Raw genomic sequence first — 57671 nt, forward strand, 5'->3', positions numbered from 1 at the left:
CTTCAGATCCTAAGCGGAATTTCTGATTCGCTTCCTGTGTTCATAGAGCCGCCCAATGTAACCGAAACTATTATCTCCTGCTTCGATTATAACGCCATCTGATCGCCTAATTGGATTATAAAAACTGGCATCCTAACCATTTAAGGGTAAATAAAATGAGAAATTCGCAGCATTGCGAACGTTCGCTTTTGTTTAGGTGTCGCGTCGGCTACAAGAGGTCGCAACGCGCATCTTGGGATCAGGCGATAAAGCTAAAACGAAGCGGCGCATTTCACGCGTTCGCCTTACGTACCTTGTATGGATAATTTCTTCCGTGTTTGGGTAAATTGAGGCCCACCCCCAGTGGCCGCTGGGGGCCTTCATGCAGCAGCTCGATGCCTGACCGGCTCCTCTGTCGAGAGACCGATAACAAGTGTGCAGCGCTGCATGACTCTCAAGCGATAACTCGAACAGTCATCGGGGCCTCGAGCCCGTATAGCAAGGCAGAGTCAGCTTATTATGAACAACACGGAAATCCAAACCCCAGTCAATGTCGGCGTCGATGTCGGTAAAGCCAATCTGGACATTGCTCTTCATCCCTCCGGGCAGTTCTACACCATCCCAAATACCGAAGCGCATATTCGCCGCTTTGTCCGTATCCTTAAAAACTACTCGATCGAACGCATCGTTGTTGAAGCCTCTGGCCGATATGAACAGGCCCTGGTTCAGGCCTGCGACCAAGCTGGTTTGCCGATCATCATCGTCAATCCCATCAGTGTCCGACGCTACGCCCAGGCCATTGGCGTACTCGCCAAAACGGACCGGATTGATGCCCAGGTCATCGCGCAGTATGCCGCCACACTGAAACCTGAGTTCAAACCTATTCCAGACAAAACCTCCCAGAAGATTAAGGACTTACTGGTCCGACGTTCTCAGCTTCTGGAAATGTCCACCATGGAGAAAAACCGCCTCCAGATCCTGCCGAAACCCCTTCACCGGTCGATCAAAAGTATGCTCCGGATGCTCCAGAGTCAGATTGAAACCGTCACCCGACAGATTGAGCAGGAGGTGGCCAAGGTGCGTAAACCGCTGAAGGTTGCCACCCATTCCATGTGAAGCCTGCCACCCGGACCGGAGCAAGGCTGCCACCCATCGGAGCGTAGCGACGCGGGGTTTCTCTTCTTACTCCGAAGTCTCGGTGGCCGTCAACTTTGCCTGTTGTTTTCGCATGGATTCGCCCCGCAGGTTGATCTTGTAGGCGTTGTGTACGAGCCGATCCAGAATGGCGTCTGCCAGAGTGGCGTCACCGATTACGCCATGCCATTCCTCGATGGGTAATTGGCTAGTGGCAATGGTGGAGCGCCTGCCATGCCGGTCTTCCAGCACCTCCAGCAAGTCTCGCCGATTCTCGGCGCTCAGTTTCATCAGCCCCCAGTCATCCAGGATCAGCACGTCGACCTTGGCCAGATTCGTCAGGAGTTTTGAGTATTGGCCATCGCCTTTGGCAATGGTCAGCTCCCGTAGCAGTCGGGTCAGGCGGACGTACTGGGCGGTGTAACCCTCCCGGCAGGCCTTATGTGCCAGAGCACAGGCCAGCCAGGTTTTCCCGACCCCGGTGGGACCGGTGATGAGCACATTCAGGTGTTCCTTCACCCATTGGCAACCGGCCAGCGACTGGACCAGTCCTTTATCTAGGCCGCGTGAATAGCGGTAATCCAGGTCTTCGAGGATGGCATTGTGCCGCAGCTTAGCCCGGCGCAACCGGCTGGTCATGCGCCGGTTATCTCGCTCGGTCATTTCCCGGTCGACCAGCAGCCCGAGGCGTTCCTCGAAGCTCAGATCGGTGATGTCGGGGGTGGCCGACTGATCCGCCAGGGCGGCGGCCATGCCGGTCAGTTTGAGGGCGTGGAGCTTGTCCAGTGTGGGATGTTTCAGCATGTCAGAGATCCTTCAGTGGTAGTAGGCGGGGCCACGGATGTTGTCGTGGGTATCGGGCAAGGCCAGTTCCTGTTGCTCTTCCAGAGGCTGCTGATCCAGACGGTGTTTGAGGATGGATTCAATGCTCTTGTAGCGGCAGCTTCCCAGCATCAGGGCTCGCTGGCAGGCGGCCTCCAGCCGCGACTCGCCGTAGCTCTGCCCCAACCGGAGAATGCCCAGACAGGAGCGGTACGCCTGCTGAGGGTGTTTGCGGGCACCCAGAGCGGTGCGGATAAGCTTCTCCGTCGCCGGTCCGGTCTTGGCTGCCCAGGCGATCAGCCGTTCCGGCGACCACTCGCCAGCCTGGCGATGGGATTCGGGCATGTGCGCGGCGATGGTGGTGTGCCGTCCCTTCTGGTCTGAGCGCCGGTGGCTGGCGATCCGGTTGCCCCGGTAAAAGCATTCGATGGTGTTGTGGGTGATGCGAACCTCCACCTCTTTCTTGGTCAGGGTGTAGGGCACTGAGTAATAGTGACCGTCGATGGCTACGTGGTAGTCGATATGCACCCGAGCCTTCTTCCACTCTGCGTAGACATACGGTTCTGCCGGCAACGGCTGTAGAACCGGTTTATCCAGCTGTTCGAAGTGGTCGCGCCGGCAGCCGGGCAACTTGCGGAAGGGGCGGCTGTTGAGCCGCTCCAGCAGTTCACGGATGGTGGCGTTGAGTTGCCCCAGGGAGAAGTGCTGGCGATGGCGCAACGCCGCCAGGATCCAGCGCTCGACGATCAATACACCGCCTTCCACCTTGGCCTTGTCACGGGGCTTGCGAACTCTTGTCGGGACAACGGCCACGCCATAATGGGCGGCCATGTCCTGATAGGTTGGGTTGAGATCCGGCTCGTAGCGATGGGCCTTGCTGACGCCGGAGCGGAGGTTGTCCGGAACCACCAGTTCCGGCACTCCGCCCAGGAACTCGAAGGTCCGGATGTGGGAGCCGACCCAGTCCGGCAATGTCTGGCTCCAAGTGGCTTCGGCGTAGGTGTAATTGGATGCACCCATCACCGCGACAAAGACTTGTGCCTCGTGGATCTCTCCGGTGGTGCGGTCAATGACGGGGACGGTCTGGCCGGCATAGTCCACGAATAGCCTCTCACCGGCCCGATGGTCCTGGCGCATCACCAGGTCCAGCTTGCCCCGCCAGGCCCGGTAGTGCTCGCAGAACCAGCTGTACTGATAACCGTCCGGGTTGGCTTGCCGGTACTCCTGCCAGAGCAGGAACAGGGTGACGTTCTTGCCCGTGAGTTCGTCACGGATGTGTTGCCAGTCGGGTATACCTCTGGCCTGTGCCGGCAGGTCCGGTGGCGGCGGGAACAGCAACCGCTCCAGGTGGGCCTCATCCAGATCCGCTGGCAACGGCCAGCTCAGACCGGCCTCAACCGTGCGGCGCAGGTAGTCGCTTACGGTGGGGCGGCTAACGCCACAGGACGCCGCAATCTGGCGGTTGCTCAGCCCTCGCTCCCACTTGAGGCGAAGGACTTCTTTGATTTTACGCATGGATAACCTCTTCGCTGGCATCTGGCCCATCTCCGGATGAAAAGGGTCAGAGTACCGTTAAGTTATCCCGCGCCGGACGATTTTGATGGAGCTTCAGGCAGTCTGCTGGGGTGGCAGCTTTGCCGTGGAATTAGTGGCAGCTTTCGCGTGGAATGGGTGGCAGACTTCGTCTGGAATCAGTGGCAACCTTGGTCTGGAATACGCAGGCCAAGGTGGATCAGTGGCGCAGCAAAATGGAGATCATGACCAGCGTGCCAGGCGTCGGAAAAGTGCTCGCCTACACCTTCCTGAGTGAACTCCCGGAACTCGGTTCGCTGAACCGCAAGGAGATCGCAGCGCTTGTTGGCGTAGCACCCATCAACCGAGACAGTGGCAAGCTAAATGGCAAACGAAGGATACGAGGTGGCCGCCACAGAGTCCGCACCGTGATGTTCATGGCCATGCTCTCATCCATCCAGTGCAACCCGGTCTTCAAACGCTTTTACGAACGCCTGAAGGCCCAGGGAAAGATCCCGAAAGTCGCCCTCATCGCCTGCATGAGAAAGATGATTGTGGTGCTCAATACCATGATCAAAAACCAGGAATCATGGCGGGCTGAAATGGCTTAATTTATGGAATTGACACCACAGTCACTTGTTAGACTGTTTACTTTGATTCACAAGTTTCGACTCGTCTAAGTGTGTAAGAGTCGAACCTTTCCGGTTCGCAAATTGGGCAAAAGGGAAACCTAGCCAAACAGGACCCACTAATTTTGAACACGTGCCTTTGGGGACACTCGAAGGCCACTTTTGTAATCCCGTTCCCGTAACCTTTTACCGGTCTCAGACCGGATTCTTTTAGGCTTGCCTCAATCCACTTTCCACCTCTTTTGGGCGGGGGCTTTGGAATTGGCGGTTGTGATGTATCTCGACGCACACCAACTGATTTGGCCAACTGCAGCCCCTCATTAACCCAATCCCAATTGAGAAATTTGTCGTCTAGCTTTAATAACTCATCACTTAAAGCATATGGTGTTTCAGTCAGTGGTGATCTACGGAAGAAGGCGCTTTCAGCGTTGTAGGTATCCTCTACAGCAAAGAACTCCTTTAAGATCCAGTCTTCACCAGTAGCTTCAACAACCCTCCCAGCTGCCTTGTCAAACTGAGTATTGTGCTCTTCCAGGCGGACTTCGGGACTTCGTGAAGTCATACCCACCTTGATTAATCGTTCGTCGGATGGATGTATCAGCACATAAATGAATCCAGCTTTAACGGCCATGCCAAATATCCTTCTTGCCTAACAGCTTATCAGTTTGAATTCTTCCTGATCCGCAACGCCACCACCCCATCCAAAACTGAGTCACAGCCAGAATAACCAAGCATTCTCACGCCCTTACTCTCCGGCTCACATCTCAACACGTACGGCAGTCTAGCTCTCCACCCCAAAGGCCGCATTTACCTTCTTGAAAAGATTCTCTGCATTGGCGGCCGTGCCTGCTGGCAGATCGTCGACCGTTGTCCAGCCATCGAATTCCTTCAGCATCTCCACGAGCACCTCCTTCTTCTTTAGGTCTCGGCCCTGACGCTGCTTCATGGCGATCTCGACGCGCTTGGCTATCAGCGTCGAGCCATCTTCGGGAAGGTCTTCCAGCCTTAGCGCCAAGCCGTAAGCACGGTTCACGCACTCAAGAAACCATTCATCCGGAAAAAGGTCTTCGATCGCAACGTCGGTTTTCTTCACACCTGCTGCCTTGTCAAGCATCAACACGCGAAACTCGTGGCCAGTCTGGGCGGCGTAGTCTTTCAGGTTCATATCTTTAATTTTCTCGCGCGCCTGGTGACCAGCGTTATCAGCGTCGAGCAACACTCCCGCATCCCACAGTTGGCCGATCGCGAACGCCGCATACATCGGCACTTTAGTTGAGGTCTGCGCGGGCCACATATATATATGATCGGACATGCCAACCCTGCCGCTTCTGGTCAGCAAGCCAGAAAGTTTGCTAATAATCAGCGCATCGGTTCCGCCTTCGACAATCAACACCTTACGGTTACCAAGCATACCTGAAAGGTCGGGCGTGAGACCGAGAGCACTTTCGATAACTGCCATTGGAGCCGCCTGGCTACTAACTACGCCATGCGTAACCCGCAGATGGTGGCCACCGTCCGTTTCAATGATACGCACTCGTTCTGGATTTGCTTGATCGACCATCGAAGACAGGTGAGTGGTATACATTACTGTGTTGGTGGCGGACAGGTCTTCAAACACACCTAAAAGGTCTCGTTGTCCGCTGTAATGAAGATGAATGCCTGGTTCTTCCAGTAAAATCGTGCAATTCTCAAAATCACCCTCGGAGGCATGAGTGAACTTCCACGCAAACGAGACGTACCAACGAAACCCTGTTGAGCGCCGATTTAGGCGAACCGGGAATCCGATCGCCTCATCCTCAGCGAAGATGTTAAGTGTTGGGCCGTCTACATCGATATCGAATTTTACCTTCTTCTGCTTCCACAATTTCTGAAACTGTTGAGTCAGGTAAGCAGACGCGGCGCGCTTATCGAACTGACGCAGTGTCCGACCTTCGGCACTGCTACCTTTCTCAACGAAGTCATCGAGATCGATCTCAGCTAGATCAAGGATAATAAGGATTGTTTGATCATCCGTGGATAGTTTATGCCGCTTACCGCCCGCCTCGTCTAAACGTTTCTTTAGCTCGTTGAGCTCAACCTGCGCACCGGAGAATTCGTAGTCCTGAATGAGTACAAAGCGCGGGACGCGCTCTCCGGCCCACTCCAACACTTTGTCTTTGGAGAGGCCCAAGTCTGAAACTTCTATCGCGTTGCCCTCTCTGTCGTGCAAGTCGAAACCGGTATCATATCCATAGTTGCGATGAGCAAATAGACGAAGTCCATCTGGGGGCGTAGCGATCTCGGCCTCAAGTTCACTGCTGCCCTCTTCGGTTACTACTTCCGTAGCAAATTCAAACAGGGCTTCCGCCTCACCTTCATCAAACTCAAAGTAGGCTTGGGATACACGCATTCCATTGCAATTCTTTTTACCCTTCCAGTCATCAACCGGCCAATCCTCGTCTGGGTTGTACCGAGTCTCAACGAAGGGATGCAAACAATATAGCGCCTCAAAAAGGTTGCTTTTACCCGCTTCATTCTGCCCGACAAAAGCCGTCACGTCGGTTGCCTTGATCCATCCAGAATCAATGATGTTCCGAAAATTCGAGATACAGAACTCTTCTAACCTCATAATTCTCCTCCAATCTTAACGACTTCCGTCAGAATATGTGCAACATGGCCAGTGTAGAGTCCGCAAATTATCTGAAAGCCGCCATTCAGACTTCATCTGGTATTCAGTACTTTGAGGTTGAGAGCAGACTATTCGATAAAGCGCATAGTGCTATCTATTGTGGCAGCCTCGATAAAGCGAGAGGGCTCGATAAAGAACGCATAGTGTTTTAACAAGAACCCAGACCGCACTAGTAAATCAACCCATAAACTAAAAATACCCTTTTATAAACTGCCATAACACGAGAACAAATATGCCAGCTATTGTTGATGCTATTACTGGATGCTCCAGTACCAGAGACGTCGGTTTGCTCACCGACTTTTCATCGCGTAAACCTTGCTTGTATATGGCTTCGGCTTGATCCGCTATGCCCTGTAATGTTTTTAAATGATTAAATATCCTAGCGTCTTCTCTTGTGGCCCTATTAACGTAGATCGAATAATAAGAAAATTCGCGATGAAGGTCAGGCAGTGCCCTGAGCAATGGCTGAACAACATTGATCCATGCTTTGGCATCATCTAACGACAGGTTGGCCCCACCATCGCTAAAATCCAGCTTATTTTCTCTTAGAATCTTTGCTAACCTTTTGTCTTTCACTCGAATTCTCATTTCTCGCTTAACGGCTTGTTGGTTTGAATTCGCACCAAAGCCGGCCGGCTCTCTCAATATGGAGCTGAATCAAAGTGCAAATTTTCATCCCACTTCGAAGGGATACTAGCGGCCTTTCTACTATTCTGCGAGTCTGGGCCTGTCAAATGGACTTTCGTCGGGCGATAAATCGAGCAAGGTGCTTGCCGGCTAACTACCCAGTCTCCCCTCAGTAACTCAACTCATCTCTGCAAAAAGATCCACTCTCCCAATAAGAAGCGCGCATCTTTGCGGACGGCTTAGCAGTGTTCGCTTTTGTTTAAAAGCCTGAATGTATGCAGGTTCCCTTGCCACTCCTAGCCTATGAGTGAACCTAACTCGATCAGATTCCCCTCCCTAGTTCCTCTTCGTCGCGGTAAAAAGTTCGCTTTCCAATGTCGGTGTACGTGGCACTGAACGGGTCAACGAAGCTGAATGGCCATAATCCTTATGCCTACCTGAAAGGTGTGCGCGCAAAAGTAAAAATCACTCGACAACTCGTATGTCTTCCTGACAAAGCCTTCTCATGCGATCCCCTGCCTCACACTATTCTTATGAACAAAACCTAAGGTGCTTAGAAAAAACTATGCAAATTCGTATTCTGAGGCTGCATATCAACGCCGGTCATTTTGTGAGCCAAGGGGTTCTACGGATGTACTAGTCGCCGGCTCAGTTGAAAAGCGCAACCAAGAATCCGAATGTGTACAAATGAGTGCCGTTTTATACACATTAAAGAGGCCGCAGAATGTATACACGTCCTTCTTCATAATTTCCCTGAAATTAAGATAGTAATCAGATATTTAAGTCAAATGTACACAGTCCAGGTGAAAACTGTAGCGCATCGAAGGGCACATGCTGCACGAAGACCACCTGGGCAACCGTGGCAACCTTCGTAATGGTGGCGTGCAATGGATGACCGCCGGCCGGGGCATCGTGCATTCTGAAATGCCGCAACAGGAATCCGGTGTCATGCGCGGCTTCCAGTTGTGGCTGAACCTGCCGGCAGCCGAGAAAATGAAGCCAGCCGGCTACCGGGATATTCAGCCCGAAGACATCCCAGTGTTCAATCAGCCCGGAGCCTCCGTAAAGCTGATTGCCGGCGAGATGAACGTCAGCGGCGTGCAGGTATCCGGTGCCGTGACCGGCGGTACTACCGAACCGCTATACGCCGACATTCATCTTGAGCCCAATGCCCAGCTTTCGCTGCCCGTGGCACCGCCCCTGAACGCCATGCTGTACCTCTACGAGGGCAACGCGAGCCTGGTGACTGGTGAGGCACAAACCCAACTTCGGCTATCCGCCGCCAACCTGCTGGATGACGGCGATGAGATCCTGCTGGCGGCTGGCCCATCCGGTGCCCGGCTGCTGTTGATTGCAGGCCGCCCGATAGGTGAGCCGATTGTTCAGTACGGGCCGTTCGTGATGAATACCCGTGAGGAAATCGAGCAGGCACTGAGGGATTACCAGACCGGGCGCTTAACCGCCGCCTGAACATCAGGCGAAGGTTCGGCCCGCCATCAGGCGTTGGATCATGGGGCGGATGATCAGCTCCATGGCCAACGCCATCTTTGGCCCCGGAATCACCAGCGTGTCGTGGCGTGACAGCGTGCTCTGGGGAATGGCCTGCAACAGCCAGGAAAAGTCCACCTCGTTGGAGTCGCGAAAGTGGATCACCACCATGCTTTCATCTTCACTGGGCACATCCCGGGCGATGAAGGGGTTGGAGGTATCCACCAGCGGTATCCGCTGGAAGTTGATGTGGGTATGGGAAAACTGGGGCACGATATCGTGCACGTAGTCTTCCATGCGGTTGATGATGGTCTGTACTACCGCCTCCTGACTGTACCCCCGCTGGTTGGTATCCCGATGGATTTTCTGGATCCATTCCAGGTTGACAATGGGCACCACGCCGATCAGCAGGTCAACGTACTGGGCAATGTTGAAACTTTCGCTGATCACTCCCCCGTGTAGCCCTTCGTAGAACAGCAGGTCCGTGTCTGCCGGTAGTGGTCCCCAGGCGGTGAATGTCCCCGGTTTATGACCGGCCTCAACCAGCTGGCGATCTTCATCGTGAACGTACTGGCGGTATCGTCCGTTGCCGGTATGGCTGTAGTCATAGAACAAGGCTTCCAGACGGTCGATATGATTGGCTTCCAGGGCGAAGTGGTTACGCTCGCCAAACTGCCCCTTGGCCGCCAGCCTGGCCATCTGCTCCCGGGTGTACCGGTGGAAACTGTCACCACCCACCATGGCGGCGTTCAACTCCTCACTGGCAAACAGCCGCCTGAAAATCTGGCCGGTGGTGGTCGTGCCGGCCCCGGAGGAGCCGGTCACCGCAATGATAGGGTGGCGTTTGGACATAATGAGCAATTTCCCGGATCAGGTCAGGCTGGTAAGCAAGCGTGGTTTTTCAACAACAAAGCCCTGAGCATAGTCCACACCCAGCTGCCTGAGCATATCCAGAACGTCTCGGGATTCAACCTGGGAGGCAATGACTTCCCGGTTCATGTAGTGCGCCATGTCCACCATGGATCTCACCATTGCCTGATCAGTCTGGCTCGACACCAGCTGGCTGGTGAACGCGCTGTCAATCTTGATCAGATCCACCGGCAGGGAACGCATGAACTGGAACGAACTGGGGCCACTGCCGAAATTACCCAGGCAGAACCGGCAGCCCAGTTCCTTCATTTCCATGATGAAATCGGCCACCGCCTGCACGTCGCTGATGGCAGACGCCTCGGTCAGCTCAAACCACAGCCGTTCGATGGGCGCGTCTTTTTCACTGAGCTTCTCATAGATAAATTCCAGCAAGCTCTGATCATTCAACGAATACCCAGACAGGTTGATACACACGCCACCGACGTGTCGGGGGTCCGGCGCCTGGTCCCTCAGCCAGTCCAGCATATGCCCGACCACCCAGCGGTCCACCGCCTGCATGCGGTCATAGCGCTCAGCCATGCGCACAAAATCCTGGCCGGTTATCAGGGCGCCGCTGTCATCGTACATGCTGATCAGAATCTCATACTGGGCCGTCATCCGGGCCTCAGCATGAAGCGGTATGATCTTCTGGCAGCGCAGCAGCATGCGCTCTTCATCCGGATCCGACAGGCTGGCGACGCGCGCAGCGATCTGCTCCTGGCGGGCCTGGTCATCGGCATCCAGGGTATATTCGGCGATCTTGCCCGGCCCCATTTTCCGGGCCTGGGATAACGCCTGCTCCGAACTTCTCAGCCAGCGTTCAGCACTCACCAGAGCCGGCAACTCGGCCACCAGGCCAACGTTCGCCGACAACGTATACTGGCGGCCGCCAAAGGCAAACTCTGCCGATTCAATGGCCTCAATCAGGGCCGCGGCCACATCCTGGCCCTGCTCTTCCGCAACCAGCATGGCGAACTCATTGCCGGCCAGGCGCGCCACCGGCATGCCATCACCCACATGGCGGCACAACAGCTCTGCCACCTGTTTGAGGGTTTCATCACCAGCCTGGTAGCCAGCGGTATCATTGAGCAACCGGAAGCCACGCAGGTCCAGATGCAACAGAGTGCGGCTGTCTTCACGACGGGCCAGCTGCTGCTCCAGCATCCGTTCGAACTCCCGGCGGTTGAGCAAACGGGTCAGATCGTCATGGGTGGATGCCCAGGACAGCTGGTCATAAACGTTGCGGACCATGCGGTCGATACTTTCATCCACCAGTGGTCGGTCGTACTGGTTATCAGGCACGATGATGCCTTTGCGCATCTGCCGGGCCAGCGCGTCCAGCTCCAGCTCAACCACCCGCATGCCCTGATGATTGACGAAGACAAAGCGGCTAAAGCCCCGGGCAATCCAGACCAGCCGAATATACTGGAGTTCATCAGGCCGGGTCTGGTCCCGCAGCCAGTCCCCGGTACGCAGCTGCTGTGACCGGTTGATCCAGCGCTGAAGGCTGCGCTGTTCCCGCTCGTTGAGGGTTTGCGGGTCTTTCTCGGCTGGTTTTGCCGGCGGCACTTCGACCATCTCAGGGGTTTTGTCGGGCCGGCGAACCAGGAAGTGCTTCAATTCATCGCGAATCTGGGAAGACGGCATGTGATTGCTGGATATCGACGCCAGGCCGTCCTGGATCAGCCGCAGAAGCTCCGGCAGGTTGATACTGCTCTCCGGATCATCGGCAAAGGCCAGCAGCGAATCAATCACCGCCAGGTAGTCCTGCCAGAGCTGACTGTCTGGCCCCTGGCGAATCCAGGTCAGTGACAACAGGTCCCGCCAGCCGCCTTCCAGCAAACTGACCAGCGCCCGGGGAACCTTGCGACCGGCAATGCGCTGATCAATCGCGGCGCTCACCGCCGCCTTGGACTCAGACACCTTCTGGGCACCCTCGGCCGCTGCCGTTACACGCTCGACGTTCCGGCGGTAGACCAGATTCTGCCGGTCAATCAGGGTGTCCAGCTCGGTCACTGTCTGTTCAAACACGCCGGTGTCCTGCTCGAAATCCGTGGCAATGCGCTGAACCAGCTCGTCGACCCGTCGCTGGACCACCGGGTTCAGGCGGCCACCCTTGACTCCCAGCTGGGCCAAACGGTTCATCACGCCGCGGACAGGGCTGTCCTGATCCTCAAAAAACGCCGGATCCCGCATCACCACCTTCAGCACCGGCACTTCCAGCTGACGCATCCGGGCCTGCACATAGTCACTGAGTTTGGGGCTTTCCACGACGCTCTTGAAAAAGCGATCAACGACATCCAGGGTTTGCTGCTGTTCGTCATCCAGCCGGGCTTCGCCGGTTTCCTTGATTTTCTCCACCACTCGCTCTTTTAGCGGGGCGGCGGATTCTTCCGGGCCCGCCGAGCGCAGCTGCAACTCCTGCAATTCCCGATGCAGTTCACCGGTCGACAGTGGGCGCGCATTGGGAGCAAAGTCCTCCCGGGGACTTTCCCCCCGGGCAACCCGACTTGTCTGCAGGGTTGTGAGCAGGTTACGAACAGTGGAAAACGCCGTCTGGGCGGCCTGGGCGTAGCCGCGGAATTCGCCGGATAACCGGCTTTTCAGGGCTCGACTTGTAGTCGTGCCGCGGGATTCCTCGGCGGGCTGAGCCGGCCTCCCGGCCCGAGTCTCTTCTGGCCGGGTATCTTTCGGCGCGGGCGTGGGCTCGCTCTTTGGCGGTGCCTGCTCACTCAGGTATTTGGACAAATCCAGGTCTGGCAGCACCCCATGACGAATGAGAATGTTGTTCAGTTCCCGGTACAGCGGCGCCAGTTGTTTAAGCACGGTTTGCTCAAAGGTCTTCAGGCAGACTTTCTCCACCTCCCTGGTTGCCTTGAGCTGTAACAGGGCATGATGGAAGGCCTCACAGACCAGCGCTGGCCCAAGCGGGTTGTGGTGGCCGGTGCGATTGGCGATACCGAGCTTGTCCAGTCGCAGCTTGAGCTGAAGCAGGTCGCCCCGGTACTGGGTATCGGCCCGGGTGACCATTACCCGGATGGTCAGCCAGTCTTCGAACTCGTTCTTGTCGACCACAGACAACTCAGCCCCCGGCGCGCCCTTCTGGGCTGGCTTCAGAGGAGATTCCAGGAACCTCGCCATATGGTGCCAAAGAATCCTCTGGCGTGCCTGGAGCTGCCCTGAGGCGTCCATATACTCATTGGCCAACTGGTCGCTGGGTGCCTTCTGGGCAGCCTTGCGGAGCGCCTCTGCCATCTGCACGAAACAGGCATCCATCAGCGGCTCAATGAAACTGGTTACCGTTTTTGCGGACTGATGGAGAACAAACTGCACACGCTCACTCGGCGCCCGCAACGACGACCTGGCCTGATCACCACTACTGCCGCAAAGCTGCAGCATGGCATTCACGGCGTCCGGATTGGAGCGGGTGAAGTTTACCCCCATGGCGCCGTCGATACGCCGAACGGGACTGACGTGCAGTTCGTAACGACGCTGACCATCCGCACCGCGAAAGCGAACCACCAGCTCGGACGGCTGGCTTTGATCGAACACCCGGTCCAGTTTTCGGGAGGTTTCACCGGAATAACGGATGAACAGGCCTTCGGCGCAAAAATCAGCAATCTGGCAGGGCCAGGTATTACCGCCACCTGCGTCGATCTGTGCCGCGAGTTTAATGGGCTGTCGGGTACTGCTACGACGTTCTCTCGGATCCATGAACTACCTGACCAATTGATAAGCCGGCCTGGTCGCCAATGACCGTCGCCCTGGCGAACATCCCTGAGTTAGTGGCTGTGATCTGCTGTTATGATAAAAAGAGTATAGCCAGCCCCGGAAAACAGCCAGCGAGCCTGTCACGACGAGCACCAGGGCGGAGCTGGAAAGTCCATCAATCACAACGTACGGATACATGAGACAGCTTAGTCAGATCTATCTTCTTTTGCTACTGTTAACGGGGCTCCAGGGGTGTTCGACCATTGGCTACTATGGCCAGGCAGTGGGCGGCCATCTTTCACTGATGCTGCGGGGACAACCCGTGGAATCGGTTGCCCGCGACCCACAAACTGACCCTGAACTGAAACGAAAACTGTCCGTTGCACAGTCCGCACGCACCTTCGCAAATGACGTACTTCAGCTACCCGTCGGCAAGGCCTTTACCAAATACGTTGAACTGGACCAGCCCTGGGTTGTGGTCAACCTGGTTGCTGTACCCGAATTCTCGCTGGACCCTCACCAGTGGTGTTATCCCGTGGTGGGCTGCCAAGCCTACCGAGGCTACTTCAATCTGGAGCGGGCACGCAAGGAGCAGGCCCGGTTCAACGCACAGGATTACGACACCTTCATCGGCACCGTCACTGCCTACTCTACCCTGGGCTGGTTCAATGACCCTCTGCACACCGGTTTTACCAGCCTGCCAGATGACCGCATGGTGGCACTGATGTTCCACGAACTGGCCCATCAGGTGGTGTATATCAAGGAAGACACCGCGTTCAACGAAAGCTTTGCCACCGCCGTTGAACTGGAAGGCCTGAGAATCTGGCTGGAACAGCAGGCGTCCGAAGCCGGTTTTGACCGCGCCCTGCAGCGGCTGGAGCACCGTAATCGGACCCTGGACCTGGTCAACGACGTCGGCGCACAGCTCCGACAGCTTTATCAGCAAAAACAGGTACTGGCCGCAGACGTGCTAAGGGACCGCAAGGCAACCCTGTTGGAGGAACTGGCCCATGCCTACGCCGAGCTATCAGAACACTACCCGGAGCCTGGCCCATTTGGCACACCGCCGGTGCGCCTGAACAACGCCAACCTGGCTCTGTTCCAGCAATACAACCAGCATGTGCCGGCATTCAGGCAATTGTTGCGGGATCACCACTACGACTTCGGGCGCTTCTATGACTCGGTCAAGACCTTGTCCAGGGCCACGCCGGAGGCGCGGGAACAACAGCTCAGCGCCCTGTCACAACGGTTTGTAGAACACCTTTGAGTTGCGCTGAGTGTTGTAGGACGCCAGCTTTGGCCCGGGCAGATCCTGCACCGCCGTGGGCAGAAAGCCCCGCTCCCGGAACCAGTGTTCGGTCTGGGTGGTCAGTACAAACAGTTTGCGAATACCCTGCCCCTTTGCCAGCTTTTCAATCATCGCCAGAATGTCATCTCCCCGCCCGGCGCGCCGGTAAGAGGGGTCGACCGCAAAACAGGACAGTTCACCGGTGCCTTCGTCCGGGTAATGATACAGGGCAGCACAGCCAACGATGGTGCCATCCCGCTCGGCCACGACGAAGCGGTCCACTTCGGTTTCCAGCATTTCCCGGGAGCGGCGCACCAGGATGCCCTGCTCTTCAAGGGGCTGGATCAACTCCAGAATACCCCCGATGTCTTCCACCCTGGCCTGGCGGATCTGCTCGTAGTTATCCCCGCTGACCAGGGTTCCGGAACCATCCCGGGTGAACAGTTCCTCGAGCAGTGCGCCATCTTCCACGTAGCTGATGATGTGGGCCCGCCGCACGCCTTTCACGCAGGCATCACAGGCCGCCTTGAGCAACGCAGCGTCATGGCCGGTCACCACATTGGCATTCAGGCGTTCGGATGCCTGGCGGGCCGACAGCTCCCGAATCAGTGAGCCGTCTTCCTCAAGCAGGCCTTCGTCATCAATGAACACGATCAGTTTTTCTGCCTGCAAGGCAGCCGCCACCTGGCTGCCAACGTCCTCGTAAGATAGATTGAAAGCATCACCGGTGGGTGAGTACCCCATCGGCGGCAAAAGAACGATGTGGCCTTGTTCCAGCTGCTGTTCGATGCCCCGGGTATCCACCCGGCGCACTTTCCCGGTGTAGCCGAAATCCACGCCATCCAGCACGCCCACGGGCTTGGCGGTGACATAGTTTCCACTGGTGACCCGGATTCTGGCATTGTGCATGGGCGAGTTAACCAGGCCCATGGATAACTGGCTCTCCAGGTAGGCCCGCAATCCGCCAATAGCCTCCATAACCAGGGGCAGGTGGTTATCCGGGGTGATGCGCAGGCCACGGGCAAAGGCGGACTCCAGGCCGGCGTCGTCCAACCGGGACTGAATCTGCGGGCGACCGCCAAAGGCTACCACCAGGCGCACACCCAGACTGCTGAGCAAGGCAATATCGTGGATGATATTGATGAAGTTCCGGTGCTCGATGGCATCGCCAGGCATGGTCAGCACAACGGTTCGGCCGCGATGAGCATTGATGTACGGAGATGAGTGGCGGAATCCGTGCAGCCATTCGTTCGATTTCAAACCTTTCTCCCCTTCCATCACAGACAAAACTGCTTGATCAGCCCGCGCAGAATATCCACGGTTGGTTGTAATTGCGACATCTCGAGAAACTCATCCGGCTGATGGGCCTGGTCGATGGAACCAGGCCCCATCACCAGGGTTTCCAGGCCCAGCTTCTGCAACCAGGGCGCCTCGGTGGCGAAGGCAACCGCATGGGCGGTATGGCCGGTCAGCGCTTCACAGGCCTTGACCAGGGCCGCGTCGGCCGGCGTTTCGAACGGCGGTACGCCGTCGAACAAGGGCTCGAAAGTCAGATTCAACTGCCGGCGCTCGGCCAGGGGCTGCATCCGGTTGAGGATCGCCTGGCGCAGGGTTTCCATGTTCATCCCGGGCAACGGTCGCAAATCGAAGTGGAGTTCGCACTGGGCGCAGATTCGGTTCGGGTTGTCACCCCCGTGAATGCAGCCCAGATTCAGCGTCGGTACCTGTACCTTGAAGTTGGGGTTTCGGTATTTTTCCCGCCATTCAGAGCGCAGGCTCAGCAGTTCCCCCAGGGCCTCGTGCATGCCCTCCAGGGCATTACGGCCGAGGTCCGGGTTGGAGGAATGGCCGGATTGACCATCAAACCGCAGCCGCTCCATCATGATGCCCTTGTGCATCCGAACCGGCTTGAGATTGGTCGGCTCGCCGATCACCGCATACCGGGCCTTCGGTTTGCCGGCCTCGGCCAGGGCCCGGGCGCCGTTCATGGAGCTTTCTTCGTCCGCTGTGGCCAGGATAATCAGCGGTTGCTGAAGCGTCTGGTCAACAAAGGCTTTGGCCGCTTCAATGGCGAGTGGAAAGAAGCCTTTCATATCGCAGGTGCCCAGGCCGTACCAGCGATTGTCCTTTTCGGTCAGCGTGAACGGATCACTTTGCCAGCGCTTGTCATCGAACGGAACGGTATCGGTGTGGCCAGACAGCACCAACCCGCCCGGACCGCTGCCCAGGGTGGCAATCAGGTTGTATTTACCCGGCATACCTGGCACTTCCAGGATTTCCACCGCAAACCCCATAGGCTCCAGCCATTCGGCCAGGGTTCTCACCACCGCTTCGTTGCTGTGGTCCCAGTCCGGTGATGCGCTGCTGATGGAGGGCAACGAAATCAACCGGGTCAGCATGTCCCGGATGCCCGGTACGGTCTGTAACTTGTCAGTGCTGTGCGCCATGGTAGCCTCCCGGCTGTTGATCTCAGTCTGCCCTGCCCCGCCGCCAGACATCGAATTGGGTGATCGCACGGATCAGTATCGGATAGGCCACTTCGCCGCCAGCAACGGTGCGTGACACTTCCAGCTCACGCTCACCCACGCTGACCAGGCGGCCTTCTACCTGATTGCCGTTAGACAGCGTTACCCTCACCTGCCGCCCCAGCCAGCTCTGCGCCCCGTCCAGGTCCGCAGGGTACCATTGCTGAACACCGGGCTCCTCCCGGGGGATCACAGGTTCCAGAGCTTCCAGGGGCAGCTGTGGCTCCGGGGCCTCCATTTCGGTCAGGTAGATGTCGGGAACCCCGGCACCGTTATAGTCAACGGGCCAGGCCGCTTCGGGCACCGATTCGGAGCGTACCGGTATTCCATAAGTTCCAGCGCCGGGCTGAATGGCAAATTGCAACTCGCCACCTTCCATCAGCCACTGTCGATAGAGCGCCAGTAACTGATCGCTGCCATCGTAACCGCGGGCTTGCAGACCTGCCTCCATCACAGAGACGGCGTTGCGGGCCCATTGGTTCACGTCCTGCCCGGTTTCCCGGGCACAGTACGCCGACAGGCGGCGCATCAGGCCAGCGTCCCGAAAGGTGATACGAACCGGTTCAGCACTGCTCTCCAGGGTGGCCGCCAGGCCGGAGAGATGAACCCGGGCGCCCGACCATTCCGCTTCCAGGCTGCCGGTTTCTGCACTGTTGATCTCCAACCGGACCCCCTCAGGGCTCTGCTTCAGGTGCACATCACCGCGAATAGCGGAAATGCCCATGCGCATCAGGTCGCCACTGCCCAACTGCTGCCGGGGATCAGGTGCACAGGCCAGTGACACCAGCGGCGGCAGCCGCGATTGTGTCTCGGTACCGGCGGTCAGCCAGTTCCGGAACATGGTAGGCTCCAGAGCCATGCTGGCCTGCTCTGCCGCCAGCGACCAGGTTGCCGGCAGCGGTGACGGGTTGGCCAGGGTGGTCAGCAGGGTCACCGGGGAACCGGCATCAAACTCAATCAGACCCAGCTGCAACGGCTGGGTCAATCGGAAATCTTCCCAGCGGGATTGCCTCAGGGTCACCCGCCCATCCAGAGCGGAACCAATCTGGCCTCGCTCCAGCACACCATAGCTGGAAAGCTCCGACCGCGCTTGTGCCATGCGCTGATCCGTCAGCCACCAGACGCCGGCCTTGAAACCGACAAAAGCCACGATTCCCAACGTGATCAGAAATGACAACAGGCGCTTCATCCGGTTGCTCCCGGGTCAGGTTGTTTAGTTCCGGGAAATCAGGGTACCAACGCCTTCGTCGGTAAAGATTTCCAGCAGACAGGCATGGGCAACACGGCCATCAATGATGTGGGAGGTGCGCACGCCGTTTTCCACCGCACTGAGCGCGCAGCGAATCTTCGGCAGCATGCCCCCGTGGATGGTGCCATCATCAATCAGATCGTTGACCTGCTGGGCGGTCAGGCCGGTCAAGACCTTGTCGTCCTTGCTCTTCAGGCCGGAGACATTGGTCAGCAGAATCAGCTTTTCCGCCTTCATGGCTTCCGCCACCTTGCCGGCCACCAGGTCGGCGTTGATGTTGTAGGAGGCGCCATCCGGGCCCACACCGATCGGGGCGATCACCGGAATCACGTTGCTGCGGGTGAGCATGTCGATCACGTCGACATTAACACTGGCAACCTCGCCCACGTGGCCAATGTCGATGATCTCCGGTCGTTCCAGTTCCGGTGAACGGTCAACCACCTCCAGCTTGCGGGCACGAATCAGGTTGGCGTCTTTACCGGTCAGGCCCACGGCGGTGCCTCCCTGGGCGTTGATCAGGGATACAATTTCCTTGTTTACCTGGCCACCCAGCACCATTTCCACCACATCCATGGTTTCAGCATCGGTCACGCGCATGCCGTTCACAAAGCGGGATTTGATGTTCAAACGCTCCAGCAGCTCGCCAATCTGGGGGCCGCCGCCGTGAACCACGATGGGGTTGATACCCACCAGTTTCATCAGCACCACGTCCCGGGCAAAGCTGCTTTTGAGCTCTTCGTTTTCCATGGCATTACCGCCGTATTTGATCACAACGGTCTTGCCAGTAAATCTTTGGATATAGGGCAGGCCCCGGCTCAGTACCGAGGCCACCTGCATTGCTGTTTCACGATCCAGCGCCATGGTGATGTGCATTCCTTACTGTCAGAGAATGTGTCTTGTCAGAAGTCCGCAACCAGGTCGGGTGCGGCCTTCTGTAATTGTTCGCGGAAGACGGCTTTGATTCGTTCAAGCGCCTCGTCGGTTTCAGCTTCGAACCTGAGTACCAGAACCGGCGTGGTGTTGGATGCCCGGCACAGCCCCCAGCCATCGGTATAATCTACCCGAATGCCGTCGATGGTACTGATGTTGCCGTCACCAAATTCACCCAGTTCACCGAGGCGCTCAATGATCGCGAACTTCTCGCTTTCCGTCACCTCGACATTCAGCTCAGGCGTGCTGATATCCTCAGGGAAATCGGCAAAGACATCGTCACTGTGACGATCCTCAATACCCAGGATTTCCAGCAACCGGGCTGCCGAATACAGGCCGTCATCGAAACCGTACCAACGCTCACCAAAGAACACGTGGCCGCTCATTTCACCAGCCAACAGGGCACCGCTTTCTTTCATTTTCGCTTTCATCAGGGAGTGGCCGGATTTCCACATGATGGGCCGGCCGCCAGCTTCGGAAATCACGCCCGCCAGGCGGCGGCTGCATTTCACATCGTACAGTACGTCCGCGCCCGGGTTACGGGACACCACATCCCGGGCGAACAGCATCAGTAACCGGTCTGGCCAGATGATCTTGCCAGTGTTGGTCACCACGCCCAGGCGGTCGCCGTCACCGTCGAAGGCCAAGCCGATATCGGCGCCGGTTTCCTGCACTTTGGCGATCAGATCCTGCAGATTGGCTGGCTTGCCGGGGTCCGGGTGGTGATTGGGGAAGTCGCCATCCACCTCGCAATACAGCGGGGTTACCTCACAGCCAAGTTCCTCGATCAGCATGGGGCCGAGTTCGCCCGCGATACCATTGCCGGCATCCACCACGACTTTGAGCGGGGCAGCCACGGCGATGTCACCGACAATCCGGTCCAGATAGGCCCGGCGCACATCTTCCCGGGACTGGGCGCCCTGACCAGAGGTGAAGTCGGCGGTCTGAATACGCTGGTAAAGTTTCTGAATGGCCTCGCCAGACAAGGTTTCGCCGCCGAGCATGATCTTCAAGCCGTTATAGTTGGCGGGATTGTGGCTACCGGTCACCATCACGCCGGAGCCAGTCTGCAACTGGTGTGTGGCAAAATAGAGTACCGGCGTGGGCACCGCCCCCACATGGATCACATTACAGCCGGTAGCCATGATGCCACTGGCCAGCGCATCGGCCAGGTCCGGGCTGGAATGGCGACCATCGTAACCAATGCAGATCGAGGTCACACCGCGAGCCGCAGCCTCGGAACCAATAGCACGGCCAATCACACTCACCACTTCGGGCGACAGGGTCTCGCCAACAATGCCCCGGATGTCATAGGCCCTGAAGATCTCAGGGGCAACCTCGACCGACGGCAGCTCGGCTTCCACCACCTCGGGGATATCCTCATCGAACAGGGCGTCATCGCCACTGCCAAAACCAAGCACATCCTCGTCGCCATCGAGCATATCGATGTCGAGCATGTCCTTGTCCTGGAACAGGGGTTCCTCTTCACCGGAGGCGGGTTTTCTGGCACCGGCTGGCGATGGCTGCGGTTTTGCGCTCTCGGCGGCTTTCGCCAGCCGTTTATCAACCATCTGCGACAGGCGGAACAGCACCTCACCAGTCGACGCCACCATATCCCAACGGAAGGTCGGCAGTTTCACCCGCTCGCCGCCAAACACCTTGTGCGACCACTGGATCAGGGCCGTCACATCCTGGCGAATGCCTCGCTGGGCGCCGCCCAACAACACCCAGACAACAATCGCGGCCACCAGTGCCGGAATGCCGACCAGAACGGCGGCCACGATGGTATTGACCGGCGCCTCTGGCGCCCGGGCCGGCTGGAACACCACCGACCAGTCCGGATTCGACAGGGTTCTGGTTTCAGAAGGGCCCGCCCCCCGGCCGGTGCTGACCACGGTACGCTGGGAACCCGATGCCGCCTGCACCAGCGACAACTGGCCTCCCAACTGGCGGTTGCCAACGGTTAGAAGCGGCTGGAGCTGATCCGCGCCGTAAACCACCAGCACACTGCCCTGCACTGCGTTGCTGACCGGATGTCGAACTGGCGCGGCGTACTGAAGATACCACTGATCGTTACGGGGAAAGGCGTCCGGCAATAGTGACTGCCCGTTCTCTGCCCGCCGGGCCAGCTCCAGGCCGGCAAACCCGAGCAGGCTGTCGCTGGTGCCGGTGCGGGGAATATCGCGGTAACGGAAGACAAAAACCGCCTGGGCTCCCGGTAACGCCGCCTGCAGCTGGCGCGCCAGCTCGTCCCGGTCACCTTGTTCGGCAAGCTGATTGCTCACATAGCGCTGATTGGCCAGGGCACGCACTTGTTCCTGCTGGGCGCTAAAATACTGGTTCAGCCTCTGTTGGGCGCCGTCAGCCTCAACCACCCGGGCCTGCTGGTAACTACGCTCACCGGCGGGCACAATGACCAGGAAATGAAGCAGAGCCACCGCAACCACGCCGGCCAGAACCACCACCAGCGACTGATTGAGTGCAACGGTGTTGAGTCGTTTGAGGCCAGACCCTGAAGATTCTGTTTTTCGCTTGTTTTTCTTTCCCGGCTTCTTTTCGGGATTGTCATCCACCGACGGCTCTTTGATTTTCTTTTTACCGAGTTTCATAGTGCTTCCCGCAATAATTTTTACGTCCCGGACAATCAGTTACCAGCAAAGTATAGACGCCGACCGGCATAAACGCTGCCAGCCTCCAGTAACCGACTCAGTGCGTTCCGGTTGAACCAAACCCGCCCTCGCCGCGGGTACTGGCGCCGAATTCAGACACCACTTCAAAGTCTGCCTGTACAACCGGCACCAGAACCAGCTGGGCAATACGCTCACCGATGGCGATGGTGAACGCGGTTTGGCCCCGGTTCCAGCATGACACCATCAATTCACCCTGGTAATCGGAATCGATTAACCCCACCAGGTTGCCCAGTACGATGCCGTGCTTGTGGCCAAGACCGCTGCGCGGCAGGATCATTGCCGCCAGCGACGGGTCGGCAATGTGCACGGATAGCCCGGTCGGAATCAGGTGTGTCTCGCCCGGCTCGACCGTTAATGGCGCATTCAGGCAAGCACGCAGATCCAGGCCGGCCGAGCCCGGCGTTGCATACTCCGGAAACGGTATGTCGGTGCCAATTCGATCGTCCAGGATTCGTACCTGCAGTTTCTTTTGCGTCATGAGTTCCCGACCTTGTTGCTGTGTTCGGCGATCAACGCCACCAATGTGTCTGCGATGGCCTGCTTGCTGTCCGGGCCAATCGCCTGCTCCCCGCTCGGCCAGAATACCGTGACGGCGTTCTGATCGCTGTTAAAGCCCAGCCCCGGGACGGACACGTCGTTGGCCACGATCATATGGAGCTTCTTGCGTTGCATTTTATCGTGGGCATAGCGGGCGACATCTGTGGTTTCCGCGGCGAAGCCCACGGTAAACGGAGGATTCTTGCGGGCGGCAATGGTCGCCAGCGTATCCGGATTGCGCACCAGCGACAGTGTCATCGTTTCGTCCGTTTTCTTGATCTTGTCGCCGGCACAGGCCGCAGGCCGGTAATCAGCCACCGCCGCTGTGGCGATAAAAATGTCGCAGCCCTCCGCCACTACCCGCTCGGCTTCCTGCAACATGTCTTGTGCCGTCATCACCGGTCGGACTGCCACGCCATCCGGCACCGGCAGGTTAACCGGGCCACTCACCAGTACCACCTGGGCACCCGCATCTGCTGCCGCCCGAGCCAGGGCATAACCCATTTTGCCGGAGCTGTGGTTGGAGATATAACGCACCGGATCAATGGGTTCACGGGTGGGGCCAGCGGTGATCACCACCCGTTTTCCCGCCAGCGCTCCGACACCGGCCCCGGTTCCGCCAACAAGAATCCGACTGGCAAGGGCGTCCGGCTCCAGCATCCGGCCAGGACCTGTATCACCGCAGGCCTGCTCGCCCTGATCCGGCCCCCAGACGGTGACCTGCGGGTCTTCCGCCAGCAGGGACATGTTTCTTTGGGTCCGGAAATTTTTCCACATGGCCTGATTCATCGCGGGGGCCACCGCAATGGGCGCCTCAGTGGCACAACAAACCGTGGTCAGCAGGTCATCCGCCATGCCCTGGGCCAGACGGGCCAGAAAATCCGCAGACGCGGGCGCCACCACCACCTGATCGGCCCATTTGGCCAGTTCAATATGCCCCATGCCGGCCTCGGCCTCCGGGTCCAGCAGCGATGTACGCACCGGCTCGCCGCTGAGGGCCTGAAACGTCAGCGGCGTCACAAATGCCTCGGCACCCCGGGTCATCACCACCCGCACTTCAAGGCCCGCTTTCTTGAGCAGCCGGACCAGTTCGGCACTTTTATAGGCAGCAATGCCACCGGTGATTCCCAGCAGAATTCTTTTGGCAGCCATGAAGGGCTCCGTAATCCCGTAAAATGAAAGGGTTATAAGATAGCACGCCCGGGCCCGGCAGGCAGCCTGCAAGAGCACCCGTTCGTTTACCAAATGTTACTTTTTGGAGTAACCTTTGTAATTATGAGAACCGATGCAAGATGCATCACAATCTGACACGCAAGGAAGCACAACATGACCAACCCTGCCTGGCCAACCGATGAACGGCCCCGTGAGCGCCTTTTGACCCACGGCCCGGAAGCCCTGTCTGACGCCGAACTCCTGGCCATTTTCCTGCGCACCGGCACCACTGGCATGCCGGTGATGGACCTGGCCCGCCATCTGATCTCTGAATTTTCCGGCCTGCGGGGCTTGATGACTGCCTCCCGCAGGCAGTTCTGTGAGGTCAAAGGCCTGGGCACGGCCAAATACGCCCAGGTTCAGGCCGCCATGGAGATGGCCCGCCGGGTGATGGACGAACCACTGCGCCAGGGAGATCCGCTGCGCTCACCAGCCGACACCCGCCGCTTTCTCACCAGCCGGCTGGGCACTTACCCCCACGAAGTGTTCGCCGGCCTGTTTCTGGATAACCGCCACCGGGTTATCCAGTATCGGGAGCTGTTTCGCGGCACCATTGACGGTGCTGCCGTGTATCCCCGGGAAGTGGTTCGCCAGGCCCTCGAAGACAACGCCGCCGCCGTCATCTTTGCCCACAATCACCCCTCTGGCGTTGCAGAGCCCAGCCAGGCGGACATTTCCCTGACCCGCAGACTGAAAGAAGCGCTCGGACTGGTGGATATCAGGGTTCTTGACCATATGGTTATCGGCCACGGTGAGGTAATATCCCTGGCTGAACGAGGGTTGATGTAGCTGCAGCAGGGTCACTTCCGGAAAACTGGCCAAATTCCCAACAATTTTTTGCGTTGGTCGGCCAGTTCTGGTATAAAAGCGTCCCTTTCTGGCGGCGTCTGGCGAGCAGCGTTCAGTTTAGAGGCGCGAACCGGTGGCAGTTATTGCTCCGGAGCAACCAGAGACGCATTAAAAAACGAATTCGTATTGATAGACCATTGCTCAGGTCGGAGGCAAGTATGTCCAGAGTTTGTCAGGTTACCGGTAAGCGTCCGGTTACCGGTAACAATGTATCCCACGCGATGAACCACACTCGTCGTCGTTTTCTGCCGAATCTGCAGAACCACCGTTTCTGGGTTGAGACCGAGAAGCGTTTCGTGAAGCTGCGCGTATCCACCAAGGGCATGCGCATCATCGACAAAAAAGGCATTGACGCTGTGCTGGCCGATCTTCGTGCCCGCGGCGAGAAAGTTTAAGGAGCCGCATCATGCGCGAGAAAATCAAGCTGGTTTCATCAGCAGGCACTGGTCACTTCTACACGACCAAAAAGAACAAGCGTAACACTCCGGAAAAAATCGAGATCAAAAAGTACGATCCGGTTGTCCGCAAGCACGTTGCGTACAAGGAAGCCAAGATCAAGTAATTGATCCTGCCTCCACAAAAAAACCCGGCCAACGAGCCGGGTTTTTTTATACCTGAGCAAAACACCCCTGCACCGAAAGGGTCTCGCAGGCCTTAAAAGGTTTCCAGATACCCCTTCGGCAAGGCCACATCCATGGCGATGGGCAAATGATCCGATACCGGATAACTAATCACCTCGGCACGTCGGATTTCCAGGGAAGGACTGACCATAATGTGGTCCAGGGCCTTTTCGGGCCGCCAACTGGGGAAGCTGTGAGCCGTGCCCGGCAGGGGTATCAGATCCGTCTCTTTCAGGGGCGTTTGGGTCAGCAGCTGCTCGGAATGGGCATTCATATCCCCCATCAGGACTACGTGCCGGTAGTCGGCAATGAGATCCCGCACGTAACCCAGTTGCCGCTGCTGTGCCGCCTTACTGAGGGACAGGTGCATTTGTACCAGTATGAGCGGATCATCTTCCGAACCATACCGGGCAATGATAGCTCCACGGCCGGGAATCAGGCCGGGCAGTTTGTGCTCAGTGACATCCAGAGGCCGATATCGACTCAACAGACCGTTGCTGTGCTGCGCGATCTGACCAAGATTGCGGTTTAATTGCTGATACCAGTAGGGAATACCGGCGGCTTCTGCCAGATACTGAACCTGATTGATATAGCCACTGCGCAAACTGCCACCGTCGCATTCCTGCAACGCCACCACGTCGTACTGCCGCAACAGGGTGGCAATACGGTCGAGATTCTCGATGCGGCGACGATGAGGCAGAAAGTGCTGCCAGCTGCGGGTCAGGTAGTGATGGTAAGACGAGGTATTGATGCCCACCTGGATATTGAAGGTGAGCAGCCGGATATGACGATGGGCCTCAAACTCAGGCACATGCTCGCTACCAGAACAGGCCCCCCGGGGACCTTCCGGACCCCGAAGAATGCCATTAATCTGATTGCGCAGACGCTTATACATAACAGGGGATTCCCACGCTGAACCTGAACGCGCCCCTCAATAACGGCGGCTCACTCTGCCGCAGCACGTTCCTGCTCGACCAGGTAGTCAACCACAGACAACACGGCCTCATGACCACCTGCCATGGAGGCGCTGACCACGTACTTGCCATTTACCAGCATAGTCGGTGTACCGGTGATGCGCGCGCCGCGAATCTTGGACTGGGCCTGCTGGACTCGTGCACGGACACCGAAGCTGCGATAGTTGTTAAGGAACTCCTCGGCATCAACGCCGTAGCCGCTAACAAAATCCGCCAGGGCTTCGGGGGAATTCAGGGGGCGACGTTCACCAGCCAGCGCGGTAAACAGGGCGTCATGCACCTTGTCCAGCTCGCCCATGGCCTCTAACGCATAAAAGGCATAAGCGTGCGGCTCCCAGCTCTGCCCAAGTGCAGCTGGCAACTTCACGACGTTCACGTAATCGGGAGCCTGATCAGCCCAGGACTCGATCAGTGGTTTGAAGGTATAGCAATGCGGACAGCCGTACCAGAACACTTCAGCAACCTCGACGCCGTCATCGGATGCGGTGCGAACGGGATTATCCAATGTGCGGTAATGCGTGCCTTCAACCCATGACTGAGCCTGCGCAACAGCACCGACCGCCATAGACAGCGCGAAAACAACAACTGTGCCTAGTGTTCTTATCATCGGGAATCTCCGAGTTCGATGTTCTGATGTGCCAACGATTATGACCCAGCAAACCGGGAAAGTTCCACTGCTGGCCAGAAGGGAATGGTTACGGAAAGGTAAGCAGCAAAAACCCCGCCTTGGCGGGGTTTTTACAACTCACTACGTCAAGCCGGACTCAGTTCAGGCCGGAAACGTAGTTTGCCAAGGCCTTGATCTCGGCATCAGTCAGACGGGTAGCCACGTCCACCATGATGTTGGCGTTGGTGGTGCCTGCACGCTCGCCGTCGCGGTAAGCTTTCAGCTGCTTCTCTACGTACTCGGCGGTCTGGCCGCCCAGGCGGGGGTAGCCAGCCGGCTCGTTGCCAGCACCGTTCGGACTATGACAACCGGCACATGCGGCAACGCCGGAGGCCATGTTACCGCCACGGAACAGCGCCTGGCCACGCTCAACCAGATCTGGATCTGCCTGACCAACAACCATCTCCTGATCGTTGTAGTAGGCAGCCAGATCCCACAGATCCTGGTCAGACATGTTATTCAACAGCCCGGTCATTTCCGGAATCGGACGATCTCCGGTTTTAATATCGACCAGCTGGCGATACAGATATTTCTCGCCCAACCCGGACAACTTCGGATACACCGCCATGATCGGCTTTGCGCCGCCCTGGCCGTGACAGCTGGCACATACCGCTGCGTTCTGTTCACCCGCTGCCGGATCTCCTGCCCCGTGAGCCATTGCCGTCAGGCCAACTCCGAGAACAACTCCTGCGATCAGTCTTTTCATGCTCGCTCCGCTTCTCTCATCTTTGCATCTTGAAAGTATTCTTCGTTGTGCAGCCGGCAGGCGCCAATCTGTCTGGCTTTTCACCGGGGCTGACAGCGGCAACGCGCAGCGTCCCGCCGGAAATTGGTGTAGCATTATACATTAATCGCCGATAACTGAAATCCAAAGGAATACCAACCATCGTGGACCCTGATCTGACTCAAAAAAGCGTTTCGTTCAACAGTGCCCGTTTTCTGATCAGCGCGTCCAAATTGGACGAGTGCCCGCCAGACATCGGCGCCGAAGTTGCCTTCGCCGGGCGTTCCAATGCCGGCAAGTCCAGCGCGCTGAACGCCATTACTGCCAACGGCAAACTGGCCCGGACCAGTAAAACACCCGGCCGCACCCGGCTGATAAACTTTTTTACACTCAATAAAGAAAACATGCGCCTGGTCGACCTGCCCGGTTACGGCTACGCCAAGGTCTCCCGGGACATGAAAGACGACTGGCAACAGCATCTGGGGCATTACCTGAATGATCGCCGCTGCCTGCGAGGCCTGGTGCTGGTGATGGATATCCGGCACCCACTCACCGACTTCGACCAAATGATGGTGGAATGGTGCGAGCATAACAACCTGCCGTTGATGATTCTTGCCACCAAAGCCGACAAGCTGAAATTCGGGCAAGCGAAAACGGCCATGCTGGGCATTGCCCAAAAACTGAAACCCTTTGCGTGCGTTGTACACCTGATTATGTTTTCCGCCACCTCAAAACGAGGCGTGGATGAATGCCGGGAAGCATTGACAGACTGGCTGGAGGCGCCGGAATCGGAAACCCCCTGATGAAAAAACCGGCCTGCCATCAGACAGGCCGGTGAAACGTCAGGGTTTGCGACGTACCTGAGAACTCACTCAGGAGACGCAGGAAATGTCCGGTTTCCCACGTCACTACCTTTGAACGCGATCGCGGAAAAAAGTTCAATTTTTAACCAGCCCCAACAGAAACCCCGGTTTCAGCCCGCGAGGACTCACCGTTATGCTCCGGATTTTCCGGCAGCGTTGGCCGATACTTTTCACGTAACGCCAGCACCTGCTCGCGATAATCCGGGGTCAGATAAGGCAACTCCAGAGTCAACACCTGATAAATACCCTGCTTGAGTTCGGTCAGGGTGAGACTGGCAGGCTCGTCACTGGCGTGGGCGGTCTTCAGAAAAGCCATCCAGTTGGTGATGACCAGCCAGACGTTGAGCGACATGGCCGAACGCAAATCCTCCGGCTGCGGCTCGATGATACCTGCCTCCGCCAGCTTACCGAAGATCCGGTTGATGGCAGCAAGACAGCGATTGGTGAATTCCCGGTAGTCCTGGCGCAGCCTGGTATCGCTGTCCAGCAGGTATTCCAGGTCCCGGTGAAAGAAGCGGTAACTCCACAAGCCATCAAACACCGATTCCAGATAAAAGGTCAGGTCGTCAAGCGTCAGCAGCCGATCCTCAGGAATATCGAGGTAGTAATCCACCAGTTTTTCATACTCCTGGAAGATCTCGTAGATGATGTCGGACTTGTTCCGGAAGTGGTAATACAGGTTGCCCGGAGAAATCGCCAGGTGCGCGGCAATGTGATTGGTGGTGATGTTCCTTTCGCCCCGCTCGTTAAACAGCTCCAGACTGGATAGCAGAATCTTGTCTCTGGTTTTCATCGTCCCGCCAGTGATTGTTGTTATCTGCATCACGGATGGCCCGATGAGCCAACCGTCATTTCTTGACTGCCTAGAGTATATACTCTAATAATAGCCTCAAGTGCAAATCGTCCAGATTTTAGCCAACCAAAAACAACAGGCTCAGGGTATCGACCTGCAGCCAATGGGGAGAGAAACATGGGAGCCACTGTCGTCCAGCTCACTGAGAGCAAAAAGCAGATTCAGCACACCCATCGCGTGTTTGAGGACCAGAAGAAGGCGTTCCGGAACAACCCGATGCCGTCTCTGACCGAACGCAAGGAGAATCTGAAACGGCTCAAGCGTGCCTTGCTAAGCCACCAGGACCGCCTGGTAGAGGCCATTGACAGGGACTTCAGCTGCCGCTCCAAAGATGAAACCCTGATTGCCGAGGTCATGCCATCCATCCAGGGCATCAACTACACCCTTAAGCACCTGAACGAGTGGATGAAGCCGTCCAAGCGGCACGTTTCGGTCCTGTTCCAGCCCGCCAGCAACAAGGTGCATTACCAGCCAAAGGGTGTGGTCGGTGTAATCGTGCCCTGGAACTATCCGCTATACCTGGCAGTCGGCCCTCTGGTGGCGTCTCTGGCCGCCGGCAACCGCACCATGATCAAGATGTCGGAATTCACCCCGCACACCTCCGCACTGTTCAAGGAAATCATTGAATCCATGTTCCCGGAGGACCTGGTGTCGGTGATTACCGGCGAGGCGGACGTGGCCGCTGATTTCTCCCAGCGCCCCTTTGATCACCTGCTGTTCACCGGTTCCACTTCGGTAGGCAAACTGGTGATGCGCGCGGCCGCAGAAAACCTGACGCCGGTGACCCTGGAACTGGGCGGCAAGTCGCCTGCGATTGTGTCTCCGGATGTGCCGATGGAAGATGCGGCCCAGCGAATTGCTTTCGGTAAGGCATTTAACGCGGGCCAGACCTGTGTGGCACCGGATTACGTTCTGTGCCCGGCGGATCGGGTTCAGGGGTTTGTGGACGAGTTCCGCGCGAAGTTTGCCGAGATGTATCCGAGCCTGCGGGATAACGATGACTTCACAGCGATCATCAACGAGCGCCAGTACGATCGCCTGCAGAGCTATCTTGAGGACGCCCGGGCCAAGGGTGCCGAGTTGGTGGAGATCAATCCCGCCAATGAGAACATGAAGGACGGCACCCGAAAGATTCCGCTGACGCTGGTATTGAAAACCACGCCAGATATGAAGGTGATGCAGGATGAGATTTTCGGGCCGATTCTGCCGGTGGTGAGTTACGGCGGTCTGGAGGAAGCCGTGCATTACATCAATGATCGTCCGCGTCCGCTGGCGCTGTATTTCTTTGGCTATGACAGGTCGCATCAGCAGTTTGTGGTGGATAACACGCTGTCTGGCGGTATGTGTATCAACGATGCGTTGATGCATGTGGCGCAGGATGATCTGCCGTTTGGGGGTATCGGTGATTCCGGTATGGGCCATTACCATGGCAAGGAAGGGTTCCTGACCTTCTCCCATCATCGGGCGATTTTTACCAAGCAGAAGTTCAACAGCGGCAAGTTTGTTTATGCGCCGCACGGAACGGCTGCCCATCGGATGGTTTATAAGCTGTTTATTCGCTGAAGCCTGATTGCTTGGTGCAGGGCTGGAGTGTGGTGCGTCTTTCCAAGACACGCCGTGAATACTTCCATGTAGGCTTGAGCAAAACATCCATGTTTTGCACAGTCTTGGAAAGACGCACCACACCCCAGCCACCGGCAAAGTGCCTGCCGCCTTATAACAACAACGTCGAAAGAAGCCTCTACAATGACCAAACCCTCCCCGGAATACCACCCAGACCATCAGCCGGAACTTAGCCGACGCAGTTTCCTGAAAACCGGCCTCGGCGGCGCCATGTTCCTGAGCACCGTCAGTATGACCGCCGGCCTCACGGGCTGTGCTACCGCCCCCGCCGGGCGGGTGAGTGCCGTTGATTCCCGGATGGACGCCAGTTACCAGTTCGAGTTTTTGAGCCGGGATGATATTGCCCTGTTTGAGGCGCTGTTGCCGGCGATGTTTGCCGGTGCGCTGCCGGAGGAGCCGAATCAGCGGCAACATGCGATTGCCGGGACCATCGAGCGGATTGATCAGGGCATTGTGATGTTTGGGCCGGCGAACCAGAAGGAGCTGCGCAAGCTGTTTGATCTGCTGAATTTCGCGCCCACCCGGATAACCCTGGCGCGGGTGTGGTCGGACTGGCCGTCGGTCAGTACCGAGAGTGCCGAGGCGTTTCTGACCCGGTGGCGGGATAGCCGCATTGGCCTGCTGAACAACGGCTACATTGCCCTGACCAAGATCAGTAATGTGGCGTTTTATGGTCACGATGACCACTGGCACCTGTCCGGCTACCCGGGGCCGCCCGCCTGGGCGATTGATGCCCTGCCCCAGTTCCACAGCGCCTGACCCCCATCGCAGATTACGGAGAGCAGTATGTCCATGAACGATCCTATCGCCCGGGGCCTGGCGTCTGGCTGGAATGTGACTGACGCCAGCAAACTGACCACCGATCAAACCGTGGAAGCGGATGTGGTGGTCATCGGCACCGGTGCCGGTGGCGGCACCACGGCGGAGATTCTGGCCCGGCAGGGGCTGTCGGTGATTCTGGTGGAAGAAGGCCGGCTGTATTACCAGAAAGACTTCAAGATGGATGAGCTGACGTCCTATGCCAGCCTGTATCAGGAAGGCATGAGCCGGGTCACCGCCGACGGCGCCATCGCCATTCTGCAGGGCCGCTGCGTGGGCGGTTCGACGACAGTGAACTGGACCAGCAGTTTCCGCACGCCAGACGAAACCCTCAATTACTGGAGCCAGAACCTGGGCTTGAGCGACCTGGCCCCGGACACCATGGCCCCGTGGTTCCAGGGCCGGGAAGAACGCCACACCATGGCGCCATGGGTAACACCACCAAACCTGAACAACGACATCCTCAAGCAAGGCTGTGAAAAGCTCGGCTACTCCTGGCAGGTGATCCCCCGGAACGTCAAAGGCTGCTGGAACCTGGGCTACTGCGGCGTCGGTTGCCCCACCAACGCCAAACAGGGCGCGCTGATGACCACCATCCCTGGCGCCCTGGACAACAACGCCCAACTGTTCCACGGACTGCGCGCCGACCGGCTGGTGATGAACCAGGACCGCATCGACCACCTGCAGGCCAGCGCCATGGGCCCGAACGGTGTCACGCCATCCGGCGTCACCGTCACCCTCAAAGCCCGCCACTTCGTAGTCGCCGCCAGCGCCATCGGCTCCCCCGGGTTGCTGCTGCGTTCAGAACTGCCGGACCCCTACAAGCGCGTCGGCAAACGCTCATTCATTCACCCGGTCAACGCCACCGTCGCCCGCATGCCCGCCAAAGTTGATCCCTTCTACGGCGCGCCGCAGTCGATCTACTCCGACGAATTCAACTTCAAACACGGCGTCGACGGCCCGGTAGGCTACAAACTGGAAGTGCCGCCGCTACACCCGGCCATGGCCGCCGGCGTCGTCCCCGGCCACGGCCAGGAACAGAGAGACAACCTCGGCCAACTGCCCTGGATGCAATCCGTCATCGCCCTGCTGCGCGACGGCTTCCACGAAGACAGCCCCGGCGGCACCGTCAGCCTGCGGGACGACGGCAGCCCGGTACTGGACTACCCCATCACAGACTACCTCTGGCAAGGCATTCGCCAGGCCTACCTGGACATGGCCGAAATCCAGTTCGCCGCCGGCGCCGAAGCCGTCCAGGCCGTGCACCTGGACTCCGGCTGGTACACCAGCTGGACCCAGGCCAAAGACGCCATCAACCAACTCCCCATGAAACCCCACCGCGCCCGCCTGTTCACCGCCCACCAGATGGGCGGCTGCGGCATGGGTGCCGACTCGAAAAACTCCGTGGTCAACGGATTCGGCGAACACCACCAGGTAGCCAACCTGAGCATCCACGACGCGTCCATCTTCCCCACCAGCATCGGTGCGAATCCGCAGTTGTCGGTGTATGCATTGGCGGCAAGGAACAGTAACCGGTTGGCACAGAAGTTAAGACAGCAAGGCTAGTCTTCGCTCCTGAATACGGTGAGAACGAGAGAACCTCCCAGAGATTCCGGGGAGGCATGCAGATAGCAGAAGAACGCGGGCCGGGGGTTGGCTTTCGGGAGTCTTGAGGGCCATGGACGGCCCGAAAGAAGCGCACAGGGAAGTGCTCGTAGCGTCTCCCGAAAGCCAACCCCCGGCTCGTGCGACCTACTCCAGCAAAGAGCAGCCTTCATCAGAAGCCCCGGACTACAGCCCGCCAAAGGTTCCTGCTATCCTACGGCCCATCAACAAAAGGAGCTGTGCATGCCCAAAGTCATCTACCCAGGCACCTTCGACCCCATCACCAACGGCCACACCGACCTCATTGAACGCGCCGGTCGCATGTTCGACGAAATCGTCGTCGCCGTCGCCTACAACCCGAAGAAACAGCCCCTGCTCAACCTAGAAGAGCGCTGCGACCTGGTCCGCAAAGCCACCGCACACCTCCCCAACGTCACCGTCACCGGCTTCAGCAACCTGCTGGCCGACTTCGTCAGGGAACAAAACGCCACCGTCATCCTGCGGGGCCTGCGCGCAGTCTCAGACTTCGAATACGAATTCCAGCTTGCCGACATGAACCGGCGCCTGGCCCCGGAAGTGGAAAGCGTGTTCCTGACACCGGCCAACCACCTGTCGTACATCTCCTCCACCCTGATCCGGGAAATTGCTTCCCTGGGTGGTGACATTTCCGAGTTTGTTGACCCAACCGTCGCCGAGGCTCTGAGAGAGAAGTTCAGCAAATCCTGAAGAGATAAGACAGACCCCAGCCATTATTAACCAACAGCTGGGGCCATCAAGAAGGGATTAAAGCAGTGGCGGCATCGGAATCTCGATGCCATTAATATCCAGAACCAGATCCTGCAGGCGGCCAGTCATGACCAGTTGGCCGCCGGCATCCACCAGCAACCCCTGTTTGATCAAGGGTGCCACCTGCATGCGCACGGCCGGATAGTTCTCAGCCAGGGCCAACGGCATACGGAAGTCCAGCGCCCCGGTTAACCCCTGCATCACCATCAGCATGTTGGCCCGCTCACTCTCCGACAACTCCGGATGGGACAGCTCCAGGCTACCCTGTACGGCTCCTTCCGGCGTATCCAGGCTCAACTCCCGGATGCCGGCGGAAAATCCGGCGGCCGCGAGCCCGCGAACCGAATCGTTAAACCGCTGCATCAGGGCCATCTGCTGCTCGAACGCCGCCTGCGGGGATTGACCGGCCTGCGCCGCCATCAGCTGCATGTCGGTCATCACCGAACTGAACTCATTCCAGCTGGCAACATCAAGACCATCTACAGCGAACTCAATCCGGTGCGGGCCGAAGGTACCGTCATCAAAGACAACGGAGTCCAGCGCCAGGGCAATCGAGGAATCCAGTCGCTCGCCTTTTCGGTCTGCCTCGCTATGACTGCTCAGCGCGATACCGTTAAACGCCATGGGCGGCACCTGAGGACCCTGCATGGTCAAGGCATCAATCGTGACCGCGCCGGCGCCGGTCCAGATATCACCGGACAACCAGGCAAGGCTCTGCTCCATGTGCACGTTTTCAATGGTGACGTTCATCTCCGGCCCGGACAGCACCACCGCCGGCCAGACCATCAGCATGTCGGCTTTTTCACCCAAACGGCCAATATCAATCCGTGCCAGACCACCGCTGCTGCGCAAAACACCACCACCGTGTGGCTCGCTTATCTCGATAGCAGGGGCCTGCAATTCCAGCGTGGCGGAACCCCAAACCCGGGTTTCCAGTGTCAGTTTTGGTTCGTCGTTGGGGAACCAGCCCGCCCCCTCCGGCTGCCAGCCTTCCGTAGGTCTGAAATTCAAGTGGCTGCCAGTAATGCCGTGAGAAACCTGAACCTCAAAATCTATGCGGTTACTCTCGCCCGTGGCCGGGTCCAGAAAGGTGGCTGTGCCAGACACTTCGGAGCTCATCACACCGCGCCGGTACCGATCGGTTTCCATGCGCAGGAATGGCTGGGCATTGTTGACTTCCTCGGTCGCATTCAGCCAATGTTGCTCAGTCAGATAGCCCACGCCCCAGGGGGCTACGCCAGCCACTACCAGTATCGCCGTGCCGGCGATGGTCCAACGTTTAAGATTCAAGGTTCCAATCCTGTTGTGTTTTTATTTCCTGCTGGCCGGGGCCAGCGTATTAATTCGGTTTAGAGGTTAACCGGTCCAGCAACACCAGCTGCGAAGCCAGGCGCTCCTCACCTTCTTCTGGCTGATTCTGTAGATAACTGCCATCAGACTGCAATACCCAGGACTGGCAGTTATCTGAAAGATAGGTATCCAGATCCTCGGTCACCCGCTCGATCAGCGCCGGCTCTTCGATCGGGAAGGCGGTCTCAACCCGGCTCAGCAGGTTCCGCTCCATACCATCGGCGCTGGAACAGTAAACGTCGGGTTTGCCGTTGTTGCCGAAGTAATATACCCGGGTATGCTCCAGAAAGCGCCCGATGATGGACCGCACCCGGATATTTTCTGACAGGCCCGGCACCTGGGGACGCAAGCAGCAGATACCACGAATGATCAGATCAATACTGGCACCGGCCTGGGACGCCCGGTACAGGGCTTTGATCACCTGCGGCTCGGTCAGGGCGTTGAACTTGAAGATAATCCGCCCGTTCTCCCCAAGCCCGGCTTCCCGCTCTATCAGACTGATCAGGCGATTGTGCAGGGTGAAGGGGGCGTGAAACAACTTCTTGATCTTCAATGCCTTGCCCATGCCGGTCAGCTGCTGGAACAGCTTGTTGACATCGTCACCGATGGATTCGTCGCAGGTCAGGAAGCTGTAATCGGTGTACAGCCGGGCGTTACCGGCATGGTAGTTACCGGTACCCAGGTGCACATAACGGCGCAGCCGGCCTTCTTCCCGGCGCACAATCAGGATCATCTTGGCGTGGGTTTTGTAGCCCACCACGCCGTATACCACAATAACCCCCGCCTCCTGCAGACGGCTTGCCAGCTCCAGGTTTTCTGCCTCGCTGAACCGGGCCCGCAGCTCAATAACGGCAGTCACTTCCTTACCCCGTCGGGCGGCATCCGCCAACGCCTCGACAATTTCGGAGTCGGCTCCGGTGCGGTACAGGGTCTGGCGGATCGCCAGCACATGGGGATCTTTCGCCGCCTGACGCAGCAGGTCGACCACCGGGCTGAAGTTTTCATAGGGATGCAATAACAGCAAGGGCCGCTTGCGGATGGCATCAAACATGGATTCCTTGCTGCGAATCTGGCGCGGAATCGAGGGTGAAAAACTGGAATAGGTCAGGTCGGGGCGATCCACCAGGCTGCCAACGGCCATCAGACGGGTCAGGTTGACCGGCCCATGCACCTGATACAGATCCCGCTCGGTCAGACCGAACTCCCGCAACAGAAACTGCACCAACTCCTCCGGGCAGTTGTCGGCCACCTCCAAACGCACTCCGTCACCAAACCGGCGACTCAACAATTCGCCGCGCAGGGCCGAGGCCAGGTCTTCCAGGTCGTCTTCCAGCTCAAGGTCAGCGTTACGGGTCAACCGGAACTGATAACAGCCCTTGACTTCCATGCCCGGGAACAACTCGTCCGCATGGGCATGGATCATTGATGACAGAAACACCAGGTTGTCGCCGCCGTCACAGACGTCATCCGGCAGCCGAACCAGGCGAGGCAAGGAGCGGGGGGCGGGCACAATGGCCATGCCGGTTTCCCGACCGAAGGCGTCTTTGCCATCGAGTTCAACGATGAAGTTGAGGCTCTTGTTCACCAGGCGTGGGAACGGGTGCGACGGATCCAGCCCGATGGGGCTGACCACCGGTAATATCTCTTCCTCGAAGTAGTTCCGCACCCACTCTGCCTGGGCCGGCGTCCACTCACGGCGCCGGACAAAGTGAATGTTCTCTTTCTCCAGCTCGGGGATCAGCACGTTATTGATGATGTCGTACTGCTCGTGGATGTAGTCGTGGGCCACCCGGCTGATCTCCGCCAGCACCTGGTCTGGCTGCATGCCGTCCACGCCCACGGTCTCCCGACCGTACTTCATTTGCTGGCGCAGGCCCGCCACCCGGATTTCAAAGAACTCGTCCATGTTGCTGCTGAAAATGCAGCAGAAGATCAACCGGTTGATCAGCGGATGAGTGGTATCCAGCGCCTGCTTCAACACCCGGTAGTTGAACTGAAGCTGACTCAGCTCGCGGTTGAAATAGTTTTCACTGGCGTCCAGATTGATGTCTTCACCCACCGGCGGTACATCTACCGGCGCAGGCACACTCTGGTCACTGATCTCTGCGGTTTGCGCATTCTCGGTTGTCATTACTCTTTATATCCATGGTTATTTCGGGCGCCTTCAAGCCCCTCTATGCCCGCGAGCGATCCCTCATCAGTCTCGCCGCGCGCACTGCAAAATAGGTCAGGATGCCGTCAGCACCGGCACGGCGCATGGCCATCAGGCTCTCCATCATCACCGCATCGCCATCCAGCCAGCCGTTCTGCGCAGCGGCCATATGCATGGCGTACTCACCACTCACCTGGTAGACAAACGTTGGCACCTGCAGTTCGGTTTTCACCCGGTGCACAATATCCAGGTAGGGCATGCCCGGTTTGATCATGACCATATCGGCACCCTCGGCCAGATCCATCGCCACTTCATGAATGGCTTCGTCACTGTTGGCCGGATCCATCTGATACGTCGCCTTGTCGGCCTTGCCCAGGTTGGCGGCAGAACCGACCGCATCCCGGAACGGGCCGTAATAGCTGGAGGCATACTTGGCAGAGTAGGCCAGAATCCGGGTATTCACATAACCGGCGCCTTCCAGGGCATCGCGGATAGCCGCCACGCGACCGTCCATCATATCTGAAGGGGCAACCACGTCAGCCCCGGCATCGGCATGGGACAACGCCTGGTTCACCAGAGCTTCAACGGTGACATCGTTCAACACATAACCGTTGTGATCAATAATGCCATCCTGACCATGGGTGGTGAACGGGTCCAGGGCAACGTCGGTGATCACGCCCAGTTCCGGCTGAGCTTTCTTCAGGGCACGAACCGCCCGCTGAGCCAGGCCGTCCGAATCCCAGGCACCCGAGCCAGACAGATTCTTCCTCTCAGCAGGGACGACCGGAAACAGCGCCACCGCTGGAATGCCCAGCTCCACCAGTTCCGCAGCCTGCTCCACCAGAAGATCGACGCTCAGGCGCTCCACCCCCGGCATGGACGGCACCGCCTCACGCTGGTTCTCGCCTTCAAGCACAAACACCGGGTAGATCAGGTTATCAGGCGACAGCTGGCTTTCACGAACCAGACGGCGGGAAAAATCGCTGGCGCGATTACGGCGCAAACGAGTCGACGGATAGGCTCGGCTTGAAATCGGCGGGCGCTGTTTGGACACGGATAACCTCCTGAATATGGATGGCCTTGGAAAGTGATGACATCATACACCCCAGAGGCCACGCATTGCAGGTTTGAGCCCAGTGTGCCGTTGACCGATGACAATCCAGTGACAAAAAACGGACGGCCCTGCCTCAGGATGGCAGTCGCCGCCCGCCAATGAAGGGAATCAGACGGATCGGTTGTTAAACCCTACTTCCACCTTGCGTGGGGAGTCCGCACGGAACGTGGTGTCCACTTCCTGTATCCGACCGCCACTTTGCAGGAATGCTTCGATATCAGCCTGCAACTGGGCCCTGACCCGTGCCCTGCCGGCAATGGAATGGTTATCATCACTGTCGCTGGTCCAGTTACCGGACTGCTCCAGATTGCTTTCGTCGAATTCACTCATGGTATTTTCTCCATCAACGAAAACAGAACTACAAGCACTGTTGGCTCTGCGCCTGACAGCACCCCGTCTCGACCGCCGGCCGCCTGCGGCCCCGTCTTGGCGTCTTTATAATCCGGTTTTGGTGACGACGCTATTTCCTGACAACCACTTTTTTGTAACTTTTTGTATCCAATTTCAAGCCCATGATTTTAAAGATGTCTTGCATGACAAAACAAACAACCGCAAATTGACACAAAGAATGAACCGTGATTCACTACTTGTAAGGAGCCGGCATGGCCTATCGTGAAACCGAAAAGATGCGCGAACGGAAAGCCCGGGCACGCCAGAACATCATCGAGCGCACCTGGGAATGTGTCGCTGAAGGCGGCTTCCGAAGCGCCCGTATCACCCGGATTGCTGGCCTGGCCGGCGTTGCCACCGGCACCATCTATCGGCATTTCGAGTCCCGCGAGGACCTTTTTGCCGAAATCTTCCGGTTGGCCACCCAGCGGGAAGTCGACAAGGTGGCCGAAGCGCTCAACGTATCCGGAAACGCCGTTGAACGCCTAGACAACGCCTTGAGGAAATTTGCCCAGAGGGCCCTCAAAGGCCCCATGAAGGCCTGGGCCCTGATCGCCGAACCGGTGGATCCGAAGGTAGAAGAAGAGCGACTGGTTTACCGAAAGGCTTACGCCAGCCTGTTTGAACAGGCGATCCGGGATGGCATAGCCGAAGGCTGCATACCGGACCAAAACGCACGGCTCGCCAGTACCTGCCTGGTGGGCGCGATATCAGAATCCCTGGTGGGGCCTCTGTCACCAACACAGACAGACATACCGCCGGGGCAAGACAACAACGAAGATGAGCTGGTCAACACCATCGTCTGCTTCTGCATACGGGGGTTGACCGGCACCAGGAGCTAACCATGAACAGCCCGCAGCGCAAGACCGAGTCCACCGCCGACAACCGCTACCTGTCGGCCACCCACGAGGTGATCAACCAGCCACGGCCGCTGGAGAACTACAACCTCTACGAACAGGACAACGCGCTGCGGGAGGCGGTACTGCGCGAGGGCGCCGGCTTCGCCAACGACGACCTGAGTCAGTTCGGCGCCTGGGCCGGCCAGGCGGATACCATTGACCTTGGTAATCAGGCCAACGCCAACAAGCCCTCCTTCCGCACCCACGACCGCTACGGCCACCGGGTAGATGAGGTGACCTTCCACCCGGCCTACCACGAACTCATGCGCGTGGCCCTGGAGAACGGCCTGCACAGCTCGCCCTGGACTAACCCCGGCAAAGGCGCCCACGTCGCCCGCGCCGCCAAATACTACCTGCACTCCCAGGTAGAAGCGGCGCACTGTTGCCCGATCACCATGACTTTCGCAGCGATCCCGTCGATCCAGAACCAGCCTGACCTGGCCAAACTCTGGGCCCCGAAAATCCTGGCCAACGAATACGACAGCCGCAACGTGCCAGACGGTGACAAAACCTCCGTCACCATCGGCATGGCCATGACCGAGAAACAGGGCGGCAGTGACGTACGTGCCAATACTACCGTGGCCTACCCGACCGGCCAGGAAGGCCCGGGCCAGCCCTATGAGCTGGTTGGTCACAAATGGTTCGTCTCCGCCCCCATGTGCGACGCCTTCCTGGTGCTGGCCCAGACCACCAGCGGCCTGTCCTGCTTCCTGATGCCCCGGTGGCGCCCGGATGGCACCAAGAACCCCTGGCAGGTACAGCAGCTGAAAAACAAAATGGGCAACGTCGCCAACGCCTCCAGCGAAGTGGAAATCCGCGGTGCCCTGGCGTGGATGGTCGGTGAAGAAGGCCGCGGCGTAAGAACCATCATCGAAATGGTCGCCATGACCCGCTTCGACTGCATGATCGGCAGCGCCGCCGGCATGCGCCAGGCCGTCGCCCAGGCAACCCACCACTGCCACAACCGCAGCGCCTTCGGCGCAACCCTCAGCGATCAGCCGCTGATGCAGAACGTCCTGGCCGACCTGATCATCGAAAACGAAGCCGCCCTCGCCTACACCATGCGCGTCGCCCGGGCCATGGACAACCAGAACAAAGAACACGAACGCCTGCTGGCCCGCCTGGCCACCCCCGTCGGCAAATACTGGATATGCAAACGCACCCCCAACCACGCCTACGAAGCCATGGAATGCATCGGCGGCAGCGGCGTGATGGAAGACTGCATCATGCCCCGACTGCTCCGGGAATCCCCGGTCAACGCCATCTGGGAAGGCAGCGGCAACGTCCAGTGCCTGGACACCCTCCGCGCCCTGCAGAAAGAGCCCGAAACCCTGGACGCCTTCTTCAAAGAAGCCGCCGAAGCCCGTGGCACCGACCGCCGCTTCGACCAATTCCTGGCACAGCTCCAGCACGACTTCGCCGACATCAGCGACTTCCAGTACCGGGCCCGCAACCTCGTCGACCGCCTGGCCCTGACCATGCAAGGCTCCCTGCTACTGCGCTTCGGCGACAAACACGTCGCCGACGCCTTCTGCGCCTCCCGCCTGCAACACAACGGCGGCATGAACTACGGCAACCTGCCCTCCGGCACCAACCCGGCGGCGATTATCAAACGGGGGACGCCTGTAGTAGGCTAGGGGAAACCCAGACAGCCTGTCCCGAAAGCCAGGGCAACCGGCTGAAGCGACTCACCGTATACCGTTCGGGAAGCGGTGAGGGTGGGCTGTTCAAAACCTTGCGGAGCCATGGATGGCGGAGCAGAGCGTACAAGGACGTATCCACAGCGTGTTTTGAACAGCCCACCCTCACCGGTTCCTGCACCAAACGAGCCAAACCAGACATGTCAGAAGCCCTGAGAAAACTGCTCAAAGAAGGCAAAAACCCACAACAGCACCAGGACATCACCCCCCACGTAGGCGTCCTCACCCTACACTTCCAGCTCTACGCCTGCGAAGACCTCAAAGCCAAACGCAAAGCCTTCACCGCCATGAAAGCCATCTGGGGCAAAGAACCCGACCTGGCCGTTGCCGAAACCGCCGACCAGGAAGCACTGGACTGCGCCACCTGGACCATCGCCGCCCTCGGCGCCAGCGCCCAGCAAATCACCCAGCGCCTCGACCAGGTCGAAAAAGACATCCAGGAGCGCATCGACGCCGCCATCCTGGATGTTCACCGGGAAATCCTCTGATAGCCCCGGCGCCGTAACACCAGCGCCCGCAGGGCATAGCGTCATTGCTGTTCAGGCCTTATACTACCGCCCCTCAGGGAATACATGACCTGTAATCACGCAGGCTATACTACGAGTGTCGGGCAACGCCCGGCTTCGTCCGCCGGGTTTCCGGAACCGACCTTGCGGATAACCACTGAAAGAAGTGTGTGGCTCTATGACCGGAAAGAAAAAATCCGCCCAGGCCTCCGTTGAGGCCATGTATCGCGTATTCACGGTGCCCGAGGCGCCGGAATCCACCCTGAGCCGCATCGACCAGAACATCTCCCGGAACCTGGCCGGCTTCCTGCAGGAACACATCGTCGCCGTTGAACGCGACCTGAGCGATGTCGAAAAGAACTTCGCCGACTCCGTGATTCCGGAAAAGCCCGTATTCGTCTCCGAACAGGCCCAATTCCTGCTCGACAAACTGGTCGCCAACTCGGTGCACACCGCCTCACCGGCATTCATCGGCCACATGACCTCGGCACTGCCCTACTTCATGCTGCCGCTGTCCAAAATCATGATTGCCCTGAACCAGAACCTGGTAAAAACCGAAACCTCCAAAGCCTTCACCCCGCTGGAGCGCCAGGTACTGGGCATGATTCACCGGCTGGTGTACCAGCAGGACGGCTCCTTCTACCGCAAATGGATGCACGACCCCCGGCACGCCCTGGGCGCCATGTGCTCCGGCGGCACCGTTGCCAACCTCACCGCCCTGTGGGTCGCCCGCAACCGCGCCTTCCCCGCCGAAGGCAGCTTCCGCGGCCTGCACGAAGAAGGCCTGTTCCGGGCACTGAGGTACTATGGCTGCGAAGGCGCCGCCATCGTTGTCTCCAAGCGCGGTCACTATTCCCTGCGCAAAGCCGCCGACGTACTCGGCCTGGGCCGGGATGCCCTGGTGCCGGTGGAAACCGACGAATTCAACCGTATCCAGCCCGATGCCCTGCGGGACAAATGCCTGGAACTGCAAAAGCAGAAAATCAAGGTCATGGCTATCTGCGGCGTGGCCGGCACCACCGAAACCGGCAACGTCGACCCGCTGGACGCCATGGCCGACATCGCCCGGGAATTCGGCGCCCACTTCCACGTCGACGCCGCCTGGGGCGGGCCAACCCTGTTCTCCCGCACCCACAAACACCTGCTGCGCGGCATCGAGAAAGCCGACTCGGTCACCTTCGACGCGCACAAACAGCTCTACGTACCCATGGGCGCCGGTCTGGTGGTCTTCAAAGACCCCAGCCTCGCCAGCGCGGTAGAACACCACGCCCAGTACATCATCCGAAAAGGTTCCCGGGACCTCGGCAGCACCACCCTGGAAGGCTCCCGCCCGGGCATGGCCATGCTGATCCACTCAGGCCTGAAAATCCTCGCAAGAGAAGGCTACGAAATTCTCATCGACCAGGGCATCGACAAAGCCAAAACCTTTGCCAACATGATCGATGAACAACCGGATTTCGAACTGGTTACCCGGCCGGAACTGAACATCCTGACTTACCGTTATTGTCCGGAAGACGTACGCCAGGCACTGGCCATGGCCGACGAACTGCAGGCAGAGAAAATGAACACCTGCCTGAACCGTATCACAAAATTCATCCAGAAAACCCAGCGGGAGAGAGGCAAGGCATTTGTCTCCCGAACCCGACTGGAGCCGGCCCGCTACTACCACTTCCCGTGCATCGTTTTCCGGGTGGTCCTGGCCAACCCGTTAACAACACCGGATATTCTGGAGGACATTCTTGAGGAGCAGCGAGAGCTGTCGTGGGAAAACGGCATCAGCGACGAAATGGCTGTTCTGAACCAGATGGCAGCCACGGTACTGACCCAAAATAACAGAGACAAACGGGCTAATGGCTGACCCATGGTCAGTCCGAGGCAGATTCCGTCACTGGCAAAGCCAGCTTCAAACCGGCATCCATCAATTCTTTCAGTAATATACCGTGGCTCCCGTCCGGAAGTTCGCGTTTGATGGCGTAAAGAGCGTTCTTTTCATCGGCAAGAGCCAAGGCCAGATCTAATGCTTTGAGTTCAGCAAGCCTGCTTTTGTCGGGGCTGGTTACCAGAAGCACCCTTGGGCGAAGTCTGTTTCTTGGGTTGGCCTCGGTGACAACGGCAAGCTCCCCGGTCTGGAGTTCTACCAGCGACCCCGGTGGGTAGATCCCAATAAATCGGATAAACTCCTCTGCCAACTCGCCATCGAATTGGGCGCCCCGGTGTTTGTAAATGATTTCCAGAGCGGTCATGGAGGAGCGACAGGTGTCGTAAACTCGATTGCTGGTGATGGCGTCATACGTGTCAATGATGGCGACTATTTTCGCAAAATAGGGGATCTGCGCTGCCTTGAGTGATCGCGGATAACCTTTGCCATCCAGCCGCTCATGATGATTGTAAGCCACATCCACAGCAGCATTCAGAGAACGTCCTGACGACATCAGGATATCCCGACCATAATCCGCGTGACGCCGCATAGCGGCGAATTCATCCGGCGTCAGTGCGCCCGGTTTTTGGAGGATGTCCAAAGGGACTCTCGCTTTGCCCACATCGTGCAACAGACCGCAAAGACCCAAGGTGCGAATTTCACCTTCAAGCAGGCCCAGGTGTTTTCCGAAAGCTGCGGACAGGATCGCCACGTTCATACAATGCTCAGCAGTGTAATCATCACGCTCTTTGAGCTTGGTCAGCAAAAGCATGGCGTCGGTGTTGTTGAGAATACTGTCCACACACTGGTTGACGACCTTGCGGGCGCTATTGAGATCCAATGCCCGCCCCACTCGCAGGCCTGACATGATACTGTCCGCGACCGTTTTTGCCTCTCGATGGAACTGACTGGCTCGCCCAATCTCATCACCAAGGGCCACTTTGTTGATGTAGTTCACCCTGATAGGTTTTTTGCCCCCTCCCCGGGGAGCATCCGCCGTTGAAGGGCGGCCCTTATGTCGGCCAAAAAAATTGAATAGAGAGGAGGTCTTGCTTTGCTTGCTTGGCTGATTTCTTACGGATTTACTTGGGCCACTTGCCGGACTGACTTCGCGACCCTCAATGTAGACAAAGTCGCATTGATCCCGCAGAGCCCATATGTCGGACTCGGACTTTACAATGAAACCCTGCAACAAGAAGGAGGTTTCTTCCCAGGGGCGATCCAGCCGCACGACGTGCATACCGATCTCGAGATCAGTGACTGGAACTTGCCGCTCGACGATTGTCTCTCCCATGAACGCCACCAGATTTTACAGCGTATGACCATGACCCAATGAGAGTGTAGCGTAAACGGACAAATCCGCGTGTAAAACCTTGCAAACCGCTAACGCCGTCGACAACCGCGAACAGCCTTCAGTACAGGGCCTCTTCGTCATCCAGCACCTCGTGCAGGATCTCCAGGAACATCTTGTCCGCCTCACTCCAGTTCTCCGGAATCCGGATGGTGGTGTTGGCACTGATCTCACGCGCGATCAACTCATCTGAATTCGGCTGGCCCTTGTACTTACGGGCAATATCCATGGATTTAACCGCAATCGTCGGCTCGCTCATCACCTTCTTGATGAACACCCGCAACTCTTCAATCATCTTGGCCTGACGGCTCTCGGAAGATGAACTCATTCCTGACTCCCCGATTATGGATAGCGTTAAAGCAAACCGGCCCGCTCAGGGCCTGATGCCTATAGTATGGCCAATCCGCGGGGCGGTAACCAGCCCCGCATAAACCATCAGATCATCAAACCACGCAGGGTGAAGAACAGGAACGCCGCCATCAGGGCAGACGCCGGCACAGTGATGATCCACGCCGCAGCAATCCGGAACAGGTGCGAGCGCTTGACCATTTCCTCCTTGTAGATCTTCTTCAGACGCTTGCGTTCAGACTTGGTCAGCGGCACCTGATCCTTCTTTTGCTTGGCCTGCTTCAGCAGATTCTCCATTTCCTCGACAGACGCATTCCGGAAATCATCCAGGAACGGCTTCAGTCGCTCCTGCTCCGCCGGGTCATGGTGCTCCATGATCTTATGCAACTGGGTGGCATAGTTGGATTTCAGGTATTCCCTCAGGAAACCAACCCCGAATACGCCACCAATGGCAATATGGGTGGAACTGACCGGCAGCCCCAACTGGGAAGCAAGGATAACGGTAAGTGCTGCGGACAATGCAATACAAAACGCACGGGTTTTATCCAGCTCGGTGATTTCGCTGCCAACCGTCTTGATCAGGCGCGGGCCAAACAGCATCAGGCCCACCGCAAGACCCAGAGCACCGACCATCATCACCCAAAGCGGGATGCTGGCCGAGGTGACCACACCGCCACCAGCCTGGATGGCATCATTAATGGCCGCCAGCGGGCCAATAGCGTTGGCCACGTCGTTGGCGCCATGGGCAAAACTCAGGAGTGCTGCCGCGAAAATCAGCGGCCAGGTGAACAGCATATTCACACCATCGATGCTGTTCTCCATCGTCGCCGCCTTACGGCCAACCAGGGCTCTCATGGTGAAAAACACCACTGCCGCCAATGCCAGACCAATCAAGGCGGACTGGGTGAAGTCCAGCTTCACCAGCTTGCTCACACCTTTGATCATCAGATAAGTGCCAAAAGCCCAGGCCATGATGGCCACCAGCCAGGGCACGAAGGTGCGGGCCGCTGACACCAGGTTCTTCTGGTACAGCACGGTTTTTTTGATCACAATCAGGAACAACGCCGCCAGGGCACCACCCAACACCGGGGAAATCACCCAACTGGCAGCGATCTTGCCCATCACCGACCAGTCGGCGATGGCCCAGCCGCCAGCGGCAATACCGGCCCCCAGAACGCCACCAACAATTGAATGGGTAGTTGACACGGGCGCGCCCATCCAGGTGGCCAGGTTCAACCACAGGGCGCCTGCGAGCAGGGCTGCCGTCATCAGCCAGACAAAGGCGCGCGGGTCATCGAGACTGGTGGGATCAATAATGCCACCCTTGATGGTTGAGACCACATCGCCACCGGCAATGATCGCGCCACCGGCCTCAAACACCGCCGCCAGCAAAACCGCAGCACCCAGCGACAGGGCACCGGAGCCAACTGCCGGGCCGACATTATTAGCGACATCATTGGCACCTATGTTGATGGCCATGTACCCACCAATAACAGCAGCAGCCATCAACAGCATATTATTGGGCAGGCCCTGGCTAAAGGAACCAACCACAAGCCAGACGATAAGCAGGAACAGAACGCTCAGCCCGACCCGATACCGTTCCGTGGCGGGGCTGGTGAGCAGGGTATCCAGAAAGTTGCTGGAGCGGGCCATAAGCAATGTCATCTCTTGTGAGCTGAATGGACATCGGGCAGTCATGCCACGGGGGGGGCAAACTATAAAATTTTTGCCATAAAATTGAAACAAAACTGACACACTAGGCAGGCGTCACACTCCCGTAAAGAGGGACTGCAAATGCTATATAATTTGGCGCATACTTCCGGAAAGAGCGTCAAAAAACGATAAAAGCGCCCATGACCCACGACACCCTAGCCGACCACGCCAGCTCCCGAGAACAAGAAGAGCGGCAAATCTCCCGATTGCTCAATGGCCTGTCCGTGATGGCCGTCGTGTTTCTGGCGGGCATTGGCACCAAGGCCTGGTATGCGGAGCACCCGGTTCATGCCTGGGTGCTCTGGCTGTTTATTGTTCCTGTTGCGTTCAACATGATCTGGTACGCCTGGACGCGGGACCGGGTTGTGCAGAAGGCCGGCCTGCTGACCACCGTCGGCCTGTTGTTTGCCTACCTGCTGGCATCCGGCGGCGAGGGCAACACCGGCCCGCTGTGGTTCTATGTATTCCCGCCCTTGCTGTTCTACCTGACCAGTCTGAAAGGCGGCACCGCCATTCTGCTGTTCTGTTATCTGCTGGCGATCATTGTTTTCCAGTTCCCCGGGCTGCCACTGGTGACTGCGGAATATTCCACCGACTTCAAGATTCGTTTTTTCGCCACCCTGACCTTTGAATCCATTTTCTGCTTTGTACTGGAAGCGGGGCGCCTGCGGGCCAGGAACAGGCTTCTGGCCCTGGCAAAAGCCCATGAACGTGCGGCCCGAACTGACGAACTGACCGGGCTGGCCAACCGTCGGGAAATGCAGAACCGGCTGAATACCGAGTTCTCCCGGTTTAAACGCGCGGGCCACCATTTCTCTGTGGTGCTGATTGATCTGGACCTGTTCAAGCGCATCAACGACGACCATGGCCACAACGCTGGCGACTCGGTGCTCCGTCAGTTCGCCGACCTTACCCATACTGTGGTGCGGCAATCCGACCTGGCGGCCCGCTGGGGCGGGGAAGAATTTCTCCTGCTGCTGCCAGACACCAGCCTGCTGCAGGCCCTGGCCCTGGCCGAGCGGCTTCGAGCGGAGGTGGCCAGTACACAGTTCCAGTATCAGGGCGAGACCCTGCCGGTCACCATCAGTGCCGGAGTCTGTTCCATTTCCAAGGCGGGTTCAGTAACTGAGCTACTAAAACAGGCTGATATCCAGTTGTACAACGCCAAAGACGCGGGCCGAAACCGCATTGCACCCCGGGTACGAAGCCAGGACACCCCGGAAGCAACCGAAACCCGGGCTTGAGCCCACAGGACACCATCGCTATGATCAGCCCCGGTTGGCCAAAGGGCCAAAGTCCTGACAAAGCATAGGTGGTGACATGGCAGCAATTCGAGTTCTGGTTGGCAGTGTTTATGGTGGCGCCCTGCTGACAGCCCGCAAGATTCGCGAGGAACTGGAAGTCGACGGTCACCAGGTGGCGGTCCTGGAAAATCCGACCCTGGATGACATAACCTCCAACGATGATGCCCTGTTAGTCTGCACCTCCACCACGGGCCAAGGCGAAGTTCCGGCCAACCTTCTAACGCTCTATGTTGACCTTCGGGACCAACTCCCCCAGCAACCAGGCCGGCCGTTCGGGGTCATCGTGCTGGGCGATAGCTCCTATGGAGACACCTTTTGCGGCGCCGGCGACCTTATGGAAGAAGCTCTTTACGAGACCGGTGCCCGCAAAGTGGGTGAAACATTGAGGGTTGATGCCCTGGAAACCATGGAGCCCGAAACCGAGGCGGTCCCCTGGGTCAAAAACTGGGTTAACGGTATTTGACCAATCTTTACACAAGTTACCAAATCTCCCTGCCGCGACGCTTGAGCCGCCTCCAGCGACAGGCCATACTCGTCAGCATAACGACAATAACGGTAACCTGTGACTCTGATGAACCCGGCTAAGCTTCTGGCCCTGCTGTTTCTGGTGATAACTCTGCCGCTTCAGGCGCAGCCGGCAAGCGTTTCGTATATTCCGGAGATGGAGTATCTCCGCCTGGCGCCGGGCGTTCAGCTCACGCCCCAACAAGCAATGGCCTCGGACGATTGGCAGGTACTGCCGGAGAAAACACCCAATTTCGGCTACATCCGAGACCATATCTGGCTTCGCTTTCCGGTCAGCAACCCGGAACTCATCAGCCTGCTGGAAATCAGCTACCCGCAACTGGATCATGTCGACTTTTACCTGATCCGGGATAGCAACATTGTTCACCATGAAAGCACGGGCGACCAGAAACCCTTCCGGGAGCGACCGGTTCAACACCCTCACTTCCTGTTTCCGTTTCAGCTTCAGCCTGACGCCAATTACCAGATCCTGCTGAGGGTAGAGACCCAGGGCGCCATGCAGATTCCCCTGAAGCTCTGGAACAGCCGCAGCTACTTTGAAAAGGCCTCTGTCGAAAGCCAGCTGCACGCCGGTTACTACGGCATTCTGATTACCGTTATCTGCTTCAATCTGTTTGTGTTTCTGGCACTGAGGGAACCGGTCTACCTACTTTATGTGTTATCCACCCTCGGTTACCTGATTCTTGTGGGCAGCCTGAACGGCATCACCTATCAGTTATTGTGGCCAAACCTCCCAGCTATACAGAACCGGGCCATGCTGCTGACCGTGCCGTTTGCTATGGTCTTCACCCTACTGTTCTCACGCTCGTTCCTGAGGCTGAAACGGTCCAGCCCAGGGCTTGACCGGCTGATTCTGTTAACCATTACCCTCAATGTTCTGACGGCGGTCATCACCTTCTTCACCGATTACAGCACCGGCAGCCGCCTGACGGTTGCACTCGCCATTCCCAGCTGCCTGCTGCTGACGGTGGTGGGGCCGCTCCAATGGGTTCGCGGCAATCCCCAGGCGGTCTACTACACCCTGGCCTGGGGCGCTCTAACCCTGGGCAGTGCTATTACCGCAGCCAACAAGTATGGCCTGATCCCTACCAACTTCATCACCGCCTACGGCATGCAAGTAGGCTCCGCTCTGGAGGCCATTCTGCTAAGCCTGGCACTGGCGGTACGTATTTACCGGGAACGCCAGGACAAGGTTCTGGCCCGGGAAGCCGAGTTAAGGGCACTGGAAGCCCGGCGGTCAGCCGAGCTTCGGCTGATGGACCAGGCCCTGCATCACCCACTGACAGGCCTGCCCAATCGCAGCAGCTTTGAAATGAAACTGAGTGAGCTCACCCACTCGAACGACCGCAAACGCTATGGCGTGGTGATTATTCACCTCAATAACCTGAACTCAGTGACCAAGACCCTGGGCCACCGCAACAGCGATCGCATCCTGGAACTGGCCTCCAAACACTACAATGCGGTGATTCGGGATGTTCCCGGTGCTATTGCCCTTGAGCAGAGCGACCTCCGCAACTTTTATGTAGCCAGCCTGGATCCACAAACCTTTGCCTTTCTGGTTGATGCCAGCGAAGCGGAAGCTGCCGCCAGGGCAGTGCTTCGCAGCATTGAGGAAGTCCGTTACCCGGTGGATTTCCTGGGTATGCAGGTGCCATTAGCGCCGCAGCTCGGGGTGGCGATCTATCCCGAACACGGTACAGACGCCAACACCCTGATCCGTCGCGCCGTGATTGCCGAAGGCTCTGAGCGAGCCCGGGACCGGGGCATTGCCTACTACAAGCCGTCCAGGGATTCCTACAGTGCGGAAAGCCTGACTCTGGTGTCCGAACTCCGGCACGCCATCGACAACCACGCTTTGGCGCTGTACCTGCAACCCAAGTTGTCGCTCAAGTCCAGACAGATCGTTGGATACGAGGCCCTGATCCGTTGGCCAGACCGGGAGCAGCCGGTCACACCCGACCAGCTCATTGCCCTGGCGGAGCAAAGCGGCCTGATCAAACCCCTGACCCGATGGGTACTGCAGGAAGCCCTGCACCTGCGCAGCCGGTTGCTGGAGCTGGGCTTCGACGCAGGCATAGCGGTTAATATCTCACCCAACAACCTCCGGGAACCGGATTTCGCGGTATTTGTTCAGCGCCTGATGCAGAGCTTTCATGCCCATATGGGGGCCATCACCTTTGAGGTAACGGAAACCTCCATGATGCAGGACCCCGTAAATTCTCTGAAGGCACTCAATGCCCTGAACGCGGCAGGTATCCCCCTGTCGATCGACGACTTCGGCTCGGGCTATTCCTCGTTGTCTTACATCAAACAGCTGCCCGCCAGTGAGATCAAAATCGACCGGTCACTGATCACCGAGTTGTCACACCGGGAGGAAGACCGGGTGATTGTGAGGACCACCATCGATATGTGCCACAGCCTGGGCTATACGGTAGTCGCAGAAGGGGTTGAGGACGAGGAAACGCTGGCTCTGCTGGAAGACATGGGCTGCGACCTGATCCAGGGATACATTCTGACCAGGCCGCTGCCCTTTGACGGGTTGGTTGACTGGATGTCCGGTCAGCCCAGGCGCTCGCGAATCAGCGCTTCCTGAGTCGTTGACGCCACCAGAACACCGTCCCGGGTAAAAAAATTGCCCCGGTTGAAGCCCCGGGCACCAGACGCGCTGGGGCTGTCCTTATCGTACAGCAGCCAGTCGTCCATGCGGAAATCCCGGTGAAACCAGATAGCGTGGTCCAGGCTCGCCACCTGCATCCCCTTGCTCATAAACGTTCGGCCATGGGGGTTCAGCGACGTACCGAGAAAGGTGAAATCGGAGGCGTAGGTCAACAGGCACCGGTGCAATACCGGATCGTCCGGAAGGGGCCCTGCCGCCCGGAACCAGTTCTGCCGATGAGGCGGGCGCTTCTCTGGCTTGAACGGATTCATCGGATTGACCGGGCGGATTTCAATCGGACGATCCTTGGTCATCACATCCCGCAGCTTTTCCGGCAGTTTTTCGGCAATCATCTTGCCCCAGTCCTGCTCGGAACGCAGTGACTCAGGCTCTGGCGCCTCAGGCATCTCTATCTGGTGATCCAGCCCGGGCTCGGCCACCTGGAACGACATGGAGCCGGTCAGAATTTCCTTGCCATCCTGGCGGGCAATCACACGACGCACCGAGAAGGTGCCGCCATCACGCACCCGCTGCACCTCGTAATCAATCGGCATGCTGTGGTTACCCGGGCGCAGAAAATAGGCGTGCAACGAATGGCACAGCCGGTCCTCTACGGTGCGACTGGCTGCCATCAGGGCCTGCCCCAGTACCTGACCACCAAACACATGGGGGAATCCCAGGTCTTCGCTTTCACCCTGAAAATGATCATCACCGATGGGGGACAAGTCCAACAGCTCCACCAGCTTACGGGTTACCTCTAGCATGCCTGCTCCTGTGTTTTGTTAGCTCACGAACGGGTTTTCTACCCCAGACAGCAAAATTTCGCAACGACAACAACAAGGTAAGGAAGAATATCGGGGCCGGATGGCCCCGATGGCAGGCTGGTCAATCCTGGTGAAGAGGCGGCACTTCCCGCGCCAGCGCCTGTTTTTCAACGGCAAACCGTCCGGTCACCGCAAACCCGAGTGTTTCACCGGCAGGCGACTTGAACAACGCTTTCACGTCTGATGCTTCCTGTTCAATCTGCCAGTTCCCTTCGGCGCCGATCGGTGGCGGGCACACGGCTGTCGGGCAGCAAGGTGTCTTGACCATGATTGGCATGGTGCCATAGCGGACCTCGGTGCGTTCGCCCGTAAGGGTTTTCGCCAGAGCACGGGCGCAGGCCATCAACGGCAGTACATACAGCAGCACCTGGCCGTCCACTTCAGCGCAGTCACCCAGGGCATAGACATCCTCTGCCGAGGTTTCCAGCGCACGGTTCACCTGTATGCCCCGCCCGGTGTCCAGCCCCGCGGCTTTCGCCAGCTCGGTTCGCGGCCGCAAACCAACCGCTGAAATCACCAGGTCGGCCTGCAGCGTTTCACCGTTACCCAGCGTCAGCCGGACGCCGTCTCCGTCCTCATCAACCCGCTCGACAACGGTTCCCAGGTGGAAACGAACCCCAAGCTCCGTCAGCTCATGGCGAACAGCCTCAGCGGCGGGCTCCGGCAACAGGCTGGGCATCACCGTGGCGTCCGGTGCAATCACGTCGACCTCATAACCACCATTGCGAAGATCGTTGGCAAACTCACAACCAATCAGCCCGGCCCCCATGATCGCCACCCGCTTACCGCCTTCCAGCGCTTTGCGGAATGCCCGGTAGTCCAGCAAGTCGTTAATGGAGTACACACGGTCCAGGCCATTACCAGCCAGACCAAGGCGGATCACGTCAGCCCCCCAGGCCAGCACCAGCTTGCTGTAACCCAGCCGTTCATCACCCAGGATCAACTCGTGCTTGCCGGTGTCTATGCCGGTCACCGTGGTGTAGGTGCGCACTTCCACCCCGAGCTGCTCAGCCATGACCTCGGTATCGGCCTGGGCCAGCCCCTGGGCGTCTTTATCTTTGGTAAACCCGGTAGACAGCATCGGCTTGGAATAGCTGACGCCATCATCGGCGGTGACCATAATGATCGGGGTGTCTTTGTCCAGCTTGCGGAATTCGCGTACCAGCGAGTAGCCCGACAACCCGGTGCCTACAATCACAATCGGTGCCTGGTTGGTCATTCATCTGCTCCGTTTATCAGCCGATTTCGATCATCTCGAAGTCTTCTTTGCCAACGCCGCAATCCGGGCAAACCCAATCCTCGGGCACGTCTTCCCATTTTGTACCCGGCTCGATTCCATCTTCCGGCCAACCCTCGGCCTCATCGTAGATCAGGCCACAAACCACACACTGCCACTTCTTCATGCTATATCTCCCATCAATGTTGGCGGAATATTATTGTCTGACAATGCAACAATCAAGCATCACTTAAAAGATTTGTCCGGACAGGCCAGACAACCGCAAAGGGCCATAATACTCGCCCCATTGCCGATGACCAATGCCAGCACGGACGCTCGTCCCGGTATATTTGTGCCAATAGCTGTAACTACAGATAGCTAACTGGTGCCACCCCCTCCCTTCAATGGGCCCACTTCGGTATAATCGCCGGTTTTACGACAGGATCCGACCGTTATGACCGATACCGTCGCCGACATGAACCAGGTCATGGCCGAAGCCGACTGCCTGGTGAATGAGCAGCAGGTGAGCGCCGCCATCGACACGATGGCCACTGCCATTACCGAGCGCCTTAAAGACAGCAACCCACTGCTGTTCTGTGTGATGAACGGCGGTCTTATACTGACCGGACAACTGCTGCCCAGGCTTCTGTTCCCGGTTCAGGCGGAGTACCTGCACGCAACCCGCTACCGCCAGGAAACCACCGGCGGCATCCTGGAATGGAAGCTCCAGCCTGAGGCCGACATGAAAGGCCGCACGGTATTGATTGTCGACGATATCCTCGACGAGGGTACGACCCTCTGCGCCATTGCGGATTACTGCCTGGCTCATGGTGCCCAAGAAGTCCTGACCGCAGTTCTGGTCGACAAGGAGCACGATCGCAAGGCCCGCCCTGGCCTGAAAGCAGACTTCACCGGCCTGTATGTCGAAGACCGATTCCTGTTCGGTTATGGCATGGACTACAAGGGATACTGGCGCAACGCGCCCGGAATCTATGCCGTCAAAGGACTCTGACCACCGCAACGGGCCGATCATTCCCCCCACGCGCTGGTACCGTTCTCTTGCTGCCGCCGGGCTTCACAATCCGGCGGTGCACGGCCCGGCCCGGCACTGGCTCCAGGTGGAGGGCTCGTTTACCCGGGCGCTCCAACAACAGTGCCGTTACCGCTTTCACGTGGAAGTCTGCAACGAGGGCTTCGCCGTGCCAACACTTGAGGAAGCCCGGCGCCTCGGCCTCGCGCCCCGGCAGCGGGCCTGGATCAGGGAAGTACGCCTGTGCGGCGATAGCCAACCCTGGGTTCTTGCCCGCACCGTCATTCCCCTGGCCTGCCTCGAAGGCAAAGGCCGACGCCTTCGCAACCTTGGCAACAAGCCTCTTGGTGCCTATCTCTTCAGCCGTCCTGAATGGCTGCGCGGCCCACTGGAAACCGGACTATGCCAGAACACCGATGACCAGCAACCACAATTGGCCCGGCGCTCCCTGTTTCACCGAGGCAACGAGGCCCTGATGGTGGGCGAGTACCTGCTGCCAACACTCTACCAACGGTAAACGCGGGTTTAACCGGCGCCGCCAGGCTGGCTATAATCAGCCACTGCCCACGCACCCGACCGATGGAAGATCCTTGCCATGCTGCAGAACGCCCTGCCAGAACACGTCCAGAGCCGTCTGGCCGACTACGCGAAGCTGCTGCGAATCGACCGACCTATTGGCAGCCTGCTGTTACTCTGGCCCACCTGGTGGGCTCTCTGGCTTGCCGCGGGCGGAATGCCGTCCCTGGCCAACATTGTGATCTTCACCCTGGGCGTGTTCTTCATGCGGGCGGCAGGCTGTGCCATTAACGACTTCGCTGACCGGGACTGGGACCGCCATGTCAAACGCACCAAAGACCGCCCCCTGACTACCGGTCGCATCCGGGCCTGGGAAGCCGTCGCCCTGTTTGCCGGCCTGTGCCTGGTGTCGTTCCTGATGGTCGTGCTGTTTACCAACTCGCTGACCCTGTACCTGTCATTCGGTGGAGCCCTGCTGGCATTCATCTACCCGTTCATGAAACGCTATACCCACCTGCCCCAGCTGTTCCTGGGCGCCGCTTTCTCCTGGGCCATCCCCATGGCCTGGGCCGCAGAAGCCAACGAGCTGAGTCAGCTCACCTGGCTGCTGTTCACCGCCAACGTGCTCTGGACCGTCGCCTACGACACCCTCTACGCCATGGTTGACCGGGATGATGACGTCAAAGCAGGCATCAAATCGACCGCCATCCTGTTTGGTGAGGCCGACCGGGCCATTATCGGCGCCTTGCAGGCAATGGTGATTGTCATCCTGATCATGGTGGGCAACCAGGCCGAACTCGGCAGCTTCTACTACCTTGGCGTTGCCGCTATGGCCAGCCTGTTTGTCTACCACCAGTACCTGGCACGGGAACGCTCCCGGGACGGCTGCTTCAGGGCCTTTCTCAACAACAACTGGGCCGGCTTTGCGGTGTTCGCCGGCCTGGCCCTGGATTTGATGCTCTGACCATCCAGCCATGTCATATACTTGTAACAAAGACGCGTTGTAATGACCCAGCAACATTACTGGGGAGCCATTTTGCTCCCGGGGTCTGACACAGGTTAATGCTCATGACTGGAAAAACTGTCCTGATCGTCGATGACGAAGCACCTATCCGCGAGATGATCGCGGTCGCGCTCGAAATGGCGGATTATGACTACCTAGAGGCAGCGGATGCCCGCGAAGCGCATGCCCTGATCGTTGATAAACAGCCCGACCTGATTCTGCTGGACTGGATGCTGCCTGGCACCAGTGGCGTTGAGCTGGCTCGAAGGCTGAAAAAAGAAGAGGCCACGGCGGACATTCCGATCATTATGCTGACCGCCAAGGTTGAGGAAGACAACAAGATCCAGGGCCTTGAAGTGGGTGCCGACGATTACATCACCAAGCCTTTCAGCCCAAGGGAACTGGTGGCACGTCTGAAGGCCGTACTTCGCCGCGCAACGCCGGCCGGCGTCGATAGCCCTATTGAAGTGGAGGGCCTGACCCTGGACCCGGTCGGCCATCGGGTCACTTCCCCCGAGGGCGCACTGACCATGGGACCCACCGAATACCGGCTGTTGCAGTTTTTCATGACTCACCAGGAAAGGGTTTACACCCGCTCCCAATTACTGGACCAGGTCTGGGGCGGCAATGTGTATGTTGAGGAACGCACCGTTGACGTGCACATACGGCGCTTGCGCAAGGCGCTCGGCGACAAGTACGATCACCTGATTCAGACGGTACGGGGCACCGGTTACCGTTTCTCAACACGGGCCGCCTGATCCACACCGGCCGTCACGCATCAGCGCCGGACACACAACAAGGCAGACTTTGATGCAACACAACTGGTCAAGATATCTGCGTCTGATCATCGCCGGCCTTGCTGG

52 protein-coding genes (1 of these 52 running past the window's edge) are annotated in these 57671 nt (G+C 58.2%); 24 read left to right on the top strand and 28 right to left on the bottom strand.

Annotated elements, in window-relative coordinates; translation table 11 throughout:
• The first annotated feature begins 498 nt into the window (after positions 1-498).
• Positions 499-1095, top strand: a complete 597-nt coding sequence (locus RVM24_RS14605) for an IS110 family transposase (RefSeq protein WP_374787860.1) — start codon at positions 499-501, stop codon at positions 1093-1095.
• 66 nt (positions 1096-1161) lie between these two features.
• Here the strand turns inward: RVM24_RS14605 and istB are convergent, their stop codons facing one another.
• Both istB and istA read right to left on the bottom strand, forming a co-directional pair.
• Complete coding sequence (gene istB, locus RVM24_RS14610) at positions 1162-1917, bottom strand: IS21-like element ISSpu5 family helper ATPase IstB (protein ID WP_061332066.1); 756 nt, start codon at positions 1915-1917, stop codon at positions 1162-1164.
• Between the two features lie 12 nt (positions 1918-1929).
• Positions 1930-3471 (bottom strand): IS21 family transposase, encoded by a 1542-nt coding sequence (istA, locus tag RVM24_RS14615; RefSeq protein WP_374816283.1) that lies wholly within the window; start codon positions 3469-3471, stop codon positions 1930-1932.
• A 131-nt stretch (positions 3472-3602) separates the two neighbouring features.
• On the opposite strand from istA, the gene RVM24_RS14620 reads away from it, so the two are divergent.
• Positions 3603-4058 carry a transposase gene (locus tag RVM24_RS14620; protein WP_374874977.1) on the top strand — a complete coding sequence of 152 codons (456 nt, stop codon included), beginning with the start codon at positions 3603-3605 and terminating at the stop codon, positions 4056-4058.
• Between the two features lie 37 nt (positions 4059-4095).
• On the opposite strand, the gene RVM24_RS14625 is transcribed toward RVM24_RS14620, so the two are convergent.
• The 3 genes from RVM24_RS14625 to RVM24_RS14635 all read right to left on the bottom strand — a co-directional run bounded on the left by RVM24_RS14625 (position 4096) and on the right by RVM24_RS14635 (position 7320).
• Complete coding sequence (locus RVM24_RS14625; protein WP_114434701.1) at positions 4096-4707, bottom strand: GIY-YIG nuclease family protein; 612 nt, start codon at positions 4705-4707, stop codon at positions 4096-4098.
• A gap of 150 nt (positions 4708-4857) precedes the next feature.
• Positions 4858-6684 (bottom strand): ATP-dependent nuclease, encoded by a 1827-nt coding sequence (locus RVM24_RS14630; RefSeq protein ID WP_114434700.1) that lies wholly within the window; start codon positions 6682-6684, stop codon positions 4858-4860.
• A 249-nt stretch (positions 6685-6933) separates the two neighbouring features.
• A complete protein-coding gene (locus tag RVM24_RS14635; RefSeq protein WP_114434699.1) occupies positions 6934-7320 on the bottom strand; it encodes a hypothetical protein in 387 nt (128 codons plus the stop codon).
• 882 nt (positions 7321-8202) lie between these two features.
• Here RVM24_RS14635 and RVM24_RS14640 point away from each other — a divergent pair.
• The gene (locus RVM24_RS14640; RefSeq protein ID WP_286921570.1) at positions 8203-8841 is read left to right on the top strand and encodes a pirin family protein; all 639 of its coding nucleotides are present in this window, start codon (positions 8203-8205) and stop codon (positions 8839-8841) included.
• A gap of 3 nt (positions 8842-8844) precedes the next feature.
• Here the strand turns inward: RVM24_RS14640 and RVM24_RS14645 are convergent, their stop codons facing one another.
• Together RVM24_RS14645 and RVM24_RS14650 are read right to left on the bottom strand one after the other, a co-directional pair.
• Positions 8845-9711 carry a phosphoribulokinase gene (locus tag RVM24_RS14645; protein WP_072676143.1) on the bottom strand — a complete coding sequence of 289 codons (867 nt, stop codon included), beginning with the start codon at positions 9709-9711 and terminating at the stop codon, positions 8845-8847.
• Positions 9712-9729: 18 nt separating this feature from the next.
• Positions 9730-13482 carry a DUF1631 family protein gene (locus tag RVM24_RS14650; protein ID WP_374787516.1) on the bottom strand — a complete coding sequence of 1251 codons (3753 nt, stop codon included), beginning with the start codon at positions 13480-13482 and terminating at the stop codon, positions 9730-9732.
• Between the two features lie 193 nt (positions 13483-13675).
• Between RVM24_RS14650 and RVM24_RS14655 the strand changes: the two genes are divergently transcribed.
• A complete protein-coding gene (locus tag RVM24_RS14655) occupies positions 13676-14746 on the top strand; it encodes an aminopeptidase (protein ID WP_374787515.1) in 1071 nt (356 codons plus the stop codon).
• Here the strand turns inward: RVM24_RS14655 and argA are convergent.
• From argA to coaBC, 7 genes are all read right to left on the bottom strand, one after another.
• The gene (gene argA, locus RVM24_RS14660) at positions 14720-16027 is read right to left on the bottom strand and encodes an amino-acid N-acetyltransferase (protein WP_374787514.1); all 1308 of its coding nucleotides are present in this window, start codon (positions 16025-16027) and stop codon (positions 14720-14722) included. The two genes, RVM24_RS14655 and argA, sit on opposite strands and share 27 nt — an antisense overlap.
• Positions 16028-16044: 17 nt before the next feature.
• Entirely contained in the window at positions 16045-17214 is a 1170-nt protein-coding gene (gene argE / locus RVM24_RS14665; protein ID WP_374787513.1) for an acetylornithine deacetylase, read from the bottom strand.
• 22 nt (positions 17215-17236) lie between these two features.
• The gene (locus RVM24_RS14670; protein ID WP_374787512.1) at positions 17237-18481 is read right to left on the bottom strand and encodes an acetylornithine deacetylase; all 1245 of its coding nucleotides are present in this window, start codon (positions 18479-18481) and stop codon (positions 17237-17239) included.
• Positions 18482-18505: 24 nt separating this feature from the next.
• A complete protein-coding gene (gene argB, locus RVM24_RS14675; RefSeq protein ID WP_374787511.1) occupies positions 18506-19402 on the bottom strand; it encodes an acetylglutamate kinase in 897 nt (298 codons plus the stop codon).
• 38 nt (positions 19403-19440) lie between these two features.
• Entirely contained in the window at positions 19441-22080 is a 2640-nt protein-coding gene (locus tag RVM24_RS14680; protein ID WP_431474273.1) for a phosphomannomutase/phosphoglucomutase, read from the bottom strand.
• A 97-nt stretch (positions 22081-22177) separates the two neighbouring features.
• Positions 22178-22639: a dUTP diphosphatase gene (gene dut / locus RVM24_RS14685; RefSeq protein ID WP_058091501.1), complete on the bottom strand. Its 462-nt coding sequence runs from the start codon at positions 22637-22639 to the stop codon at positions 22178-22180.
• The gene (gene coaBC / locus RVM24_RS14690) at positions 22636-23850 is read right to left on the bottom strand and encodes a bifunctional phosphopantothenoylcysteine decarboxylase/phosphopantothenate--cysteine ligase CoaBC (protein ID WP_374787509.1); all 1215 of its coding nucleotides are present in this window, start codon (positions 23848-23850) and stop codon (positions 22636-22638) included. The genes dut and coaBC overlap by 4 nt, the downstream gene beginning before the upstream one ends.
• Before the next feature lie 174 nt (positions 23851-24024).
• On the opposite strand from coaBC, the gene radC reads away from it, so the two are divergent.
• The 3 genes from radC to rpmG all read left to right on the top strand — a co-directional run bounded on the left by radC (position 24025) and on the right by rpmG (position 25321).
• Positions 24025-24699, top strand: a complete 675-nt coding sequence (radC, locus tag RVM24_RS14695) for a RadC family protein (RefSeq protein ID WP_431474274.1) — start codon at positions 24025-24027, stop codon at positions 24697-24699.
• 218 nt (positions 24700-24917) lie between these two features.
• Entirely contained in the window at positions 24918-25154 is a 237-nt protein-coding gene (gene rpmB / locus RVM24_RS14700) for a 50S ribosomal protein L28 (RefSeq protein WP_058091504.1), read from the top strand.
• 11 nt (positions 25155-25165) lie between these two features.
• Positions 25166-25321, top strand: coding sequence for a 50S ribosomal protein L33 (gene rpmG, locus RVM24_RS14705; protein ID WP_008173465.1), 156 nt, complete (start codon positions 25166-25168; stop codon positions 25319-25321).
• 92 nt (positions 25322-25413) lie between these two features.
• Here the strand turns inward: rpmG and RVM24_RS14710 are convergent, their stop codons facing one another.
• The 3 genes from RVM24_RS14710 to RVM24_RS14720 all read right to left on the bottom strand — a co-directional run bounded on the left by RVM24_RS14710 (position 25414) and on the right by RVM24_RS14720 (position 27726).
• Entirely contained in the window at positions 25414-26274 is an 861-nt protein-coding gene (locus RVM24_RS14710; RefSeq protein ID WP_374787507.1) for an endonuclease/exonuclease/phosphatase family protein, read from the bottom strand.
• Between the two features lie 50 nt (positions 26275-26324).
• Positions 26325-26960 (bottom strand): thiol:disulfide interchange protein DsbA/DsbL, encoded by a 636-nt coding sequence (locus tag RVM24_RS14715; protein ID WP_374787506.1) that lies wholly within the window; start codon positions 26958-26960, stop codon positions 26325-26327.
• Positions 26961-27117: 157 nt separating this feature from the next.
• Positions 27118-27726 carry a c-type cytochrome gene (locus tag RVM24_RS14720; RefSeq protein WP_374787505.1) on the bottom strand — a complete coding sequence of 203 codons (609 nt, stop codon included), beginning with the start codon at positions 27724-27726 and terminating at the stop codon, positions 27118-27120.
• Positions 27727-27908: 182 nt separating this feature from the next.
• Between RVM24_RS14720 and yihA the strand changes: the two genes are divergently transcribed.
• Positions 27909-28547: a ribosome biogenesis GTP-binding protein YihA/YsxC gene (gene yihA / locus RVM24_RS14725; protein WP_374787504.1), complete on the top strand. Its 639-nt coding sequence runs from the start codon at positions 27909-27911 to the stop codon at positions 28545-28547.
• A gap of 142 nt (positions 28548-28689) precedes the next feature.
• Here yihA and RVM24_RS14730 read toward each other — a convergent pair whose 3' ends face one another.
• A complete protein-coding gene (locus tag RVM24_RS14730; RefSeq protein WP_374787503.1) occupies positions 28690-29400 on the bottom strand; it encodes a TetR/AcrR family transcriptional regulator in 711 nt (236 codons plus the stop codon).
• Positions 29401-29577: 177 nt separating this feature from the next.
• Here RVM24_RS14730 and RVM24_RS14735 point away from each other — a divergent pair, with 177 nt between their 5' ends.
• The 4 genes from RVM24_RS14735 (at position 29578) to coaD (ending at position 34233) form a co-directional block, all read left to right on the top strand.
• The gene (locus RVM24_RS14735; protein WP_374787502.1) at positions 29578-31023 is read left to right on the top strand and encodes a coniferyl aldehyde dehydrogenase; all 1446 of its coding nucleotides are present in this window, start codon (positions 29578-29580) and stop codon (positions 31021-31023) included.
• A gap of 183 nt (positions 31024-31206) precedes the next feature.
• Positions 31207-31842, top strand: coding sequence for a hypothetical protein (locus tag RVM24_RS14740; protein WP_374787501.1), 636 nt, complete (start codon positions 31207-31209; stop codon positions 31840-31842).
• A 27-nt stretch (positions 31843-31869) separates the two neighbouring features.
• Positions 31870-33468, top strand: coding sequence for a GMC family oxidoreductase N-terminal domain-containing protein (locus tag RVM24_RS14745; RefSeq protein ID WP_431474275.1), 1599 nt, complete (start codon positions 31870-31872; stop codon positions 33466-33468).
• A 282-nt stretch (positions 33469-33750) separates the two neighbouring features.
• Complete coding sequence (gene coaD / locus RVM24_RS14750) at positions 33751-34233, top strand: pantetheine-phosphate adenylyltransferase (RefSeq protein WP_431474276.1); 483 nt, start codon at positions 33751-33753, stop codon at positions 34231-34233.
• A 57-nt stretch (positions 34234-34290) separates the two neighbouring features.
• On the opposite strand, the gene RVM24_RS14755 is transcribed toward coaD, so the two are convergent.
• The 4 genes from RVM24_RS14755 to RVM24_RS14770 all read right to left on the bottom strand — a co-directional run bounded on the left by RVM24_RS14755 (position 34291) and on the right by RVM24_RS14770 (position 39239).
• Positions 34291-35583: a DUF945 family protein gene (locus RVM24_RS14755; protein ID WP_374787499.1), complete on the bottom strand. Its 1293-nt coding sequence runs from the start codon at positions 35581-35583 to the stop codon at positions 34291-34293.
• A 49-nt stretch (positions 35584-35632) separates the two neighbouring features.
• On the bottom strand, positions 35633-37774 hold the full coding sequence (gene ppk1, locus RVM24_RS14760) for a polyphosphate kinase 1 (RefSeq protein WP_138435918.1): 2142 nt from the start codon (positions 37772-37774) through the stop codon (positions 35633-35635).
• A gap of 43 nt (positions 37775-37817) precedes the next feature.
• Positions 37818-38849, bottom strand: coding sequence for a porphobilinogen synthase (gene hemB / locus RVM24_RS14765; protein WP_171039992.1), 1032 nt, complete (start codon positions 38847-38849; stop codon positions 37818-37820).
• A gap of 168 nt (positions 38850-39017) precedes the next feature.
• Positions 39018-39239, bottom strand: a complete 222-nt coding sequence (locus RVM24_RS14770) for a hypothetical protein (RefSeq protein WP_058091516.1) — start codon at positions 39237-39239, stop codon at positions 39018-39020.
• A 272-nt stretch (positions 39240-39511) separates the two neighbouring features.
• On the opposite strand from RVM24_RS14770, the gene RVM24_RS14775 reads away from it, so the two are divergent.
• The 4 genes from RVM24_RS14775 (at position 39512) to panP (ending at position 44262) form a co-directional block, all read left to right on the top strand.
• Complete coding sequence (locus RVM24_RS14775; protein ID WP_058091517.1) at positions 39512-40141, top strand: TetR/AcrR family transcriptional regulator; 630 nt, start codon at positions 39512-39514, stop codon at positions 40139-40141.
• A gap of 2 nt (positions 40142-40143) precedes the next feature.
• Positions 40144-41835, top strand: coding sequence for an isovaleryl-CoA dehydrogenase (locus RVM24_RS14780; protein WP_431474277.1), 1692 nt, complete (start codon positions 40144-40146; stop codon positions 41833-41835).
• Positions 41836-42038: 203 nt separating this feature from the next.
• Complete coding sequence (locus tag RVM24_RS14785; protein ID WP_058091519.1) at positions 42039-42386, top strand: DUF503 domain-containing protein; 348 nt, start codon at positions 42039-42041, stop codon at positions 42384-42386.
• Between the two features lie 196 nt (positions 42387-42582).
• The gene (gene panP / locus RVM24_RS14790; protein ID WP_058091520.1) at positions 42583-44262 is read left to right on the top strand and encodes a pyridoxal-dependent aspartate 1-decarboxylase PanP; all 1680 of its coding nucleotides are present in this window, start codon (positions 42583-42585) and stop codon (positions 44260-44262) included.
• Between the two features lie 7 nt (positions 44263-44269).
• On the opposite strand, the gene RVM24_RS14795 is transcribed toward panP, so the two are convergent.
• From RVM24_RS14795 to RVM24_RS14805, 3 genes are all read right to left on the bottom strand, one after another.
• On the bottom strand, positions 44270-45616 hold the full coding sequence (locus RVM24_RS14795; protein ID WP_058091521.1) for an HD-GYP domain-containing protein: 1347 nt from the start codon (positions 45614-45616) through the stop codon (positions 44270-44272).
• A gap of 118 nt (positions 45617-45734) precedes the next feature.
• Positions 45735-46001 (bottom strand): hypothetical protein, encoded by a 267-nt coding sequence (locus RVM24_RS14800; protein WP_058091522.1) that lies wholly within the window; start codon positions 45999-46001, stop codon positions 45735-45737.
• Between the two features lie 107 nt (positions 46002-46108).
• Entirely contained in the window at positions 46109-47674 is a 1566-nt protein-coding gene (locus tag RVM24_RS14805; RefSeq protein ID WP_058091523.1) for an inorganic phosphate transporter, read from the bottom strand.
• A gap of 200 nt (positions 47675-47874) precedes the next feature.
• Between RVM24_RS14805 and RVM24_RS14810 the strand changes: the two genes are divergently transcribed.
• The 3 genes from RVM24_RS14810 to RVM24_RS14820 all read left to right on the top strand — a co-directional run bounded on the left by RVM24_RS14810 (position 47875) and on the right by RVM24_RS14820 (position 52156).
• A complete protein-coding gene (locus RVM24_RS14810) occupies positions 47875-48978 on the top strand; it encodes a GGDEF domain-containing protein (RefSeq protein WP_058091524.1) in 1104 nt (367 codons plus the stop codon).
• 76 nt (positions 48979-49054) lie between these two features.
• Positions 49055-49501, top strand: a complete 447-nt coding sequence (locus tag RVM24_RS14815) for a flavodoxin (RefSeq protein WP_058091525.1) — start codon at positions 49055-49057, stop codon at positions 49499-49501.
• 108 nt (positions 49502-49609) lie between these two features.
• On the top strand, positions 49610-52156 hold the full coding sequence (locus RVM24_RS14820) for an EAL domain-containing protein (RefSeq protein ID WP_374787494.1): 2547 nt from the start codon (positions 49610-49612) through the stop codon (positions 52154-52156).
• On the opposite strand, the gene tesB is transcribed toward RVM24_RS14820, so the two are convergent.
• From tesB to RVM24_RS14835, 3 genes are all read right to left on the bottom strand, one after another.
• Positions 52123-52983 carry an acyl-CoA thioesterase II gene (gene tesB, locus RVM24_RS14825; RefSeq protein ID WP_374787493.1) on the bottom strand — a complete coding sequence of 287 codons (861 nt, stop codon included), beginning with the start codon at positions 52981-52983 and terminating at the stop codon, positions 52123-52125. The two genes, RVM24_RS14820 and tesB, sit on opposite strands and share 34 nt — an antisense overlap.
• Positions 52984-53104: 121 nt before the next feature.
• On the bottom strand, positions 53105-54262 hold the full coding sequence (locus RVM24_RS14830) for an NAD(P)/FAD-dependent oxidoreductase (protein ID WP_431474278.1): 1158 nt from the start codon (positions 54260-54262) through the stop codon (positions 53105-53107).
• 16 nt (positions 54263-54278) lie between these two features.
• The gene (locus tag RVM24_RS14835) at positions 54279-54446 is read right to left on the bottom strand and encodes a rubredoxin (RefSeq protein ID WP_008173532.1); all 168 of its coding nucleotides are present in this window, start codon (positions 54444-54446) and stop codon (positions 54279-54281) included.
• A gap of 267 nt (positions 54447-54713) precedes the next feature.
• Here RVM24_RS14835 and RVM24_RS14840 point away from each other — a divergent pair, with 267 nt between their 5' ends.
• From RVM24_RS14840 to phoR, 5 genes are all read left to right on the top strand, one after another.
• On the top strand, positions 54714-55271 hold the full coding sequence (locus RVM24_RS14840) for a hypoxanthine-guanine phosphoribosyltransferase (RefSeq protein WP_061330843.1): 558 nt from the start codon (positions 54714-54716) through the stop codon (positions 55269-55271).
• Positions 55252-55806, top strand: coding sequence for a chorismate--pyruvate lyase family protein (locus tag RVM24_RS14845; protein ID WP_061330844.1), 555 nt, complete (start codon positions 55252-55254; stop codon positions 55804-55806). The genes RVM24_RS14840 and RVM24_RS14845 overlap by 20 nt, the downstream gene beginning before the upstream one ends.
• Before the next feature lie 78 nt (positions 55807-55884).
• Positions 55885-56769 (top strand): 4-hydroxybenzoate octaprenyltransferase, encoded by an 885-nt coding sequence (ubiA, locus tag RVM24_RS14850; protein ID WP_374787491.1) that lies wholly within the window; start codon positions 55885-55887, stop codon positions 56767-56769.
• Positions 56770-56873: 104 nt separating this feature from the next.
• Positions 56874-57566 (top strand): phosphate regulon transcriptional regulator PhoB, encoded by a 693-nt coding sequence (gene phoB / locus RVM24_RS14855; protein WP_058091532.1) that lies wholly within the window; start codon positions 56874-56876, stop codon positions 57564-57566.
• Positions 57567-57618: 52 nt separating this feature from the next.
• A protein-coding gene (gene phoR / locus RVM24_RS14860; RefSeq protein ID WP_061330846.1) for a phosphate regulon sensor histidine kinase PhoR crosses the window boundary here: on the top strand, positions 57619-57671 show its start. It continues 1267 nt past the right edge of the window; only the first 53 of its 1320 coding nucleotides appear in the window; it begins with the start codon at positions 57619-57621; its stop codon lies off the right edge, out of view.

Source organism: Marinobacter sp. KM021, assembly GCF_050707965.1.
Lineage (GTDB): Bacteria > Pseudomonadota > Gammaproteobacteria > Pseudomonadales > Oleiphilaceae > Marinobacter > Marinobacter shengliensis.

Excerpts from the sequence above, each read along its gene's own strand:
- tesB (WP_374787493.1), bottom strand. The coding sequence starts at position 52,983 with ATGCTAGAGGTAACCCGTAAGCTGGTGGAGCTGTTGGACTTGTCCCCC.
- RVM24_RS14720 (WP_374787505.1), bottom strand. The coding sequence starts at position 27,726 with ATGAAAAGACTGATCGCAGGAGTTGTTCTCGGAGTTGGCCTGACGGCA.
- RVM24_RS14815 (WP_058091525.1), top strand. The coding sequence starts at position 49,055 with ATGGCAGCAATTCGAGTTCTGGTTGGCAGTGTTTATGGTGGCGCCCTG.
- panP (WP_058091520.1), top strand. The coding sequence starts at position 42,583 with ATGACCGGAAAGAAAAAATCCGCCCAGGCCTCCGTTGAGGCCATGTAT.
- coaD (WP_431474276.1), top strand. The coding sequence starts at position 33,751 with ATGCCCAAAGTCATCTACCCAGGCACCTTCGACCCCATCACCAACGGC.
- RVM24_RS14625 (WP_114434701.1), bottom strand. The coding sequence starts at position 4,707 with ATGGCCGTTAAAGCTGGATTCATTTATGTGCTGATACATCCATCCGAC.
- ppk1 (WP_138435918.1), bottom strand. The coding sequence starts at position 37,774 with ATGACAACCGAGAATGCGCAAACCGCAGAGATCAGTGACCAGAGTGTG.
- RVM24_RS14775 (WP_058091517.1), top strand. The coding sequence starts at position 39,512 with ATGGCCTATCGTGAAACCGAAAAGATGCGCGAACGGAAAGCCCGGGCA.
- rpmG (WP_008173465.1), top strand. The coding sequence starts at position 25,166 with ATGCGCGAGAAAATCAAGCTGGTTTCATCAGCAGGCACTGGTCACTTC.
- RVM24_RS14830 (WP_431474278.1), bottom strand. The coding sequence starts at position 54,262 with ATGACCAACCAGGCACCGATTGTGATTGTAGGCACCGGGTTGTCGGGC.
- radC (WP_431474274.1), top strand. The coding sequence starts at position 24,025 with ATGACCAACCCTGCCTGGCCAACCGATGAACGGCCCCGTGAGCGCCTT.
- istB (WP_061332066.1), bottom strand. The coding sequence starts at position 1,917 with ATGCTGAAACATCCCACACTGGACAAGCTCCACGCCCTCAAACTGACC.
- RVM24_RS14670 (WP_374787512.1), bottom strand. The coding sequence starts at position 18,481 with ATGAAGCGCCTGTTGTCATTTCTGATCACGTTGGGAATCGTGGCTTTT.
- RVM24_RS14740 (WP_374787501.1), top strand. The coding sequence starts at position 31,207 with ATGACCAAACCCTCCCCGGAATACCACCCAGACCATCAGCCGGAACTT.
- RVM24_RS14715 (WP_374787506.1), bottom strand. The coding sequence starts at position 26,960 with ATGATAAGAACACTAGGCACAGTTGTTGTTTTCGCGCTGTCTATGGCG.
- RVM24_RS14785 (WP_058091519.1), top strand. The coding sequence starts at position 42,039 with ATGTCAGAAGCCCTGAGAAAACTGCTCAAAGAAGGCAAAAACCCACAA.
- RVM24_RS14780 (WP_431474277.1), top strand. The coding sequence starts at position 40,144 with ATGAACAGCCCGCAGCGCAAGACCGAGTCCACCGCCGACAACCGCTAC.
- RVM24_RS14630 (WP_114434700.1), bottom strand. The coding sequence starts at position 6,684 with ATGAGGTTAGAAGAGTTCTGTATCTCGAATTTTCGGAACATCATTGAT.
- RVM24_RS14795 (WP_058091521.1), bottom strand. The coding sequence starts at position 45,616 with ATGGGAGAGACAATCGTCGAGCGGCAAGTTCCAGTCACTGATCTCGAG.
- phoB (WP_058091532.1), top strand. The coding sequence starts at position 56,874 with ATGACTGGAAAAACTGTCCTGATCGTCGATGACGAAGCACCTATCCGC.
- ubiA (WP_374787491.1), top strand. The coding sequence starts at position 55,885 with ATGCTGCAGAACGCCCTGCCAGAACACGTCCAGAGCCGTCTGGCCGAC.
- coaBC (WP_374787509.1), bottom strand. The coding sequence starts at position 23,850 with ATGGCTGCCAAAAGAATTCTGCTGGGAATCACCGGTGGCATTGCTGCC.
- RVM24_RS14680 (WP_431474273.1), bottom strand. The coding sequence starts at position 22,080 with ATGAAACTCGGTAAAAAGAAAATCAAAGAGCCGTCGGTGGATGACAAT.
- RVM24_RS14605 (WP_374787860.1), top strand. The coding sequence starts at position 499 with ATGAACAACACGGAAATCCAAACCCCAGTCAATGTCGGCGTCGATGTC.
- RVM24_RS14645 (WP_072676143.1), bottom strand. The coding sequence starts at position 9,711 with ATGTCCAAACGCCACCCTATCATTGCGGTGACCGGCTCCTCCGGGGCC.
- RVM24_RS14805 (WP_058091523.1), bottom strand. The coding sequence starts at position 47,674 with ATGGCCCGCTCCAGCAACTTTCTGGATACCCTGCTCACCAGCCCCGCC.
- RVM24_RS14730 (WP_374787503.1), bottom strand. The coding sequence starts at position 29,400 with ATGAAAACCAGAGACAAGATTCTGCTATCCAGTCTGGAGCTGTTTAAC.
- rpmB (WP_058091504.1), top strand. The coding sequence starts at position 24,918 with ATGTCCAGAGTTTGTCAGGTTACCGGTAAGCGTCCGGTTACCGGTAAC.
- RVM24_RS14845 (WP_061330844.1), top strand. The coding sequence starts at position 55,252 with ATGCCGTCAAAGGACTCTGACCACCGCAACGGGCCGATCATTCCCCCC.
- RVM24_RS14710 (WP_374787507.1), bottom strand. The coding sequence starts at position 26,274 with ATGTATAAGCGTCTGCGCAATCAGATTAATGGCATTCTTCGGGGTCCG.
- istA (WP_374816283.1), bottom strand. The coding sequence starts at position 3,471 with ATGCCAGCGAAGAGGTTATCCATGCGTAAAATCAAAGAAGTCCTTCGC.
- RVM24_RS14840 (WP_061330843.1), top strand. The coding sequence starts at position 54,714 with ATGACCGATACCGTCGCCGACATGAACCAGGTCATGGCCGAAGCCGAC.
- RVM24_RS14800 (WP_058091522.1), bottom strand. The coding sequence starts at position 46,001 with ATGAGTTCATCTTCCGAGAGCCGTCAGGCCAAGATGATTGAAGAGTTG.
- RVM24_RS14770 (WP_058091516.1), bottom strand. The coding sequence starts at position 39,239 with ATGAGTGAATTCGACGAAAGCAATCTGGAGCAGTCCGGTAACTGGACC.
- dut (WP_058091501.1), bottom strand. The coding sequence starts at position 22,639 with ATGACGCAAAAGAAACTGCAGGTACGAATCCTGGACGATCGAATTGGC.
- RVM24_RS14650 (WP_374787516.1), bottom strand. The coding sequence starts at position 13,482 with ATGGATCCGAGAGAACGTCGTAGCAGTACCCGACAGCCCATTAAACTC.
- RVM24_RS14655 (WP_374787515.1), top strand. The coding sequence starts at position 13,676 with ATGAGACAGCTTAGTCAGATCTATCTTCTTTTGCTACTGTTAACGGGG.
- RVM24_RS14745 (WP_431474275.1), top strand. The coding sequence starts at position 31,870 with ATGTCCATGAACGATCCTATCGCCCGGGGCCTGGCGTCTGGCTGGAAT.
- RVM24_RS14810 (WP_058091524.1), top strand. The coding sequence starts at position 47,875 with ATGACCCACGACACCCTAGCCGACCACGCCAGCTCCCGAGAACAAGAA.
- RVM24_RS14620 (WP_374874977.1), top strand. The coding sequence starts at position 3,603 with ATGGGTGGCAGACTTCGTCTGGAATCAGTGGCAACCTTGGTCTGGAAT.
- RVM24_RS14640 (WP_286921570.1), top strand. The coding sequence starts at position 8,203 with ATGCTGCACGAAGACCACCTGGGCAACCGTGGCAACCTTCGTAATGGT.
- RVM24_RS14835 (WP_008173532.1), bottom strand. The coding sequence starts at position 54,446 with ATGAAGAAGTGGCAGTGTGTGGTTTGTGGCCTGATCTACGATGAGGCC.
- RVM24_RS14820 (WP_374787494.1), top strand. The coding sequence starts at position 49,610 with ATGAACCCGGCTAAGCTTCTGGCCCTGCTGTTTCTGGTGATAACTCTG.
- RVM24_RS14735 (WP_374787502.1), top strand. The coding sequence starts at position 29,578 with ATGGGAGCCACTGTCGTCCAGCTCACTGAGAGCAAAAAGCAGATTCAG.
- argB (WP_374787511.1), bottom strand. The coding sequence starts at position 19,402 with ATGGCGCTGGATCGTGAAACAGCAATGCAGGTGGCCTCGGTACTGAGC.
- argE (WP_374787513.1), bottom strand. The coding sequence starts at position 17,214 with ATGGCGCACAGCACTGACAAGTTACAGACCGTACCGGGCATCCGGGAC.